Genomic DNA, 52937 nt, shown 5'->3' with positions numbered 1-52937 from the left:
CGCCACGTTGTCGGTGAGGAAGTAGGTCAGGCCCAGCGTCGGCATCACGTCGTAGTCGGCTTCGGTCCGCAGGCCGGTCGCCGCACCCGCGAGCGTGGTCAGCGGATCGGTGCCCGCCGGGTCCACCTGGGTGATCCGGACGTTGAGAATGATGGTGCCCTTTTCCTTGGGCTGGAAGTCCTGCGCCTGGGCCGCGCCAGCGGCCGCCAGGGCCCCCGTGAGCGCAGCGGCGACGAGCAGCTTGGCTTTCATTGGTCTATCCCCTTTCCGCGGCTCTAAGGCCGTCGTGAGGGGAGGGATGCCAGGGCCGATCAAGCTGAGCCTTGATCTGGAGCAAACCCGAAGTTCGAAGTTATTCGGGGGTTCTCACGCGCTCGGGCGCGGTCGCGAACCCCAGTGCGGTGAGCCCTGCGAGCGCAAGGCCCACCGCCCCGAGGCACCAGCCGCAATGGGGGTTGGTGCTGGCGCCGCAGATCGTCCCGAGAGCCGCCATGTGCAGTTGCGCCAGATCGGCCGCCAGGGCGGAGCCTCCCAGCAGTGTCGCCCCAGTCAGTCCCACGCCGAGGCGCAGGATCAGATCTTCGGACACGACGGGCGTGGGCATGGACGGCTCCTGAGAACGACCCCTTGTCGCAGCCCCCCGCCGGCGGGGCGTTGATCGAAGTCAAGGCCCCTCGTTTTGCAGCGCGGCATGGGAGGGCGTCTCTCATACGCACCCCGCGGATTCCATGACCCAGGCTGCTGTCTCACGCGACGATGCGCCCCTCAACGCGCTCGTCCTGTTCACCTTCACGGGCGTCGCCGCCCTTCTGGCGATCCTCGCCACCGCGTTTTCGCCCGACCCGGCGTTCCGCTTCCACGGCTGGGTCATGATCGGTGCGTTCGTCACCGCCTTCATGGTCATGGCGGTGGGGCTGGCCAACGGCCGCTTCAAGGACGAGCCGACGCGTTACCACGACGGCGTGGTCCGGGCGGGCGTCATCGCCACCATGTTCTGGGCGATCGCCGGCCTGGCCGCCGGCGGGCTCGTCGCGGCCCAGCTCTCGTGGCCCAACATCTTCTACTTCCCGCAGTTCCCCGAGCTGAACTTTGGGCGTCTGCGCCCGCTGCATACCTCGGCGGTGATCTTCGCCTTCGGCGGCAACGCGCTGATCGCCACGTCCTTCTACGTGGTGCAGCGCACAAGCAAGGCGCGGCTGTTCGGCGGCGCCTGGCCGTGGTTCGTGTTCTGGGGCTACCAGCTCTTCATCGTGCTGGCGGCGACCGGCTACGTGGCCGGCATCACCCAGGGCCGCGAGTACGCCGAGCCCGAGTGGTACGTGGACCTGTGGCTGACGATCGTCTGGGTGGCCTACCTGCTGGTCTTCCTGGGCACGATCTGGAAGCGCAAGGAGCCGCATATCTATGTGGCCAACTGGTTCTACCTGGCCTTCATCGTCACCATCGCGATCCTGCACCTGGTGAACAATGCGGCCCTGCCCGTGGGCCTGCTCGAGACCAAGAGCTACTCGGCCTTCGCAGGCGTCCAGGACGCCCTGACCCAGTGGTGGTACGGCCACAACGCGGTGGGCTTCTTCCTCACCGCCGGCTTCCTGGCCATGATGTACTACTTCGTGCCGAAGCGCGTGGAGCGGCCGGTCTACTCGTACCGCCTGTCCATCGTGCACTTCTGGTCGCTGATCTTCATCTACATCTGGGCCGGCCCGCACCACCTGCACTACACGGCGCTGCCGCAGTGGGCGCAGACGCTCGGGATGACCTTCTCGGTCATGCTGTGGATGCCGTCCTGGGGCGGCATGATCAACGGCCTGATGACCCTGTCCGGCGCGTGGGACAAGCTGCGCACCGACCCCGTGGTCCGCATGATGGTCGTCGCCATCGCCTTCTACGGCATGTCGACCTTCGAGGGCCCGCTGATGTCCATCCGGGCCGTCAACGCGCTCAGCCACTACACCGACTGGACCATCGGCCACGTGCACTCCGGCGCGCTCGGCTGGGTCGGCTTCATCAGCTTCGGCGCGATCTACTGCCTGGTGCCGTGGCTGTGGAAGAAGGACCGGCTGTACTCGAACACGCTCGTCGAGTGGCACTTCTGGATCGCGACCACCGGCATCCTCCTCTACATCGCCGCGATGTGGGTCTCCGGGATCATGGAAGGCCTGATGTGGCGGGAATACACGCCGCAGGGCTACCTCGCGAACGCCTTCGTCGAGACCGTCGCGGCCAAGCACATCGAGAACGTCATCCGCACCCTCGGCGGGGTCATGTACCTCGCAGGCGCGGTGATCATGTCCTACAACCTGTGGCGCACGATCCGCATGCCCAGCTCCGCGACCGCGGACCTGTCGGCGCCGGCGCCCAACCCGCTGCTCGCAGCGGCCGAGTAAGGGCCCCCGCACATGTGGAAACATCACGCCAGGTTCGAACGCCACTCCCTGTGGCTGATCATCGGGATCATCATCACGGTCTCGATCGGCGGTCTCGTCGAGATCAGCCCGCTCTTCTACCTGGAGAGCACCATCGAGAACGTGAAGGGCGTCCGCCCGTACACGCCGCTCGAGCAGGCCGGGCGCAACATCTACGTCCGCGAAGGCTGCTACGTCTGCCACTCGCAGATGATCCGGCCGCTGCGCGACGAGGTCGAGCGCTACGGCCACTACAGCCTCGCCGCCGAGAGCATGTACGACCACCCCTTCCAGTGGGGCTCCAAGCGCACCGGGCCTGACCTCGCCCGCGTCGGCGGCAAGTACTCCGACAGCTGGCACGTCGACCACCTGACGAACCCGCGCTCGGTGGTGCCGGAGTCCAACATGCCGCCCTACGCCTTCCTGGCGAAGCGCGAGCTGGACTACCGGGCGATCGAGAAGCACCTCGCGAGCCTGCGGGGGGTCGGGGTGCCCTACACCGACGCGCAGCTGAAGAACGCCCGCGAGGATCTGGAGACGCAGGTCGACGCCTTCGCCGGCGAGCGCTCGGGCCTCAAGACCCGCTACGGCGCGAAGGTCACCCAGCGCGACTTCGACGGGAACCCCGAGATGCTGACCGAGATGGACGCGCTCGTGGCCTACCTCCAGGTCCTGGGCACCATGGTCGACTTCAAGACCTACAAGGCTACCGATCCGGAGAACCTGAGATGAGCGGCCTCACCTACGAGACGGTGGCCGCCTTCGCCCAGCAGGGCGGCACCATCTACTTCGGCCTGATCTTCATGGGCGGCCTCGCCTACGCGCTCTGGCCCCGCAACAAGGAGGCGTTCCGCCGCCTCGCACAGCTTCCTCTCGAGGACGACGACCATGTCTGAGCGCGAACGCGACGAGCACTCTGGCACCGAAACCACGGGCCACGAGTGGGACGGCATCAAGGAACTGGACACGCCGCTGCCGCGCTGGTGGCTCTGGGTCTTCTACGGCTGCATCGCCTGGTCGGTGGTCTACTGGATCCTGATGCCAGCCTGGCCCGGGATCACTAGCTACACCCGCGGCACGCTGGGCCTGTCCGACCGTTCGGCGGTGGCCGCCGAGCTGGGCGCGCTCGCCAAGCAACGCCACGCCGGCGAGGCGAAGCTTCGCAACGCGAGCCTGCAGCAGATCGAGGCTGATCCCGACCTGCAATCCTACGCCATGCAGGTGGGCCAGTCGGTCTTCGGCGACAACTGCGCGACCTGCCATGGCGCGGGCGGGGCGGGGGCCAAGGGCTACCCGAACCTGCGGGACGACGTCTGGCTCTGGGGCGGCTCGCTGGACGACATCCGGCACACGATCGCGGTCGGCGTCCGTTCGGGGCACCCCGCGGCCCGCGGCGGCACGGTCATGCCGGCCTTCGGCCGCGACCAGATGCTGGACGGCCGCCAGGTCGACGACCTGACCGAGTACGTGGTCGCGCTGTCCCGCCGCAAGGCGGACGCCGCCGCGGTCGGCCGGGCCCGCCAGACCTTCGCCGACCAGTGCGCCGCGTGCCACGGTCCGGCCGGCACCGGGGACGTCGCGCGCGGCGTGCCCGACCTGACGGACGGCGAGTGGCTGTTCGGCTCGACCCGCGCCGCGATCCGCGACCAGATCTGGAACGGCCGCAACGGCGTGATGCCCACCTGGGAGGCGCGCTTCTCGCCCGAGACCATCAAGGCGCTGGCCGTCTATGTGCACGCGAACGCCGGCGGCGCGGCCGAGCCGATCCGTCCGGCCCAGCAGGAGGGCGCAGGGACCAGCGCGGCGGGCCGGTGACGGTCGTCATCGACAAGCGGGCCGCCGGCGGCGCCGGCGGCCAGCCTGCGGGCGGACCCGTGTCCGCAGCCGAGCGCGCACGGGCCAAGGGCGACGCCAAGGGCAGCCTCTACAAGCCCCGCCAGCCGATCTACCCGAAGCTGGTGCACGGTCAGTGGCGGCGGCTGAAGTGGGCGCTGATGATCCTGACGCTGACGGTCTACTACGTCACGCCCTGGATCCGCTGGGAGCGTCCCGGCGCGCTGCCGGACCAGGCGGTGCTCGTCGACTTCTTCGGCCGCCGCTTCTACTTCTTCGGGATCCAGCTCTGGCCGCAGGAGGTGTACTTCATCACCGGCCTGCTGGTGATCGCGGCCCTCTCGCTGTTCCTGGTGACGGCGCTGTTCGGGCGCCTTTGGTGCGGCTACGCCTGCCCGCAGACCGTCTGGACCGACCTGTACATCTACGTCGAGCGGCTGTTCGAGGGCGACCGGAACGCGCGGATGCGCCTGGCCGCGGCGCCGTGGTCCTTCGACAAGTTGTGGCGCAAGGGCGGCAAGCATCTCGTGTGGCTGGGCGTGGCCTTCGGCACGGGCGGCGCCTGGATCTTCTACTTCCGCGACGCCCCGACGCTGCTGGTCGAGTTCTGGACCGGACGCGCGCCGATCCAGTCCTACATCTCGTGCGGCCTGCTGACCGCGACGACCTACATCTTCGCCGGCCACATGCGCGAGCAGGTCTGCACCTACATGTGCCCGTGGCCGCGCATCCAGGGCGCGATGCTCGACGAGCATTCGCTGCAGGTGACCTACCGCTACGATCGCGGCGAGCCGCGCGGGGCGCACAAGAAGGGCGCCGACTGGACCGGCCGGGGCGACTGCATCGACTGCAACGCCTGCGTCGTCGCGTGCCCGATGGGGATCGACATCCGCAACGGCCCGCAGCTGGAATGCATCAACTGCGGCCTCTGCATCGACGCCTGCGACGAGATCATGGACAAGGTCGGCCGCCCGCGCGCGCTGATCGCCTACGACTCGGATTCCGCCGTCGCCGCGCGGAGCTGCAAGACGGCGCCCACGTACCGGTTCGTCCGCCCGCGGACGATCTACTACACGGTCGCTCTCACGTTGGTGTCCGGCATCGTTCTCTGGGGCCTGGTGAACCGGGCGCCCATGACCCTGCACGCCCTGCGCGACCGCAACCCGACCTTCGTGCGGCTGCACGACGGCTCGGTGCGCAACGGCTACACCCTGAAGATCGCCAACCGCACGTTCGAGCCGCGGCCCGTCGCCGTGTCCTTCGCGGGCGTGCCGGGCGCCCGGCTCTCGAGCCCCGGCGAGCCCGAGGGCGTCGTGCGCACCGTGGTGCCGCCCAACGAGGTGCGCGCCGTGCGGGTCTTCGTGAGCGCGCCGGCCGAGTCCCTGACCGCCAAGAGCCTGCCGGCCGCCTTCACCATCGGCGGACCCAAGGGCGACGTGAAGGCCGCCACCACCTTCCTCACCGGAGCCGAAGCGCCATGAGCCGCGCCGCAACGTCCCGTCCGAGCTTCACGATCCGCGGCTGGCACGTCGCGGCCGGCGTTACGGCCTTCTTCGTCGCCGTCGCGAGCGTCGACGCCGCCTTCATGGTGATGGCGATCCGCACCTTCCCGGGGCAGGTCTCGGTGACGCCCTACGAGGACGGGCTGATCTACAACCGGCGCATCGCCCAGCTCGAGGCGCAAGAGAAGCTCGGCTGGCAGGCCGCCGCCGAGGCGCTGCCCGGCGCGGTGGCCGTCGAGTTCCGCGACGCCCAGGGCGAGCCCGTGCGGGGCCTCTCCATCACCGGCCGGCTGGAGCGTCCCGCGACCGAGGCGGGCCGCATCGCCCTGGCCTTCGCCGAGGCGGCCCCCGGCCGCTACGTGGCCAAGGGCGGCATCCTGACGGGCGCCTGGGACCTCACCGTCGACGCGCGCACGCCCGACGGGCGGCCGTTCACCGCCGAGCGGAGGCTGACGTGGCGCTGATCTCGGACGTCCCCCGCGACTTCGGCGCCTTCCTCAAACCCGGAGCCGGCGGGGGCTCGAGCCTCGACCTGCTGGTGCCCGACGTCCGCTGCGCCGGCTGCATGGGCAAGGTCGAGCGCGCCGTCCAGGCGCTTCCCGGGGTCACGGGGGCCCGGGTCAACCTCAGCCAGAAGCGGCTGACCGTCGCGTTCCGGCCGGGAGCCGGCGACCCGGCGGCGGTCGTCGAAGCGCTGGAGCGCCTGGGCTACCCCTCGACCCCGTTCGACCCGGAACAGGCGCGCGCCGCGTATGACCGCGAGGGTCGCGCCCTGATCCTCGCCATGGCCGTGGCCGGGTTCGGCGTGATGAACACCATGATGTTCTCGGTGCCGATCTGGGCGGGGCTGTTCGGGCAGGAACTCGGCCCGGCGTCGCGGACGCTCATGATGTGGTTCTCCGGGATCGTCGGCGCGCCCTGCGCCCTCTACGCCGGCATGCCGTTCTTCCGCTCGGCCTGGCGGTCGCTCAGGGCGCGGCGGGCGAACATGGACGTGCCGATCTCCATCGGCGTGCTCCTGACGCTGGCCATCAGCTTCTCCGAGACCGTGCTGCGCGGCCGCGACGTCTACTTCGACGCCGCCGTCTCGCTGCTGTTCCTGCTGCTCATCGGCCGCTGGCTCGAGCACCGGCTGCGCGCCCGGGCGTCCAGCGCGGCCGCCGACCTGCTGGCGCTGCAGGCCCCGACGGCGACGCTGGTCGGGGCGGCCGACGCCCTGACGGCCGTGCCGGTCGGCCAGGTGCGCATCGGCGACATCCTGCTCGTCCGGCCGGGCGAGCGCCTGCCCGTGGACGCCGAGATCGCCACGGGGTCTTCGGAACTCGACAACAGCCTGCTCACCGGCGAGACCGCGCCCGTCGCCGTGGCCGCCGGCCAGCTCTGCCGGGCCGGCGCGCTGAATCTCTCGGGGACCCTGCGCGTGCGGGCGGTGGCGCGGTCCGAGGATTCGGCCCTGGCGGCGATCGCGCGCCTCGTCGAACTCGGCGCCCAGTCGAAGTCGCGCTACGTGCGCCTCGCCGACCGCGCGGCGGCCATCTACGTGCCGGTCGTCCACACGGTCGCCCTGATGACCTTCGTCGGCGGCTGGGGTCTTGGGCTCGACGCGCGGGAAGCGCTGATCCGCGCGGTGGCGGTTCTGATCGTGACCTGCCCGTGTGCGCTGGGCCTGGCGGCGCCCGCGGTGCAGATCACCGCATCGGCGCGGCTGTTCCGCCGAGGCGTGCTCGTGAAGTCCGGCGCCGCGCTGGAGCGCCTCGCCGAGGTGGATCACGTGGTGTTCGACAAGACCGGGGTGCTGACGCTCGGCCGGCCGCGGCTGAAGCCGACGGCGCATGCGGCGCTCGTGATGGCGGCCCCGCTGGCGCGCGCCTCGCGCCACCCGCTGGCCCGCGCCCTGGCCGAGGAAGCGGGCGACGGCCCCCTCGCCGAGGACGTCCGGGAGATCTCGGGCCAGGGCGTCGAGGGCGTGGTGGACGGACGCCGGTGCCGGCTGGGCAAGGCCGCCTTCCTCGGCGTCGAGAGCCACGGCTCCGAGACCGAGCTGTGGTTCGGCTACGACGGCGACACGCGGTTCCGGTTCGCGTTCGCCGACACCCTGCGGTCCGACGCCGCCGACGTGGTCGCCGCGCTGCACGCGCGGGGCCTTTCGGTGCAGATCCTCTCCGGCGACGTCGAGGCCCCCGTGAGCCGCGCCGCCGCGGCCGCCGGGGTCGCCGACTGGTCCGCGGCCTGCACGCCGCAGGACAAGGCGGCAGTGGTCGACGCCCTGGCCGCGCAGGGGCGCAAGGTGCTCATGGTCGGCGACGGCCTCAACGACGCGGGCGCGCTCGCCAAGGCGCACGCCGCCATGGCCCCCGGCTCGGCGCTCGAGGCCAGCCAGAACGCCGCCGACCTGGTCTTCTCCGGGGACGACCTGGGGCCCATCGTCGACGCCATAGACGTGGCGCGCAGCGCCCGCGCCCGGGCGCTCGAGAACTTCGGCCTCGCGGCCCTTTACAACCTGATCGCCGCGCCGGCGGCGATGTTGGGCCTGGTGAACCCCTTCGTCGCGGCGATCGCCATGTCGGGCTCGTCGCTGGTCGTGACCCTGAACGCGCTGCGCACGGGAGCCCGCCGATGAACATCGTGATCTTCCTCGCGCCGTTCTCGCTTGGCCTGGGGCTCATGGCCCTGGCGGCGTTCTGGTGGACGCTGCGCGACGGCCAGTACGAGGATCCGGCGGGCGACGCGGCGCGGATCCTGGTCCCCGATCCCGAGGACCGCCCGGCGGCTTGATCTGGATCAGGGCGCCGCGCCGCCCATCGGCGATGGTGCGCGCATGACCCTGATCGCGTTTCCCGACCGCGCCCGCGACCTTGCGGGGCTCGTCGCCCGCTATGATGGCCGGGCGCCGCGGTACACCAGCTATCCGACCGCCCTGCAGTTCACGCCGTCCGTGGACGAGGCGGCTTACCGTCAGTGGCTGGCGGCGCTGCCGGCGGACGAGCCGGTGTCGGTCTATGTCCATGTGCCGTTCTGCAGCCGGCTGTGCTGGTACTGCGGCTGCAACACCCGGGCCGTGACCCGGCGCAAGCCGATCGGCGAATACGTCGAGCTGCTGCTCAAGGAAACGGAGCTGCTCGCCGCCGCCGCGCCCGGCCGGCTGACGATGAACGCCGTGCACCTCGGCGGCGGGACGCCCAACATGCTGACCGCGGACGAGCTCGAAGCGGTGATGTCCGGCCTGCGCGGCGCCTTCGATGCGGAGCCCGGCCTCGAGATCGCCGCCGAACTCGATCCGGCCGTGCTCACCCGCGTCTGGGTGCAGGCCGCCGGCCGCCAGGGTCTGCGGCGCGCCAGCCTGGGCGTGCAGAACCTGGACCCCGAGGTGCAGGCCGCGGTGAACCGCCGGGAGACCTTCGAGGAGATCGAGGCGGCCGTCGGATGGCTGCGCGAGGTCGGCGTCCACTCGGTGAACCTGGACCTGATGTACGGCCTGCCGCACCAGACCACCGCCAACACGCTGGCCACGGTGGATGCGGTGGTGCGGCTTCGGCCCGAGCGCGTCGCGCTCTTCGGCTACGCCCACGTGCCGTGGATGAAGGCCCACCAGCAGCTGATCGACGAAGCGGCGCTGCCGTCGGCGGCGGCGCGCGTGGAGCAGTCCGAGGCGGCCGCGGACCGCTTCGTGTCCGAGGGGTACGTCCGGATCGGGCTCGACCACTTCGCCCTGCCGACGGACGAACTCGCCGTCGCGCAGCGGGAGGGCCGGCTGCATCGCAATTTCCAGGGCTACACCACCGACGCCGCGACGACCCTGCTGGGCCTCGGAGCCTCGGCGATCGGCCGGCTGCCGCAGGGCTACGTCCAGAACGTAGCCCAGGAGCTGGGCTGGCGGGCGGCGGTCCAGTCGGGTCGCCTTCCGGTCGCCCGGGGCGTGGCGCTGACGGCCGAGGATCGCTTCCGCGCCGAGATCATCGAGCGCCTCATGTGCGACCTGGCCGTGGATCTCGCCGACGTCTGCGTCCGTCACGGACGGTCCATCGAGGCACTGCGCGGTGCGATGGCCGCCCTGGAGCCGTTCGTGCAGGACGGGCTGGCCGAGATCCATGGCGCAGAGGTGCGGATCGTGGGCAACGGCCGGCTGGTCGTGAGGTCGGTGTGCGCCGCGTTCGACGCCTATCTGGTCCCGCAGGCGGAGCGCCATTCCAGGACGCTGTAGGAAGGCCGGCGGCCCGGCGGCTCAGCGGAGGTCGTGGGGAACCTCGGCCACCGCCTGGATGGCCGCCACCAGCGTCTCGCTCAGCAGGGGCTTCTCGAGGATCGGCACGCCTTCGCTGGCCGCGGCTTCGCGCAGGCGCGGCCCCGGGTGGCTGGTGATCAGGATCGCCGGCGTCTCGGCGTGGCGCGCGCGAAGCTGGCGCAGGGCCCCGAGCCCGGACACCCCGGGCAGCCGCTCGTCGAGCACCAGGCAGGCCGGCGTCTGGCCGGCGTTGCGCAGCAGCAGAGCCTCGCCGGATTCGTAGGTCTCGACGGCGAAACCCTCGAGGTCGAGGGCGAACTCCAGCGAGCGCCGGACGGCGAGGTCGTCATCGACGACGACGATCAGCGGACGGCTGAGGCTCTGATCCATGGAACCGAGCCTAAGCGGACGCCGCAGCGGGGGCCTTGATCTTAAGCAAACGTCACGAAAAGCCCGCAAGCAGGGCGATCCGCACGAGCTCGGAGAGCCCGCTCGCCTTGGTCTTGCTCATGACGTTCGCCCGATAGACCTCGACCGTGCGCGGGCTGATGCCCAGCTCGTAGGCGATGACCTTGTTCATCTTCCCCGCGATGACGCCCCGCAGGACGTCCTTCTCGCGGCCGGACAGCGTGGCGAGCATCTCCTCGAAGTGCTTCCGCTCCTGGGCCTGCGCGCCGGTCTCCGCGCCCAGGTTCAGCGCCGACTGGATCGACCTGAGCAGCGTCTCGTCCTCGAACGGCTTCTCGATGAAGTCGACCACGCCCGCCCGCATGGCCTCGACCGCCATCGGCACGTCGCCATGGCCGGTGATCATGATGACCGGAAGGGCGACGTTCATTTCCTTCAGCCGCTTGACCAGCTCCAGGCCGTTCATCTCGGGCATGCGGACGTCGGTGACGATGCAGCCGCGCTCGAGGGTCCCGGCCACCTCCAGGAACTCGCCGGCCGACGCATAGGTCTGCGACGGGAGGTCGTTCATCTCCAGCAGGAACCCAAGGGAGACCCGGATCGCCTCGTCGTCGTCGATCAGGTGTACGACCGCGTCACTCATGGTCGAGAAGCTCCTCGGGACTGACGCCGCGAAGCGTGAACCGGAAGATGGCCCCGCCCGCCGGGTTGGGCTCGACCCAGATCCGACCGCCGTGAGCTTCGATGATCGTACGCGAAATGGAAAGACCGATGCCCATGCCGTGGCTCTTCGTGGTCATGAAGGGCTGGAAGAGCTGCTCGGCCGCCTCGGCGCTGATCCCGTGGCCGGTATCGCTGACCCACACTTCGACCATGTCCTCGGGCGCCGGCCTCGCGCCGACGACGAGGTCCTTCTGCGGCGATTCCTCCATCGCCTCGATGGCGTTTCGGATGAGGTTGAGCGCCACCTGCTGGATCTGGACCTTGTCGGCGAGGACCAGGTTGACGCTGCGCTCGATGTCGTAGCGCAGTCGGATGCTGCGCTCCCGGGCGCCCACCATCGCCAGCGCGCCGGCTTCTTCGAGCAGCTTCGGCAGGCTCTCGATGCGCCGCTCGGCCTCGCCCTTGGCCACGAAGTCGCGCAGGCGGCGGATGATCTGCCCCGCGCGCAGCGCCTGGTCGGCGCCCTGGGAGATCATCTGCTCGAGCCGGGCCTCGTCCAGCGGCTTGCGCTTGATGAGCACCAGGCAGCCCTTCATGAAATTGGTGGCCGCGGTCAGGGGCTGGTTGAGCTCGTGCGCCAGCGCCGAGGCCATCTCGCCGAGGGCCGTCAGCCGCGAGACGTGCACCAGTTCGCCCTGCAGGTCCTGGAGGCGCCGCTCGGCCGCCTGCCGCTCGGTGAGGTCGCGCAGGAAGCCGGTGAAGTAGCGCCGGTCGCCCGAGCGCATCTCCCCGACCGCGAGCTCCAGCGGGAAGGTGGAGCCGTCCTTCCGCTCGCCCACGACCACCCGCCCGATGCCGATGATCCGCCGCTCGCCAGTCTGCTTGTAGCGGTCGACGTAGCTGTCGTGCGCCGACCGGTAGGGGTCGGGCATGAGCATGCTGACGTTCTTCCCGATCACCTCGGCCGAGGTCCAGCCGAACTGACGCTCGGCCGCGCTCGAGAACGACACGATCTGCCCGTGGTCGTCGATGACGATCATGGCGTCGGGCACGGTGTCGAGGATCGACTGCAGGTGCGCCTCGCGGGCCTGCAGGTCGTCGACGTAGCGCTGGACCGCGCGGCGGCTGTGGATCATCCGCGAGCCGAACCCGCCGACCGCCAGGGTGAGGGCGGCGAAGATCAGCATGCGCACGAGGCCGTCCGGCTCGTCCGCGTTCGGGAATCCCGCGATGCCGACTCCGAGGGCCAGCGAGAGCCCGCCGGCGAGCAGCGCCGGACCCATCCCGCCGATGGCCGCGCCGACCAGCAGCGGCGGCACGAAAAGCAGGAACGAGAGGTCGTCCTGCAGGATCGGATCCAGCAGCAGGCGCACGCCGACGGCCGCCGCAACGGCGACCGCCGCGGCCACGTAACCGGCCGCCCGGTTCCAGCGCCCGGTCACATCGGCGCGCGGTTCACTCGCCGCGTTCATGCGGCTTCGCCTAGGCAACAAGTCGGAACGTGGCAAGCGGCCATCAGGGGCTTTCGCGCGCGGCGGCCGGCCTCACGGCGAAGGCTCCGCCGTCCCGCCGGGCGTCGCCCGGTCCTGCAGCAGGTCCTCCACGTAGAGATGGCGCACCAGGACATAGGCCACGACCGCGAGCGGCGTCGCCAGCAGCACGCCCAGCGGTCCGAACAGCACGCCCATGGCCAGCACCGCGAACAGCGTGACGCCCATCGGGAGCTCGACCATCTGGCGCAGCAGCAGCGGGGTCAGCACATTGGCCTCGAACTGCGACGCGCCGAGATAGACGACCGCGGCCAGCGCCAGGGTGTCGGGTCCCTGGGCGGCGGCGAGGACGAGTCCGGGCGCCGTCGCGGCCCAGGGGCCGATCACCGGCACGAACTGGGCGGCGCCCGCCAGGACGCCGAGCGCCAGGGGGGACGGCACGCCGGCCCACCAAAGGCCGGCCGTGACCGTGGCCGCCACGACCGCCATCGACGCGAGCTGGCCCAGGAGCCAGCGGTTCAGGGCGCCGCCGCAGGCCGCCAGCACCTCGGCCGCGCGGCCCCGGCGCGGCAGCGGCAGCAGGCGGAGCAGACCGCCCAGATAGGTGCCGGGATGGAACGCGATGTAGAGCCCGCAGAACATGACGATGACCGTTGCCGCGGCCGCGGTCGCCGATCCGCGGAGGAACTCGGAGGCGGTGTCCACGATGAGCCCGTCGGCGTGCGGGAACCGCCGGAGGTCGTCGAGGATCCAGCTTCCGACCACCGAGGTCGAGAGCCTCGCCTGGAGCGCCTCCCAGGCCCGCGGCAGCAGTTCGCCCAAGGTGGCGACCTGGATCGACAGCTGCTGGCCGAACAGCCACGCCATGGCGGCGACCGCGGCCGTCAGTCCGGCGACCGCCGCGCCCAGGGCCAGCGGGCGGGGAACGCGGCGCCGGATCAGGGGGTCCGCCAGGGCGTGCAGCAGGACCGCGACCAGCACGGCGCCGAAGGCCAGCAGCAGCACGTCGGCTAGACGCCAGACGAGCAGCCCCGCCACCACCAGGGCCGCCACCTGCAACGGCGTGGCGATCACGCGCGTGGCGGCCGCGCGCAGGGGCGGACGCGTCGTCAATGCGACAGCATCACGGGGCAGGGCGGCGCCTCAAGCACCGCGCGGGTCGCCCCGCCCAGGACGAACTCGCGCAGACGCGCATGGCCGTACCCGCCCATCACCAGCAGTTCGGGCGCCGTCTCGTCCACATAGCGCGCAAGGCGCTGGCCGATGGACTCGTCGTGGGCGAGCCGCTCGTCGATGACGGTCGTGATCCCGTGGCGCTCGAGGTGGCTCGCCAGGGCGGCGGCCGCGCCATGCACGGCCTGCGGCTTCTCCCCGAGCGCCGTGAAGATGCGCACCTCGCCGGCGCGCCTGAGGGCCGGCAGGGCGTCGGCGAGGGCCCGCGCGGCGGCTGCGCCGCCGTCCCAGGCGATCGCGATCCGTCCGAAGCGGTCGGCCGGCGCGATCTCGGCGGCGTCGGGGAACACGACGACCGGCCGTCCCGACCCGAACAGCAGGGCCTCCGCCAGCTGCTGGTCGGCGAGCACCGCCGGCCCGATCGGGACCATCGTCAGGTCCCGCGTCCGCGCCGCCGCGGCGATCACGTCCGCCTCCTCATACAGCTTGGCGCAGGCCGTCTCGACGTGCAGCGGGGTGTCCGCCATCTCGGCGGCGATGCGGGCGCAGGTGGCGGCGAGCTGGGCCGTCGCGGCGCTGCGCGCCTCCTCGAGCGCGGAGACCCGGTCCAGGTCGAGCAGGGCGTTGGCCAGCGGGTGGTGGAGCTGGGGCAGGTCGATCTTCACGCTGAGGAACGTGAGCGCGCCGCCGAAGCGGCGGGCCAGCGCGACCCCGCCGCGGATGGCCCGGTCGGGCGTCGCGTCAGGATACGTCAGGGCGGCGAAGAACAGATCGGCGTAGGACATGCGCGCCTCCGGTGGGGCTCAATTGCCCTGGAGCGTCTCGAAGTAGGCGATGAGCGCGGCGGCCTCGTCCCGGGTGAAGGAGACGGGCGGCATTCGGTCGAAGCCGTGGGCCGACACCTCGGCGAACCGCCGCTCGAGCGAGATGGCGTTGTAGCGCCGGGCCAGCCGGTAGAACGCCGGCCCTTCCTGGGCGCCGCCGTCGTCCAGCCCCACGGTGTGGCATCCGCCGCACCGGCGCACCGCGATCTCGTGACCGCGCTGCTGCTCGGCGTCCAGCTTCGGGAGCGCCGGCGTCGAGGCCAGCGGCGGCGCGCCGCCGGCGCAGCCCGCGAGGGCCAGGCCGGCGACGATGAGGATGGAACGCAACATCGGCCCGGCCTAGTGGCTCATCAGGACGAAGTACTTCGGCGCGTGGATCAGGTCCTCGGTCACGCCGCCGAAGGCCCATTCGCGGGCGCGGGCGTGTCCGTAGGCGCCGCAGACCACCAGGTCCGCGCCGCTGTGCTGGGCCACACGCTCGATGGCGTTGGTGACGCCGTCCTGCGGGACCGCGTTGACCAGGGGGCGCGCGTTCACCCGGTGGGCCTTGAGGTTGACGATGACGTCGTCCACCTCGAACGCGGCGGCGTCCACCTCTTCGGGCTTCACGACCGCGTACACGATCACGTCCTCGGCGCGCTTCAGGAAGGGCAGGGCGTCGGCGATGGCGCGCCGGCACTCGCGGGTGTCCTTCCAGGCCACGACCACCGACTTGGCGCGCAGGTGCTGGCGCCCTTCCGGGACGATCAGCACCGGGCGTCCGGCGCTCATCACCACGTCGGCGGGGTCGGCGTTGCGCTGCCGGCCGGCCTTCGACGCCGGGCTCATGACGATGAGGTCGGCGGCGCGCGCCAGCATCAGGAGCGCGCGGTGGGGATAGTCCTGCATCGAACGCCATTCGACCTTCGCGCCGGCGGAGTCGCGCGAGAAGGCCTTCTCGGCGTTGGCGATGCTCTTCTCGATCTCCTCCTGGACGAGACCGACCCATTGCCCGGCCTCGTAGCCCATGAAGGGGCCGGCGGTCAGGCTGGGGTCGAAGGTCTCGGCGCCCAGGCCGATCAGGCGGGCGTCCAGGTCACGGGCGAGGCGGGCGGCCGCCTCGACGCGGTGCGAGGACGCGAGTCCGGGCTCGGCGTGCACCAGGATCGTCGGGTAGACGTCCGACTGGGCGACGGCGGGGGTGGTCCGTTCCTTGGTCGTCTGCATGGGGGGGCTCCAACGACGGCGCGGCCGGTGAACGCCTGCGGCCGCTCAGGCGCCTGGCTCAGGCGGCGAGCGCCTCGAGCGCGGTCCACTTCCGGACCTGGAAGCGGCGCGTCGAGGGGAATTCCACGATGGCCTCGCCCTGGAGCTGCGTCAGCATGCGCGACACCGTCTCGATGGTGAGGCCGAGATAATCGGCCATGTCCTGGCGACCCATGGGGAGCTCGACCTGGCCCTCGTCCTGGCGCTGGGCGATCGACATCAGGAAGCTGGCGACCCGCTCGCGGGCGCTCTTGCGGCCCAGCATGACCACGTGGTCCTGCAGGCGCTCCATCTCGAGGCGGGTCGCCTCCAGGATCGCGCGGTCCAGCTCGGCGTCGCCGGCGAAGGCGCGCATCGCGGCGCGGCGGACGACGGTGATCTCGCAGTCGGTCAGGGCTTCGGCGGCGAAACGGTGGTCGGGGCCGACCTCCAGGCCGAACAGGTCGCCGGCGTAGTAGAAGTCGCCGACCTGGCGGCGGCCGTCGAGGGTGACCCGGGTCGTGCGGACGACGCCGCTGACCACCCGGTACAGCATGTCGGCTTCCTCGTCCTGGGCGTAGATCTCGGTCTCGCGATCGAAGCTGACCCGCTTGCCCAGGCGCTCGAAGGCGTCCGTCAGCGCGCTGGCAGGCCGGGCGCCACGGGGGTCGTTCATGTCGTAGGCCAGGGTCATGGGAGGCTCCAATCCGATGGCGAATTGCTATCGGCTGCGAGCGTGGCCTCATATTGAGGAGCGTCCCCTAAGTAGCAGTACGGAGGCTGTCGCCCCTGTGCTTTGATCTGGGTCACGGCGCCGGAGGAAGGATGCTCGCCACGGTGTGTCAGCCAAGCGAGGAGGCGAGCATGGATCCGGCCAGAACGACCTGGGTCGTGGCGTTCGATGCGCGGCAGGCGCGGTTCTTCGTCGAGCCGGCGAGATCGGGTCCGCTGCGCGAGATCCGGGAGCTGCGCATGTCGGCCACCGAGGAGGAGCGCGGCGCCGGCGGCCTCCAGCGCGCGACCGTGCACTCGCGGGCCGGCGCCGGCCGCAGCGCGGCTGGAGACCGCAACCTCGCGCATGCGGCCGAGGCCCGGTTCCTGCGGCGCGTGGCGACCCGCCTGATGGTCGCCGGCGGCCGGGGCGACTTCGACCATCTGGCGCTGATGGGGCCGCCCCACGCGCTCGGAGCGCTGCGGAAGGCGCTGCCGGCCGGCGTGGCCGCCCGGGTCGAGGTGACCGACCCGCACGCCCGGGTCCATGAGGACGCCGACGCCATGCGGCAGATCCTGCGCGAGGCCCGCGCGCACGCCTGGCGCGCCGAGAGCGCCTGAGCTCAGTGCCCGTCAATCTCACCTTCCACGGGGCGGCGGGCTGCGTCACCGGCTTCTGCGCCCGCCTCACCACGCCCCGGGCCAGCGTGCTCGTGGACTGCGGCATGTTCCAGGGCCCCAAGACCCTGAAGGCGCTCAACTACGAGCCCTTTCCGTTTCGGGCGGGCGAGATCGACGCGGTGCTGCTGACGCACGCCCACATCGACCACTCCGGCCTCCTGCCCAAGCTGATGCGCGCCGGCTTCAAGGGCGCCATCCACGCGACCGCGGGGGCCCGCGACCTGTGCGAGGTCATGCTGCCCGACGCCGGCGACATCCAGGAAAGCGAGGTGCGGCAGCTCAACCGCCGCAACCAGCGCCGGGGCCGCGACCCCGTCGAGCCCATCTACACCGTGCAGGACGCGCGGCGGACCCTGGAGCTTTTCCACCCGGTGAAGCTCGGCCGCGAGGTGGCGGTCGCCCCTGGGGTGACGGCGCGCTACTGGGAGGCGGGCCACATGCTGGGCTCGGCCTCCATCGAGGTCCGCGTCGACGGCGGCGAGGGCCCGGTGACGATCCTCTTCTCGGGCGATCTCGGCCCTGGCGGGCGGGACTTCCTTCCCGACCCGGAGGGCCCCGCCGGCGTCGACCACCTGGTGATCGAGTCCACCTACGGCGGCCGACCGAGGGCGTCGATGGATCCCGCGTCGCGCCGGCGGCTGCTCGCCCGGGAACTGCGCGCCGCGCGGGAGGCCGGGGGACCGCTGCTGATCCCGGCCTTCGCCGTCGAGCGGTCGCAGGAGCTGCTGGCGGACCTGCAGATCCTGATCCGCGAGGGCGAGGTCCCGGACGTGGACATCTTCCTGGATTCTCCCTTGGCGATCGAGGCGACGGAGGTGTTCCGGCGGCGCGGCTGGAGCGCGTCGATGGACCGCAATCCCTTCGAGGACCTGCGCCAGAGCGGCCGGCTGATGTTCCTCCGCGAGCCCGGGGAGAGCGATCGGCTCGAGCGGATGAGCGGCTGGCACGTCATCCTGGCTGCGAGCGGCATGTGCGAGGCGGGGCGCGTGCGCAAGCACCTGAAGCGCCTGCTGTGGCGGCGCGACGCGACCGTCCTCCTGCCCGGGTACCAGGCCGCCGGCACCCTGGGCCGCATCCTGGCCGAGGGCGCGAACTCGGTCCGGATCCAGGGCGAGGACATCGCCGTCCGCGCCCGTGTCCGTTCTCTCGACATCTACTCGGGTCATGCCGACCAGGGGGCTCTCGCCGCCTGGGCCAAGGCGCGCCGGCCGATCGGCGGCTCGGTGTTCCTGGCGCACGGCGAGCCGGACGCGCTGGAAGGGCTTCGGACGAAGCTGGTGGCGGAGGGTTTCGCCCCCGAACGGCTGGTGATCCCGGCGCTCGACGAGCGCTTCGCCCTGGCCCCGGCGGCCCCGGCGTCGCCGCTCGCAGGCGCCGAGGCGCGCATCCTGCCCGGCGCCGCCGCGCGCCCGGACTGGCACAACGCCCGTTCGCGCCTGCTGCTCGACCTCAACGCCCGCCTGGAGACGCTGCCGGACGACGCCGCGCGCGAAGCCCTGCTCGAGGCCCTGTCGCAGGCGCTGGGCCCGGCGGAAGGGGTTGATGTCGGTCAAGGCAAGCCGCCCGCCGCGCCTGCAGGATGAGGCGTACTCACCCCCCCTAGGAGTCACCCATGCCCAGATCCTTGACCAAGCAGGTCCAGCGCGATCTCGAAGACACGCTCGATGACGTTTCGAAGATGCTGCGCCGCGCAGCCGAGAACCTGAGCGACGACGCCGAGCAGGCGCTGGCCCAGGCCTCGCAGGCCCTGCGCGACGCCGCGCAGAAGGTCGCCGACAAGGCGCCGCCGGAGGCGAAGTACCTGGCGGACAAGGCCGTGGCCGAGGCGAAGGCCCATCCGGTCGCCACGGCGGCCGCGGCGCTGACGGCTGCGGCGGCTCTGGTCAGTCTGCTGAAGATCGGCCGGAAGAAGGCCGCCTGATCCGCAACGCGCGCCGGTGCTGTCGATCGCGCAACTGGCGCCGTTCCTCCTCGCGGTGGCGCTCATCGAGCTGACCCCCGGCCCGAACATGGCCTACCTCTTCCTGGTGGCCAGCCGCTCGGGCCGGGCCGCCGGACTGGTGACCGTGGCCGGCGTCACGCTCGGGCTCGCCGTCTACCTGGCGGTGACGCTGGCGGGCCTCGCGGAAGCCCTGCGCTGGCCGTGGATCCTGGAGACGCTGCGGTGGGCCGGCGTGGCCTATCTGGCGTGGCTCGCGGTCGAGGCCTGGCGCACCGCGGGCGCGCCCCTTGCGGTCGCGACGTCCGAGAAGCGGCTGTTCGTCCGCGGCCTCGTCAACAACGTGCTGAATCCCAAGGCGGCGATCCTCTATCTCGTGCTGCTGCCGGGGTTCATCCGTCCGGAGCTCGGCGACCCGAGGGCCCAGGCGCTTCAGCTCGGCCTCATCCACCTGGGGTTCAGCGCCGCCGTGCACGCCTCGATCGTCATGGCCGGCGCGGGCGCAGGCCGCGCGCTCACGGCATGGCCCGGCGCGCGGCGGCGCGTGGAGCGGCTGTTCGCGGTCGGCCTGCTGGCGGTGGCCGCCTGGGTCGCGGTGACGCCGGCCTAGAGCCTCGCCCGTTCTCGGCTTTCGGAACGCGCCCTAGAGGACGCAGCTCGTCAGGCCCTCGCGGCGAACGGCGCGGGCGTTGCGGTTGATGCTGCCGGCCCGGCGCTTCATGTAGGGCCCGGGCTTGGCGGCCTTCCAGGACAGGGGCTTCGGCACGATGGCGGCGAGCCGCGCCGACTGCTGGACGGTCAGCTTCGAGGCGGGGACGTTGAAGTTCTTCCGGGCCGCCATCTCGGCGCCGTAGACGCCCGGACCCCACTCGATGGAGTTCAGATAGACCTCCATGATCCGCTCCTTGCCCCAGCCGATCTCGATCAGGACCGTGAACCAGGCTTCGAGCCCCTTGCGGACCCAGTCGCGGCCCGGCCAGAGGAAGATGTTCTTGGCCGTCTGCTGCGAGATGGTGGACCCGCCGCGCAGCTTCTTGCCGGCGGCGTTGGCGGCCATGGCCTTCTCGATGGCCTCGAGGTCGAAGCCCTTGTGCTCGCAGAACCGCGCATCCTCGGCCGCGATGACGGCGCGCACCAGGCTCGGCGAGATCCTCTCCAGCGGGACCCACTTGCGTTCCAGGCCGTGGCCTTCGAACACGCGCTGCACCATCAGGAAGGTGATCGGCGGGGGCACGAAGCGGTAGATGGCCACCACCGCGATGGGTCCGATCACGAAGATCATGAGGCCGGCGACGACCACCGCCTTCACGAAAGCCCCGAAGCCGCCCTTGCCGCTCTTCGCCACGCCGCTTGCCTTCACCTAGGGTGCTGATGGTAGGCGCCATTCTGACAGAGTCGGTCAACGGCCCGCTAACGGCCAGGAACGAGGGCGGCATGCAGGTTTCAGAAGCGATCGAGCGGCGGATTTCCATCCGGGCCTTCAAGCCCGATCCCGTGCCGGGCGCGGTGGTGGCCGAGATCCTGGAGCGGGCCGCCCGCGCGCCCTCGGGCGGCAACCTGCAGCCCTGGCGGGTCTACGCGCTGGCCGGCGACGCCCTGGCCGGGCTCAAGGCCGCGGTCGCCGCGAACCCCTTCGGCGAGACCCCGGAGTACGACGTCTATCCGCCCAACCTCTGGGACCCCTTCCGGACCCGGCGGTTCCAGAACGGCGAGGACCTGTACGCGGCCATCGGGATCCCGCGCGAGGACAAGCCGGCCCGCCTGCGGCAGCTCGCGAAGAACGGCGAGCTGTTCGGCGCGCCCGTGGGCCTGTTCTTCTGCCTGGACCGCAAGCTGGGCCCGCCCCAGTGGGCGGACCTGGGCATGTACATGCAGAACGTCATGCTTCTGGCGCTCGAGCGCGGGCTGGACACCTGCGCCCAGGAGTACTGGGCCCGCTACCCCCAGACGGTGGCCAAGGCCGTCGGACTGCCCGAGGATCACATGCTCTTCTCGGGCATGGCGCTGGGCTACCGGGACGATGCGGCCCCGATCAACACGCTGCGCGCCAGCCGGGACCCGGTGGACGTGTGGTGCGAGCTGAAGGGCTTCGAATGAACCCGCGGCGGATCCTGCTCGCGGCGGCGATCCTGGCCGGGACGACCTACGTCGCGTCCTGGTTCCTGCCGTTGCCCGCGGCCGCTTCCGTCACCTGGAAGGGGGCGGGCGTCGCGCTGCTGGCGGTCTATGCGGCGACGATGGCGCGAGGCCTCGACGGCTGGCTGCTGGCGGCGGTGCTGGCGTTCGGCGCCCTGGGCGACGTGCTGCTCGAGACCCACGGGCTGGTCACTGGCGCGCTCGCCTTCCTGGCCGGCCACGTCACGGCCATCGTCCTCTACCTGCGCAACCGCCGCCCTGCGGCGGCCGGGGACTGGGCCGTCGCGCTGGCCCTGTTCGTGGGGGTGCCGGTGATCGCCTATCTGCTGCCGCCACAGCGGGAGGGCGCGGGCCTCATCGCCCTCTATGCGGCCGGATTGTCCGCCATGGCCGCCGCCGCCTGGCTCAGCCGGTTTCCCCGGACGCTGGTGGGGGCGGGCGCCATCATGTTCGCCGTGTCCGACCTGCTGATCTTCCTGCGCACGGGCCGGCCCGCCCTCGACACGTTCCCCCTGGGCCTCGCCGTCTGGGGCCTCTACTTCGCCGGGCAGGCCCTGATCGCGATCGGGGCCACGAGGGCGCTGGGCCGGGACGCGGCCGGCAGGACTTCCTAAACCACGCCTCTTCAACCCGCCTTCACCCTGGCGTGCGCATGGTCGCGGCCGATCCCGGCCGAGCAGAACGCATGCGCCTCACGCCCCACCTTCTCATGCGCGCCTTTCGCGCCGCGAGCCTGCTGGCCGCGGCGGCCGGCGTGGCCGCGCTGGCCGGTCCGTTCAAGTACTCCGACCTGAACCTGCCGTTCCCGGACACCGTGGCGCACGCGCTGCTGTTCTATGGGCTGACCGTGGCGGCCATCGGCGGCCTGCCGCGAAGCCGGGCGAACGAGGTGGCCCTTCTGATGCTCGGGGCCGGCGTGGCGAGCGAGGTCGCCCAGCAGATGGTCGGGCGGCAGATGTCGCTGCACGACCTGGCGGGCGACGCGGCCGGCGTCGCCCTGGCCTATGCGCCCATCGCGGTCACGCGGCTGCGGGAACTGGCGCGCACCCATCCGCACATGACCTTCGCGGAACTTCGCCGGATCGATCCGCGGCACGCGGCGCGCGGTCGCCGGCGCGCCGCCTCGGCGGCCGAGAACGCGCCGGCGTCGCCGGGCCCGTAGCGGACTTCGTCCCGCCGTGACACGCTCCCCGGAAACACAAGGGAGTGACGTCATGGGTGCGAAATGGTGGGCGGCGGCGGCCGTCTGGCTGGCGGCGGCGGGCGCGGCGCAGGCGCAGGACGCCTGGCACCCCTCGCCGTACGGCAAGGACGACCTGCGGGGCGCGGTGAACAACCTGTCGGCCGAGGGCGTGAAGCGGGCGGCGGCGCTCGTCCGCACCGGCAAGGTGTACGCCCTGGGCGTGCCCACAGGCCCGGACAGCCCGGCCTACGGCGACCGGAAGTACAGCGCCGAGATCATCCAGACCCCGCCGCCCGGCCAGCCCCCGATCGGGCCCAACAAGGTGACCGCCCACGACGAGAAGGTGACAACCAGCATGGGGATCGGCACCCAGATGGACGGCTTCGGCCACCTGGGCATCGACAACCGGTACTACAACGGCCTGAAGGGCGAGGACCTGCGCACGCCGAAGGGCTTCAGCCGGCTGGACCTGGCCGACGTCCCCCCGATCGTGACCCGCGGCGTGCTCATCGACATGACGCGCCACTTCGGAAAGCCGATGCTGGACGGAGGCCAGGTGATCACCCGCGCCGACGTGCAGGCGGCGCTGAAGGCGCAGAAGCTCACCATCGGCAAGGGCGACGTGGTGCTCTTCCACACCGGCTGGATGAAGGTGATGGAGACCGACAAGGCCCGCTTCCTGGCGACCGAGCCTGGCATCGGCGAGGAGGCGGCGGTCTGGCTGGCCGACCAGGGCGTCGTCGCGATCGGCGCGGACACGGTGGCGCTGGAGCACATCCCCTTCGCCGATCCGGACCGGCAGTGGGTCGTCCACCAGACGCTCCTGGCCAAGAAGGGCGTCCACGTGCTGGAGAACATCAACACCGCGCCGCTGGCGGCGGACGGGGTGGGCGAGTTCCTGTTCGTCCTGGGCCAGCCGCGTTTCGTCGGCACCGTGCAGGTGGTGATCAACCCGATCGCCATCCGCTGAGACGCCGCCGGCGCTACAGGCCGTAGAACCGCACGAAGCTCTCGATAGGCGCGGAGACGGCGAGCATGCGGTAGGGGAAGACCTCCCAGGGCGCCTCGGGGTCCATCGCGGGCAGGCTCGCCACCACGGCGTCGCGGACGTCCGGTCGGATGCGTTCCCGGCTGTCGATCACCTGACCCCAGGTCGCCGTGCCGCGCAGCCCGATGGGCGGGGCATGCGGCGCGCGCGAGGCGACGTAGTCCGGCGGGAAAAGGCGCCGGTAGGCCTCGAGGTTGTAGAGCCAGGATCCGCCGCGGATCTGCGTGGCCTGCGGATGGACCCGCCGCACGTTCGCGACCAGCGCGCGCAGTTCGGCCCGCCGCCGCGGGACCTTCGCGGCGACGAGGGGCCCGCCGTCGTCGTCCGTGTCCAGGTTGTGGAAGTGGATGCGGACCACGCCGTCGTCGGTCGCGGGATCGTGGGCGAAGCTGCCGAAGCCGCTCTGCCCGGGATGCGGCAGGACCTCGTCGGACGCGGCGATGAAGGCCTCGCGGGTCAGCGCCAGCTGCGCGGCAAGGTCAGGCGCCGCCTCGAGCGCCTCGGCGTAGGGCGCCCAACCCGCGGCGGGCGGGCCTTCGCGCCAGAGGCCCAGGCCCAGGCGGCGATGCAGGTTCGTATGGGTCAGGGCGGTCTCGCCGAGCGGCGCGCCGGTGAGTTCGGCCATCCGGTTCGCGAGGCGCAGCTGCACCTCCACGTAGGGCGCGATGCGATCGGCGCGGGCGATCCGTTCGGGGGAGCTCATGGGCCGGGCTGTAGCGCGAGTCCCGTGCATTCGCCGTGGAGCTGTGGTTCCCTCGCGGCGAAATCCCGCCGCAACAATCGCCGTGACGCTTGGCGGCCAAGGACGAAGCCAGGGAGGTCTCCATGTGTGACGACGATATCCACGTCGGCCTGATCCACGATCCCACCGTGTCGCGCCGGACGTTCGGCCTGATGACGGCCGCGGGCGCCGCGGCGGCGGCCAGCGCCGCGCGCGCGCAGGCGAAGGTGGTGGAAAAGGACGTCGAGGTGAAGACCGCCGACGGGACCGCCGACGCCGTCCTGTTCCATCCGTCGGGCAAGGGGACATGGCCGGCGGTCCTGATCTGGACCGACATCGCCGGCCTGCGCCCGACGTTCCGCGAGATGGGCCGACGGCTCGCGGCCGAGGGCTATGTCGTCCTGGTTCCGAACCCCTTCTACCGGTCCGTGAAGGGCGTGGTGGCCGGCGAAGGGTTCAACTTCGCCAATCCCACCGACCGGGCCCGGGTGATGGGCTATCGGCAGGCCATGACCAACGCCGGGGTCGACGGGGACGCCAAGGCCTACCTGGCCTTCCTCGACGCGCAGCCGCAGACCAACAAGCGCAGGAAGGCCGGCGTGCAGGGCTACTGCATGGGGGGCCCGCTCTCGTTCCGGACCGCGGCGGCCGTGCCCGGGCGCATCGCGGCCGTGGGCAGCTTCCACGGTGGCGGCCTCACCACCAAGTCTCCCGACAGCCCGCACCTGCTGATTCCCAAGACCAACGCCAGCTACCTCGTGGCCGTGGCCGAGAACGACGACAAGCAGCAGCCCGACTCGAAGGACATCCTGAAGGCGGCCTTCGCCGAGGCGAAGAAGTCGGCCACGGTGGAGGTCTACCCGGCGGCCCACGGCTGGTGCGTCAAGGGCAGCCAGGTCTACAACGAGGCGCAGGCCGAGAAGGCGTGGGCCGAGCTTCTGAAGCTCTACAAGGCCAGCCTGGCGTAGGTCGCCGCCGTCACTTCGGGACGGGAGGGGCCCCGGCGCGGTCGAACGCGCCGGCGGCGCCCGGAAACACCACCGGGCTCTCGTGGCCGTCGGGGCCGATGGCGCTGACGCCGAAGAACCAGTCGTCGATGTTGACGGCCTTCAGCACCGTCTGGCCCGTGGGCGGGACCACGCGGGAGAAGCGCCACTGCGGGTCGGTGGTGGCGCGCCACCAGACCCGGTAGGCCGCCGCGTCGGGCGCCGGCGTCCACCTGACCGTCGTGTCGGCGCTGACCGCGCCCGAGATCTCCACGCCCGAGGGCGGACGGGGCGCCAGGGCGAGGGCCGCCATGGACGCCACATTCAGGCGCGTCACCTGGGCCAGGTAGGCGAAGTCCACGCCGTCGATCGTGTCGCCGTACCGGATCCCGTTCTCGGTGCGCAGGTTCTGGTGCTGGCGGGTGTAGTTCTCCACCGCCTCGGTCACGCGGACGGCCGGGAAGCCCGCGCGCAGCATCTCCACCTGGTCGCCGCCCCGGCCGTAGCGGTCGGTGCGGTAGACCATCACCACGTCGAGGTTGGTGAGATAGCGGTCGGCGACGACGTCCATGAAGCGCGCCAGGTTCCGCGAGGGGCTGTCCACCTCGCCACCGTTGTAGCGGCGGCGGTCGGCCTGCGCGGCCGTCTCGGTGGAGCGCGTGCCTTCCGAGAAGACGCGCACGTGGGTGTTGTCGCGGACCCCGGACAGGCCCTCGGTGTTGCCGATGATGTCGTTGTTGAGGTTGGCCTCCACGAACCAGCCGCGTTCGACCGCGTGCTCGGCGAGGATGCGTCCGCCCAGCAGGCCCTGCTCCTCGCCGGCCAGCGCCGCGAAGACCAGCGTGGCCGGAAAACGATGCCGGCAGAGGACCCGCGCCGCCTCGATGACGGCCGACGTGCCTGAGCCGTCGTCGTTGGCGCCGGGCGCATCCGAGGTGAAGTCTTTCGCATCGGTGGCGCGGCTGTCGTAGTGGCCAGAGATCACGATCACCCGGTCGGGGTCGCTCGTTCCCGGCAGGACGCCCAGCACGTTCACCACCTCGGTGGGCCCCGCCAGGCGCTCGGCGGTCATGGTGCGCGACAGGGTCTCGACGCGGAGGCGTCCGCCGCAATCCTTCGAGATCGAAGCGAACTCGGCCGCGATCCAGCGCCGCGCCGCGCCAATGCCCCGGCGATCGGACCGGGTTTCCGAGCCCGTGTGCCGGGTCCCGAACGACACCAGCCGCTCGATATCCGCGCGCTGCCGCTGCGGCGACACCTCGGCGACGATTTCCTTCAAGATCGAATGATCTCCGCCGAGCGGCTGAGCCGCCGGGGCCGTCGCGGCGGCGCAGACGCAGAGGGCCAGGGTGAACGCAAGGGAAGCACGCATGGCCGCGGACCTTGCCTCGCCCCCGGAACGGTAGCAATACGCGGGGCGTGAAGGCGGTCCCCCTGACGGGGGCCAAGAGGGAACCGGGGTGAGACTCCCCGGCTGTGCCCGCAACTGTGAGCGGCGAGGGCCGCGTCCGATCCTGCCAGCCTCGGCCCGGCAGGACGCCACTGGGAAGCCCGACGGGACTCCTGGGAAGGCGAGGGCGAGGCCTAGTGACCCGCAAGCCAGGAGACCTGCCGTCTTCTTCCGTCGCTCGTCCGCGGCCCGGGACCAGGCCAACGACCGGCAGAGCCGAGGCTCTGACGCAGGCGACTCCCAAGCTGGAGTCTGACGTCAATGCGATCCTACCTTCTTGCCACCGCGGCCCTCGCCGCGGCCGCCGCCGCGCCGGCCTGCGCGGACACCTCGGTCGACGAGGTCGTCGTCACCGCCGCGCGCCTGCCGGTGGACCCCGAGGAGATCACCGGCGCCCGGGTGATCGACCGCGCCGAGATCGAAGCGCGGAACACTGCCTTCGCGGCCGATCTCCTCTCGACCGTGCCCGGCGTGTCCATCGCGCGGACCGGCGCGTTCGGCGGCGTGGCGGCCATCCGCATCCGCGGCGCCGCGCCCGACAAGACCCTGGTGCTGATCGACGGCGTGCCGGTCGGCGACGGCGCGGCCCCGAACGGCGACTACGACCCCTCCTCGCTGCAGACCGCCGACCTGGAGCGGGTCGAGGTGCTGTCCGGGCCGCAGGGCTCGCTGTGGGGCTCGGAGGCCATCGGCGGGGTGGTCAGCTTCACCACGCGCGAGCTGGACGGGCTGGAGTTCGCAGCCGAAGGCGGCTCGTTCACGACGGCGCGGGGCTTCGCCGGCGCGGGGACGCGCACCGACCGCTACGCCCTCAGCGCCACGGTTGCGGGCTTCCGCACCGACGGGATCTCGAAGGCCGACACCGGCGCCGAGGACGACGGCTTCAGGACCTGGACGGCCAACCTCGGCGGCCGCTTCACCGCTTCGCCTCAGGTGCGCGTGGACGGGCGGCTGCGGTACACCCGCTCCACCGTCGAGATCGACGGCTATCCGCCGCCGCGGTTCGAACTGGGCGATACGCCCGACCGGGCGAAGACCCGCGCCTGGCAGGGTTTCGCGCGGGCGAGCGTGGACGCGCTGGGCCTCACGCACGAGATCAGCCTCAGCGCCTACGACCTGAGGCGCCGCAACCTCTCGTCCTTCCCGTCCGTCGTGGACGCGGACCGGCAGGTGCTCCGCTGGACTGCGACGCAGGGCGACCGCTTCGTGGTCGGCGCCGAGCACCAGGCCAGCGAGGCCGACCTTTCCACCGGCCTTTCGCGCAACCTCTCCAACACCGCGGTCTTCGCGGTGGGGCAGGCGCGGCTGGACCGGCTGACCCTGACCGGCAGCGTGCGGCACGACGACCCCGAGGCGTTCCGGTCCCGGACCACCGGCCGGCTCTCGGCGGCGCTCGACGCGGGCGGGGGCTTCCGCGTGGTGGCGTCCGCCGGCACGGGCTTCAAGACGCCGACGGTCAGCCAAGTCGTCTGCGACTTCTGCTTCGCGCCGCCGGTCGCCCTGCGGCCCGAGCGGGCCGAGGGCTATGATCTTCGGCTGGGCTGGTCGAACGCCACGGTCTCCGCGGCCGTGACCGCGTACCGGCTGCTGGTGCGCGACCAGATCGCCTACGTCGCCAGCCGCTACATCAACATCGCCAAGACCAGCTCCAGCGGGCTCGAGGCCGAGGTGGACGCGCGGCTCGCCGAGGGCGTGCGCGTGAAGCTGGCCTACGCCTGGACGGACGCCATCGACCGCTCGACGGACCGCAGCCTGCTCCGCGTTCCCGACCACGCGGGGTCCGCGTCGCTGCTCTGGGACCGCGGCCCCTGGTCGGGATCGGTCTCGGTGCGGGCGGAGTCGAGCCAGTCCGACACCGCCCGGGACGGCTTCAGCCGCGCCGTCCGAGGCGGCTTCGTCACGGCCGACGTCTCGGCCGCCTACGCGGTGAACGAGGGCCTGACCCTGACCGCGCGCGTCGAGAACCTCGCCGACAGGCGCTACGCCGAAACCCTCGGCTACCGTGAGCCGGGCCTGGCGGCGTATGTGGGGTTGAGGCTGCGGCGGTAGGCGGCCAAGCGCGCCAGGGCTCCGGACTCGGAGCCTCATCGTCCCGATCAGACGGTCCGTCTGAACGGGAGAGGCTCCGGGATCGGCGCCGGCGGTTTCAGCCGGTGCGCCGCGAGGGCCTCATAGTGGGGTCGGGCGGCGTCCGCGATCCGCGCGAGGTGGTCGGGCAGGGCCGGATACTCGCGGCGCTCCGGGGCCTCGAAGGCGGTCGAACGCTCGACCGCGTCGTACCAGGCGGGCGCCCAGACGCCGTCCGAGGCGCGGCGTCCGGCCGGCCAGCTCAGCATCTGTTCGCGGAAGGGGATATCCAGCGCATCGCACAGGGCGCAGAGCATCGCCGGCGGATGCGCCAGGATATCGGCGCCCCGCACCACGGGCGGCGCCTGCCCCAGCGTGTCGGCCACGCGGTCGAACAGCGCGCGCTGCTGCACGACGCCGATGTCGTCCAGGGTCGCCTCGGCGCGCCTGGCGACGTAGGAGGCCAGCACCTCGGCCGGGTCGCGGATCAGGAAGGCGCTGCGCCGGCCCGCCACCCAGTCCAGGCCGAAGCCGGGCAGCATGTGGTGGGTCATGTGCTTCTCGTAGACGAGCGGGCCGCCGAGGGCGTCGAGGCCGGTCACCACGTCGCGCCAGTCGTGCGGCTGGGCCGCCAGGACCTCGTCCCGCATGGGATGATCGAGCCCGGTGCGGGCCAGGTAGGCCGCGTAGAACGGCTCGTCCACGACCTGGCAGTCGGGCCGGTTCTCGAAGCTGCGCATCATCGCCGTGGAGATGTTGCGCGGACCCGACCACATGGCGATCCGGATCGTCATGCGCTGCGGCGCCCGTCGCGGGCGTCCTCGTCCTTGAGCGCCTCGTAGTGCGCGCGGAGCCGGGCGGTGACGGGGCCGGGCAGGGGGTGCGGGAAGTCGCGGCCGTCCAGCGACCGGACCGGCGTCAGGCCGCCGAAGGTGCCGGTGACGAAGGCCTCGTCCGCCTCGGCCACGTCGGCCAGCTCGAAGTCGCCGAGGGTGATCGGCACGCCGTGGCGGCGGCAGAGCGCGATGACGTTCGCCCGGGTCACGCCGTTGAAGCAGTAGTCGCCGGTGGAGGTCATCACCCGCCCGTCCTTCACCCAGAAGAAGTTGGTGGCGTTGCAGGACGAGACGAAGCCGTTCGGATCCAGCATCAGCGCCTCGTCGCCGCCCTTGCCGATGGCGTCGATCAGCGCGCGGATCAGCGCGAGGCGGCTGTGCGAGTTGAGCCGCATGTCGAACATCTCGCGCGGCGTGCAGACGATCTCGGAGGTGGCGAGCGCGAGGCCGCGGGCGGCGACCTCGGGCGAAGGGCTCTTGTACTCTGCCGTGATGACGATGGTGGGCCTGCCGAGCCAGTTGCGGGGGTCCTGGTTCACCGCCGCCTTCTCGCCGCGGGTGACCATCAGGCGCAGGTGCGCGCCGTCCACCATGCCGTTGGCCGCCAGGGTGCGTTCGATCTCGGCGGTCAGCTCGTCGGGGGTGAGGCCGAGCGGGAGCTGGATTGCCTCCAGGCCCGCGAACAGCCGCTCCAGGTGCGCCTCGAGGAACAGCAGGCGGCCCTTGTGCAGCCGCAGGCCTTCCCAGACGCCGTCGCCCAGGACGAAGCCCGCGTCGAACACCGACACCCGGGCCTCGGCCCGCGGCACGAGGTCGCCGTTCACGTAGATGCGCAGGTCCGCGTTCCGCGGGTCCGCCGCGAAGTCCTGACTCCCAGCCATGCCCCAGCCTATACACGGGATGACGGAGCGGAGGAGCAGACATGGCGATCGGCGGATCGACGGCCGAGGCGGAGCTCGCGGACCTGGGCCCCTGGTCCAACCCGGCGCCGCCGATCACGCGCGCCGAGCGGCTGGCGCGGCTGGCGAAGGCCCAGTCGCTGATGACCACCGACGCCCTGATCATCGGGGCCGGCGCGTCGCTGCGCTACTTCGCCGGCGTCGGCTGGAACGCGACCGAGCGGCTGGTGACGATGATCCTGCCGAAGACCGGGACGCCGGTGATGATCTGCCCGCGCTTCGAGGAGGGATCGCTCCTGGCCTCCCTCGGCGTGGAGGCGCCGCTCAGGCTGTGGGAGGAGCACGAGAGCCCCTACGACCTGTCCGCGCAGGTGCTGGCCGGGATAGGCGCCCGCTCGCTGGCGGTGGATCCGGCGCTGGCGTTCGCGATGTTCGACGCGCTGCGGATCGCGGCGCCCGATGTGGCCATGGCCAACGCCGCCCCGGTGGTGGACGGCTGCCGCATGATCAAGTCGCCGGCCGAGCTCGCGCTCATGGCGCAGGCCAAGGCCATGACCCTGGAGGTCCACCGCCGCGCCGCGCGGATCCTGCGCCCGGGGATCACCACCGGCGAGGTGCGCCGGTTCATCGACGCCGCGCACCGCGCGCTCGGGGCCGACGACGGCTCGTCGTTCTGCGCGGTGCAGTTCGGCGAAGCCTCGGCCTATCCGCATGGCCTGCCGGGCGAGCAGGCGCTGAGCGACGGCGACCTCGTGCTGATCGACACGGGCTGCCGGGTGCAGGGCTACAACTCCGACATCACCCGCACCTACGTCTTCGGCCAGCCGACGCAGGAGATGCTCCGCGTCTGGGCGGTCGAGAAGAAGGCCCAGGCTGCGGCCTTCGCGGCGGTGAAGCCCGGCGTTCTGTGCGAGGAGATCGACGCCGTGGCGCGAAGGGTCCTGGCCGCCGAAGGCTTCAGTGCGGACTACGACCTGCCCGGCCTGCCGCACCGCACCGGCCACGGCATCGGCCTGTCGATCCACGAGGCGCCTTACCTGGTGCGCGGCGATCGCACGCCGCTGCAGCCCGGCATGTGCTTCTCGAACGAGCCGATGATCGTCATCCCGGGCGCGTTCGGCGTCCGGCTGGAAGACCATTTCCATGTGACGGAGGCGGGCGCGGCGTGGTTCACGCCGCCGCAGCCCGCGATCGACCGGCCGGTCTAGGGTCCGTCCTCAAGATCCGGTCATCCCGGCGAAGGCCGGGATCCAGATGGAAGGGCTCAGATGCGGGTTCCGTAGGCTCGGAGCCCCTCCAACCACGATCTCGCACGTGAAATCTGGGTCCCGGCATTCGCCGGGACGGCCGGAAGTTGTTGAAATCGCTGATGTCGAAGTGAGTCCGAACCCTGCCGCATCCCGCGGCGGATCAGGCGGCCGCCCAGTTCAGCGCGTCGGGGTCGTCGATCGCCATCTCGTCCCAGTCCAGGTCGGGCGGCGGGCTCATGGCGGCCGCGACGACGGCGCTCATCTCGGCGGCCGAGGTGACCCCCACGAGCACGGCGGTGGCTTCAGGGCGGGTCAGCGCGAAGCCCAGCGCGGCCTGCAGCGGGTCGGACTTGCCCTCGGCGATCAGGCGCCGCGCGCGGCTGATGCGGCCGGCGGCGGCCTTCAGGTGGCTGGGCGCCCGGTCGGGCGGCAGGAACAGCACGCCGTTCAGGAAGATGGAGCGCAGGTGCACCTCGATCCCCATCTCGGCCAGGGTGGCGAGCGAGCCGTCCAGCAGCAGCCGCTGGTCGAGGAGCGAGGCCGGCGCCTGGACGACGTCGGGCTTGAAGCGCCGCGCCACGCCGACCGGGTCGTCCGAGGCGTAGACCGGCACGCCGATCCGCCGGCAGACGCCGGCGTCCTTCAGCGCCCTCAGCCGGTCCCAGAGCGACGCGCCTTGCGGGGCGAGCAGGTCGGTGGCCGACGGCGCGAGGATGGTGTCGACACGCTCGACGCCGAGGCGCAGCATCTGGGCGCGAAGCTCGGCCTCGGCCACTTCGGGGCCGCGGTCGGGGCGGATGCTGGTGAGCGTGACCTTGAACGGGTTCGGCTGCGGCAGCGCGCCGCGAAGCAGGGTGTCGGCCGTCGTCGAGCCGCGCACGACGTCCAGCACGCCCATGCCCGAGCGCCCGGCGATGGAGAGGATGTCGCGAGCCTCGGCGTCGCGCGGCCGGCCGCGGCTCATGGCCGGCTGATCGAGGCCGAACTGGCCGGTTCCGAGGCCGAGCTTGCTGAGGGAGGCGGTCATGCGGCGGGCAGGCTCGGCGGCTGAAATGCTTGGTGGAATCCGTTTCCGAGACCATTTTGTCGCAGGAAAGCTAAGAAGGCGTATCCGAGGGTGATTGACGTTCCCGGTCCCGACTCGCCCCTTCCCGAGTGGCCCACCTTCGGCCTCGACGAGGACGTCCGCCCGGCCCTGCGCCGCGCGGCCGAGGCGGGAAACCCCCTGGTCCTGGCGACGCTGGTGGCCGTGGAGGGCGGCGGCCCGCGGCCCGAAGGCACCCAGATGGTCTTCGCCGAGGGGGTGCTGGCCGGCTACTTCTCGGGCGGCTGCGTCGAAGGCGACGTGGCCGGCCACGCCTGGGCCGTGCTCGCGGACGGGCAGGCCCGGCGACTGGTGTACGGCGAAGGCAGCCCCTGGCCCGACATCCGCCTGCTCTGCGGCGCCCGCATCGAGATCTTCGTGGAGCGGGTGGGACCGCACGATCCCGCGCTGGCGGAGCTGCTCGCGGCCGAGGCAGAGCGTCGGCCGGTGACCTACCTGAGCGACGGCGCCCGGCGCAGCTGCGGACCGGACCCCGCGCCGTGGCCGGGCGTCCAGGTGGTGCGGCGTCACGAGCCCAGGCCGCGGCTGGTGATCGTGGGCGGCGATCCGACCGCCCTGGCCATCGCCGAGCTGGGGGTGAAATCAGGGTTCGAGACGACGCTGGTGCGGCCCAAGGGACCGTCCACCCCGCCGCCGATCCCGCACCTGGCCTACCGCCGGGACGATCCCGGCCCGGCGCTGGCGGCCATCGGCCTCGACCCGTGGACGTACGTGGCCGTGGCGACCCACGACCTGGAGACCGACCGCGAGGCGCTGAAGGCGGCGCTGCCCTCCCGGGCGGGCTACGTCGGCCTGCTGGGCGCGCGCCGGCGACTGGCCGGGCGCGTCGCCGAGCTGGAGGACATGGGGATGCCGGCGGCGGCGCTGGCGCGGCTGCACGCCCCGATCGGCCTGGACATCGGCGGCAAGGCGCCGTTCGAGGTGGCGGTCTCGGTGATCGGCGAGATCACCGCCGTCCGCTACGCCCGCGCCAGCGGCAGCGCCTCGACGACGTCGCCCGCGGACAGCGCCGGCGCATCCGCCGGCCGCCGCAGCAGCGCGTTGGACGCGTTGAAGACCCCGATCAGCGAAGAGTCCTGATCCGGGAACGCCTCGATGGTGACGCCGCCGTCCGCGTGGGCGAGGCGCGCACGCATCCAGTGCTCGCGGGAGCCGTTGGCGGGAAGCGGCCGGGCGAGCCGGGCCGAAAGGGTCGGCGGCGTCGGGTCGGCCCCGGCGTAGGCGCGCAGCAGCGGACGGAGAAACAGCTCGGCGCAGACCAGCGCGGACGCGGGATTCCCGGGCAGGCCCAGCAGCCTGCGCCCGTCGCCCAGGACGCCGAAGAAGGTGGGCTTGCCCGGGCGGACGTTGACGCTGGCGACCCGCAGATCGAGGCCCAGCGCCCCCGCGGCGGCCCGCACCAGGTCGTGGTCGCCCACCGAGGCCCCGCCCACCGTCACCACCAGGTCGCCCTTGGCGTCCCGCAGCGCCTGGATCGTGGTCTCGAGGTCGTCGCGAACCGGCTTGGCGCGCCGGACCTCGCCGCCCCAGCCCGCGATCAGCGCCTCCAGGGCCCGGGAGCCGGAGTCGTAGATCTGGAAGGGCCCGGGCGTGGCCGGCGCCTCGACGATCTCCTCGCCGGTCGAGAACAGCGCCACCTGGGGCCGGCGACTCACCGACACATCGGCCCGTCCGGCGGCGGCGGCCAGCGACAGGCGCCAGGCGTCGATGGCGACGCCGCGCGGCAGCAGCACGTCGCCCGCCGCGAAGTCGCCGCCCGCCGGGCGCAGGTGGCGTCCCGCCGGGGTGGCGGGGACGGTGACGACGTCGCCGTCGCGCCGGGCGTCCTCCTGGATCACGATGGCGTCGCACCCGGCAGGCACGGCGGCGCCGGTGAAGATGCGGACCGCCTCGCCGGGACCGACCTCGCCCTCGAAGCCGCGCCCGGCCGCGCTCTCGCCGACGATCCGCAGGTCGCCCGGCGTGTCCGCAGCCCGCACGGCCCAGCCGTCCATGGCGGAGGCGGCGAAAGGCGGCTGGTCGCGCACCGCGCGGACGTCCTCGGCCAGCACCCGGCCGACAGCGGCGGGCAGGGGAACCGTCTCGGCCGGCAGCGCGGCGACCTCGGCCAGCATCCGGGCGCGGGCGTCGTCGACGGGGAGCAGCTTCATGCCGACCAGTCGCCGCTCTTGCCGCCGGTCTTGGAGACCAGCCGGACCGCCTCGATGACCATGCCCTTCTCGGCCGCCTTCAGCATGTCGTAGAGCGTCAGCAGCGCCACCGAGCAGGCGGTCAGCGCCTCCATCTCTACGCCGGTCTGGCCCGTGGTCTTGACCCGCGCGGTGACCGAGAGGCCCCCGTCGCCCGGCTCGACCCGCACCTCGGCCTTGGCGATGGGCAAGGGGTGGCACATGGGGATGAGGTCGGACGTCTTCTTGGCGGCCATCACGCCCGCGATCTCGGCCACGGCGCGGACGTCGCCCTTGCGGCCTTCGCCGGACATCGCCAGCGCCAGCGTCTCGCGCGACATCCGCAGGAAACCCTCCGCCACCGCCTCGCGGGCGGTCACGGCCTTGTCCGAGACGTCGACCATGCGGGCGCGGCCGGTCTCGTCGATGTGGGTGAGCTTTCCGGCCACTAGGCTTCCATCAGCCGCGGCATCAGCTCGACCATGTTGCAGGGGCCGTGGCGGCTGTCGAGCTGGGCCGAGATCACCTTGTCCCAGCCGTCCTTCACCGCGCCGTTCGAGCCCGGAAGGCAGAAGACGAAGCAGCCCTTCACGATGCCGGCCAGCGCGCGGCTCTGCAGGGTGGAGAGCCCCACCGACTGGTAGCTGACCAGGTGGAACACCACCGAAAAGCCGTCGATCTCCTTGTCGAACAGCGGGCGCACGGCCTCGGGCGTGACGTCGCGGCCCGTGATGCCGGTGCCGCCGGTGGAGACGATGGCCTCCACCCCCTCGCCGACCCACTTCAGGATCTGCGCGCGGATCTGCTCGACGTCGTCCTTGACGATCCCCTTGGCGACCAGCTCGTGCCCGGCGTCCTTCACGCGGCTCGCCAGCAGGTTGCCGGAGGTGTCGCTCTCCTCGTCGCGGGTGTCCGAGATCGTCAGCACGGCGACGCGGACGGGCTTCAGCGGCTTGGCGGTGTCGATCTTTCCGCCGGGGCTCAGCACAGGGGCGTTCATGTCGGACTCCTTCGCCGCCCTTCTAAACCGTCATCCCCCCGGAAGCGAAGCGCCAGTGGCGGCCGGCGCGGCGGCGCTCGATTGAACCGCGGAGGACGCAGAGATCTCCGCGCCCTCCGCGTCTCGGCGGTTCAGAAGGGCGGCAGCCGCCCACGCAGTCCTCCCCCGCAGGGGGAGGGGGACCGCCGAAGGCGGTGGAGGGGGGCGACCCGCGGCGCCCGCGACCCCTCCACCCTGCTGCGCAGGGGAGGAGCAGTGCTGGGCGAAGCCTGATCGCGCCTCACTCGACGGTGACGGACTTGGCGAGGTTGCGGGGCTGGTCGATGTCGCGTCCGAGGCCCTGGGCGACCTGGTAGGCCAGGAGCTGAAGCGGCACGTTCATCAGGATCGGCGCGAGCTCGGGCTCGGAGCGGGGGACGGCGAAGGCCGCCTCGACGCCGTCGACCTTGACGCCCGGATGGGTGATCGCCAGCACCGGCCCCTGGCGCGTGCGCACCTCGGCGATGGTGGAGAGGTTCTTCGCCAGCAGCTCGTCGTCGGGCAGGACGACCACCGTCGGCGTCTCGGGCGCGATCAGGGCCAGGGGGCCGTGCTTGAGCTCGGAGGCGGCGTAGGCCTCGGCGTGGAGGTAGCTCACCTCCTTCAGCTTCAGCGCGCCCTCCATGGCCACCGCATAGCCGGCCGCGCGGCCGATGAAGTAGGCGTGCTCGCTGCGGACCAGGCGCGCGGTGAGCGGCGCCAGCTCGGCCTCGCGCGCGACGATCCCGGCGATCTGGTCGGGCAGGGCCGACAGCCCGGCCAGCAGCCGCGCGCCCTGGGCCGCCGACAGATCCCGCACCCGCCCGAGCTGCAGCGCCAGAAGGGCGAAGGCGACCGCCGTGCAGGTCCAGGTCTTGGTGGAGACCACCGCCACCTCGGGCCCCGCGTGCAGGTAGACGCCCCGGCCGCACTCGCGCGCGATGGTCGAGCCCACCGTGTTGACGACGCCGAGCACCCGCCCGCCCTTCCGCTTCACCTCCTGGATCGCCGCCAGGGTGTCGAAGGTCTCGCCCGACTGGCTGACGGCGACATAGAGCGTGTCCTGCTCGATCACCGGGTTGCGATAGCGGAACTCCGAGGCGGGCTCGGCGTGCGCAGGGATGCGGGCCAGCGTCTCGATCAGGTGCGCGCCCAGCACGCCCGCGTAGCCGGCCGAGCCGCAGCCGAGGATCTTGACCCGGCGGATGTCGAGCATCTCGCGCGCCGCGAGCTCGATGCCCCCCAGGTGCGCCGTGGAGAAACGCGCGTCGAGCCGGCCCATCAGCGTGCGGCGCACCGCGTCGGGCTGCTCGGCGATCTCCTTGCGCATGAAGTGGGCGTAGTCGCCCTTGTCGAAGCCCGCGGCCTCGCCCTCCAGCGCCTGGGTGGCCTTGGCGGTTTCGGTCCCCTCCAGCGTCAGCACCGAGAAGCCGTCGGCCCGGACCTCGGCGATCTCGCCGTCGTCCAGGTGCGCCACGGTCTTGGCATGCCCCATCAGGGCGGAGGCGTCCGAGGCGACGAACATCTCCTCGTCGCCCACGCCGATCACGACCGGGCCGCCGTTGCGGGCGGCGACGATGGCCTCGGGACGCGCGGCGTCGATCACGGCGAGGCCGTAGGCGCCCTTCACCTGCCGCAGGGCCGCGCGCACCGCGTCGAGAAGGCTGTTCTCGGGCCGGGCGGCGATCAGGTGCGCCAGCACCTCGGTATCCGTCTCGGAGCGGAACGCGACGCCGTCGGCGGCCAGGCGGGCCCGCAGCTCGGCGGCGTTCTCGATGATGCCGTTGTGGACGACCGCGATGCGGCCCTGGGCGTCGGTGTGCGGGTGGGCGTTGGCGTCGCTGGGCTCGCCATGCGTGGCCCAGCGGGTGTGGGCGATCCCCGTGGTTCCGGGCAGGCCCGCCGCGGGCAGGGCGGCGTCCAGCTCCCGCACCTTGCCCTTGCGCTTGTGGACCGCGAGGCGTCCCTCGTGCGCGACCGCCACGCCCGCCGAGTCGTAGCCGCGGTACTCGACCCGCCGCAGGCCCTCCATCAGCAGCGGCAGCGCGGCGCGCTCGCCGACGTATCCGACGATGCCGCACATCAGCGCGCCCCCTCAGCCGTAGATGATCCGGCGGATCTGGCGGATCGAGTAGGGCGGGGCCGGAAACCGCCGCTGGGCGAGCTCGTCGGCGATCCGCGCGTAGATCTCCTCGTTCCGGCGCCCCAGCCTGAGCAGTGCGGCATGGCGCCTGCGGATGAAAGCCTGCGGGCTTTCGCCCAGGTACGAGAGCACGTCATCGACGATCCGCCTTGCCTGCGAAGGATCGAGCCCGCTGGATCGCGCCACGTAGGCCACGAGGTCGTCCAGGTCGCCCGCATCCGACATCGGTGGTGGATCTGCCTCGGCCATCCGCCGCAGACAACGCGCGTGCCCGAAATCGGGCAAGCTCAAAATCGCGCGCCGGGAAGCGTCGCCAATCGGCCTGAAGCGTGTTTTCTCCGGCGTCCGTTTTCCGCGTGGAGCGTCCGGTGATCTCGTCCGCCCGTCTGAAGGTTCTCGTCGACGCCCCGCCGAGGATCCCCGCGCGCTACGTGCTTTACTGGATGCAGCAGTCGCAGCGGGCGGACTTCAATCCGGCGCTGGAGTTCGCCATCGACGAGGCGAACGCGCTCGACCTGCCGGTGCTGGTCTGCTTCGGCCTGACGGCGTTCCCGGAGGCGAACGCCCGCCACTACGGCTTCATGCTGGAGGGTCTGGCCGAGGCGCGGCGCCGTCTGGCCGATCGCGGGGTCGGCTTCGTCATCCGCAAGCAGCCGCCGCACGAATTGGCCCGCGCGCTCGCGGCCGACGCCGCGCTGGTGGTCTGCGACCGGGGCTACCTGAAGATCCAGCGCACCTGGCGCGCCCGTCTCGCCGACGGCCTGGACCGCCGGCTCGTGCAGGTGGAGGGCGACGTCGTGGTCCCGATCGAGCGGGCCTCGGACAAGCACGAGTACGCCGCCCGCACGCTGAGGCCGCGCCTGCATCGGGTCTGGGACGAGTTCCTGGAGCCCCTCGAGCCGCGCGAGCTGCGGCGCCGCATGGACCGGTTCGACCTGGAGGGCGCGCTCGACCTGGACGACGTGGCCGCCATCCTGGCCGGCCTGAAGATCGACCATTCCGTGGGCCAGGTCCGCCGGTTCCCGGCCGGCGAGGGCGCAGCGCGGGCCCGGCTCGACGCCTTCGTGGCCGACGGCCTGCATCGCTACGGCGCCGAACGCGGCAAGCCCGAGGCCCGCGCCGCCTCGCTCATGAGCCCCTACCTCCACTTCGGCCAGATCTCGCCGGTGGAGATCGCCCTCGCCGCGCGGCGGCACAGCCGCGGCGACAACCGGACCAGCTTCCTGGAGGAGCTGATCGTCCGCCGCGAGCTGTCGATGAACCACTGCTTCTACGAGACCGACTACGACCGCTACGCCGCCATGCCGGAATGGGCGCGCAAGACCCTGGCGGACCACGCGGGCGATCCGCGTCCCCACGTCTACACCCGCGCCCAGTTCGAAGCGGCCGGGACGCACGATCCCTACTGGAACGCCGCCATGCGCGAGATGACGGCCACCGGGTACATGCACAACCACCTGCGCATGTACTGGGGAAAGAAGATCCTGCACTGGTCGGCCTCGCCCGAGGAGGCGTTCGAGACCACCCTGGCGCTGAACAACCGCTGGTTCCTCGACGGGCGCGACCCGAACTCGTTCACCAACGTCGGCTGGCTGTACGGCCTGCACGACCGCCCGTGGGGGCCGCAGCCGGTGTTCGGCACGGTGCGCTCGATGGGGCCCAACACCTTCAAGAAGTTCGACGCCGACGCCTATGTGCGCGACGTCGCGCGGCTGGCGGCGGCGGAGACCGGCGGAGCCGATTGACATTTCCTAATTTCCAGAAATATTGAACCGCAGGTCTGAGGGAGCCTGCGATGTCCGAGACGATGCCGAGCCGTCCGGCGATGCCCGCCGCGCGCCTGACCTCTCCGGACGTCTGGTCCGGCCGCGACCTCGCGGGCCTCGCGGACTGGCGCTACGCGTTCACCCCCGCGGACATCGACGAGCTGATCGCGGCGGTCCGGCGGGCGGCCGATCGTCCGTGGCGGGCGTGGCGGCGGGAGGACGTCCCCCTGCCCACGCTGGGTCCGCGGATCGCAGAGTGGGTTCGCGAGCTGGACGCGGGGCGCGGGTTCGTCCTCCTTCGCGGCTTCCCGGTCGGCGACCACCCGGAGGACGTCTGCGCCGGCGCCTACTGGGCGCTGGGCCTGCACATGGGCCGGGCGATCTCGCAGAACACCGACGGCGATCTGCTGGGCCGGATCGAGGACACGGGCGCCGATCCGAAAGCGTATGGCGTGCGTCTCTACAAGACCCGCGCCGAGCAGGATTTCCACACCGACGCCGCCGACATGATCGGCCTCTTCTGCCTGCAGGCGGCGAAGTCGGGCGGCGTCAGCCGGATCGTCAGCTCGCCGGCGATCTTCAACCGGATTCTCGCCGAGCGGCCCGACCTCGTCCCCGTGCTGTTCGAGCCGTTCCCCTTCGACACGCAGGGCCAGCACAAACCCGGCGAGAAGGCGTGGTTCGAGATCCCGCTCTGCCGCTGGGACGGCCGGCGCCTGCGCACCTTCTTCGTGCCCTGGTACATCCGCGAGAGCCAGCAGCACGCCGCCTGTCCGCGACTGTCGCGGGCCCAGGTCGAGGCCATCGAGTTCATCGAGCGGGCCGCGAACGACCCCGACGCCTACCTCGACATGAACTTCCGTCCCGGCGACATGCAGTTCCTCAAGAACGCCGCCGTCCTGCACAAGCGGACCGAGTACGAGGACTGGCCCGAGCCCGAGCGCAAGCGGCGCCTGCTTCGCCTGTGGCTGGTGGATCCCAACTTCTCGGCGGGCGACGAGCGCCTGCGCCGCGGCGTGGCGGCCGGCTAGAGCCTCATCCGTTCAAACGGAACCGGCTGAACCCACTCTTTGGAACGCACCCTAGCCCCAGCGCTCGCGGTCGGCGTGGTCCTGGGCGGTGGGCTCGATCCAGCGCTCGCCGTCGGGCCCGTGCTCCTTCTTCCAGAAGGGCGCGCGGGACTTCAGGTAGTCCATGAGGAAGTCGCACGCCTCGAAGGCCGCGCGCCGATGACCGGCGGCGGTGGCCACGAAGACGATCGGCTCCCCCGGCTGGATCCGGCCGACGCGGTGCAGGATCGCCAGGTCGTGCAGGCCGAAGCGCGCTCGGGCCTGATCGGCGATCCGGCCGATCTCGGCCTCGGTGAAGCCGGGATAGGCCTCCAGTTCCAGGATCGCGGTGCGGCCCGCCTCGGCGCGCGCGATGCCGGTGAAGGTGGCGACCGCGCCGGTCTCGCTGCGGCCGGACGTGAACGCGGTCAGGAGCGCGCCCGGGTCGAACGGCGCCTCGGTGAGCCGGATGCTCATCCGCCGCTCATCGGAGGCAGGAAGGCGACCTCGCTGGCCGGGCCCAGGGCCGCGTCGCCGCGGACGACCGCCTGATCGACGGCCACCTGGACGCCCTTGCCGCCCAGCGCCGCGCCCAGTTCCGGGTCCTCGGAAGCCAGCGTGGCGCGCAGCTCGTGGACCGACGCCGCGGCGATCTGGCGTTCGCGCCAGCCGGCGAGGTCGCGCAGGGGTCCGAACAGCAGCACGCGGGCCATGGCTCAGCCGCCCGTGGTGGACATGTGGCGGGCGACGGCCGGCGCCTTGCGCGCGATCTGGAAGTCGTGGCCCTTCGGCTTGGCGTCGACGCCGCCGCGGATCGCCTCGGCCAGCTCGGCGTCGGTCGCGCCCGCGCGGATCACCGCGCGCAGGTCCGTGGCGTCCTCCTGGCCCAGGCAGGTGTGCAGCGTGCCGGTGCAGGTGAGGCGCACGCGGTTGCAGGATTCGCAGAAGTTGTGGCTGAGCGGCGTGATGAAGCCCAGCCGGCCGCCGGTCTCGGCGACGCGGACGTAGCGGGCGGGCCCGCCTGTCGACAGGGGCAGGTCCTCGAGCGTCCAGAAGCTCTCGAGTTCGGCGCGGACGTCCCTCAGCGACAGGAACTCGTCGGTGCGGTCCGCGTCGACCTCGCCCATCGGCATCGTCTCGATCAGGGTGAGGTCGCAGCCGCGCTCATGGGCCCAGCGGACCAGCTCGGGGATCTCCGCCGCGTTGGAGTCCTTCAGGGCGACGGCGTTGATCTTGACCGACAGCCCGGCCGCCTGCGCCGCGGCCACGCCCGCCTGGACCTTGCCCAGGTCCCCGCCGCGGGTCAGCCGGCGGAAGAGATCGGGCTTCAGGGTGTCCATCGAGACGTTGACCCGCCGCACCCCGGCGGCCGCCAGGTCGGGGGCGAACTCGGCGAGCCGCGTGCCGTTGGTGGTGAGCGTCAGCTCCTTCAGCGCGCCCGTGGCCAGGTGGCGGCCGAGGCCGCGGACCAGGTCCATCATGCCCTTGCGCACCAGCGGCTCCCCGCCGGTCAGCCGGATCTTGCGCGTCCCCAGGGCGACGAACGCCGAGGCGATCCGGTCGAGCTCCTCCAGGGTCAGCACCTCGGCCTTCGGCAGGAAGGTCATGTGCTCGGCCATGCAGTAGACGCAGCGCAGGTCGCAGCGGTCGGTGACCGAGAGCCGCAGGTAGCTCACCGTGCGGCCGAACCCGTCCACGAGCGGGGCGGCCGCCACGGGGCTGGGCCTGGGCGCGATGTCGTCGTAGGGCGTCATTCACGCAGGAAGATAGGGGGAAACCGATCGTGGGGACAGGCGCCGACTTCGCGGCGGTGGTGCTGGCGGCGGGCTCGGCCTCGCGTTTCGGCGGCGGCAAGCTGACCGCGCCCTATCGCGGCGCGCCGCTCCTCCACGGCGCCCTGGCCGCGGCGAAGGCGGCGCCCGCCGCGACCATCATCGTCGTCACCGGCGCCGGCGCCGAGGCGGTCGCCGCCTGCGCGCGGGCCTTCGACGCCGACATCCGCCTGGTCCACGCGCCCGACCACGCCGAGGGCATGGGCGCCTCGCTGCGCGCGGGGATCGCCGCGCTGGCGCCCGGGGTCGCCGGGGCCTTCGTGTTCCTGGGCGACATGCCCCGGGCGCCGATCGGCGTCCTGGAACCCCTCGCCCAAGCGGTGCGGGCGGGCGCTCCGGCCGCCGCCCCGACCTTCAGGGGCGCGCGCGGTCACCCGGTCGTGCTGTCGGCGGCGCTGTTCCCGCAGGCCCTGACGCTCTCGGGGGACGTCGGCGCCCGGCCCCTGATCCAGGCGCTGGGCGCGCGGCTGGCGCTGGTGGAAGCGCCCGACGATGGCGTGCTGTTCGACGTCGACGAGCGGGGCGACCTCGGTCGCTAGACCCGGATGTCGAGCCGTCCGGCGGTGGGCGAGGGCGCGATGCGGACCTGGTCGGCCATGTTGAGCTTGCGCGCCGTCGCGGCGACCGTCTGCGCCACCTGCACCGAAGTGGGCAGGGTCAGGGCCGTCCAGAGCCCCTGTCCGGAATTTCGCAGCTGCACGCTGACCATAGCGTCCGCCTCGACATTCTACCCCTCAGGAGTAACTGGGCGGCCTTAATCGACGGTTAAAGAAAAGTTCACTTTCTGGTTGCAGTACAATCTGTCGCACCCGTTATGGGTATTCCTCTCGTTCCAGCGGCTTTTCCGCCGTGTTCGGCGACCTCCCATCGGCATCTTGCCGCCCCGCGTTCCGCGAGCGATCTTCGGCCCATGATCAGACGGTTTGTTTCCCCCCTCGCGGCCGTCGCGGTCCTTGCCGTCGCCTCGGCCGCCGCGGCCGGCGACTACATCGTGGTCGCCTCGACGGATCCCTCGCTGGTGCGGGGCCAGTCGCTGGACGCCGGCGGGCGGGTCGAGCTCGCGCCCGGACGCACGCTCACCCTGATGCACGCCTCGGGCGACGTCCTCCGGCTGAAGGGCGCCCCCGGCGGGATCGTGCTGCCGGCGCGCAAGGCCAACCAGGCCGAGGCCGACCGCCTGGCCATCCTCAAGGTGATGGTGGCGCCGGCGGCCCGGCAGACCGTCGGCTCGACGCGGACGCGTTCGGGGATCTGCCCTTCGCCGGAAAGCCTCGCCACCCTCGACGCCATCGTCCAGGTGCACGCGGCGGGCTGCGCGAGCTCGGCCGGCGAGGCGCTCGAGAGCTGGCTCGCCGCCCACGCGCCGGCGGGATCCTAGGAAGGGGCGCGCGGCGGCGCGCCTACACCTTGACCACCAGTTCCAGGCCGCCGCTGAACGGCAGGGTCATGGTGCGCAGGCCATTCGCCGGGTCGTTCACATAGGCGAAGAAGTGACGGTAGGCGTGGCGGAAGACGTCGCCGGTGTTGTCCGCCACCACGACGGCGCCGGGACGCAGGTGCGGCCCCACGAGCTCGATGGCCGGCCGCGCCATCTCGGTCCAGATGTCCATCAGGACGAAGTCCACCGGCCCCTCGATCGCCCTCAGCGTCTCGCGCAGGTCGCCCTCGCGCAGGTCGATCAGGTCGGCGAGCCCGGCCGCCGCGAAGTTGGCCCGCGCGGCGGCGGCCTTGGCCGGCTCGTACTCCGTTCCGATCACGACTCCGCCCCCGTCCGGCCCGCAGACCTGCCGCACCGCGTCGGCCAGGTAGAGGGTCGAGACGCCGAAGGAGGTGCCGATCTCCACCACGCGCCGGGCGCGCAAGGCGAGGCACAGCATGTGGCAGAACTCGGACTTGATGGGCTCCAGCGCCACCATCTTGTCGGCCATGAAGCGGTTGGCGGCCGCGTCGAGGGCGTCCCAGGACAGGTCGCCGCGCTTGGCCCGCTCGCCGAAGTAGCGGACGGTCTCGGCTTCCTGGGCGGCGCTTCTCGCCTGCAGGGCGTCGATGCGCGCCTGCAGCGACGGATCGGTCAGGACGCTCACGGCGCGGGCCTCTCGTACTGCATGGCGCCGGCGATATTGCCTTCCGTGTCCTGGAACCAGACCAGCCGGCCGACGCCCTGGATGTGGAACGGCGCCATCAGGACCTTGCCGCCGTTGGCCTCGATGGCCGCCACGGCCGCCGCGATGTCCTCGACGCCGAAGGTCACCTCGATCCCCGGCATGGCCTGGCCGCCGACGGATCGCCGCCCCTGCACCGCGCCGCGCAGGCCGGGCGTGGGCGTCTCTGCGCTGAAGAAGTCGGGCGGCCCCCACGGCGCGAACGACCAGCCGAAGACCGTTTCATAGAACCGGCGCGCCCGTGGGACGTCGTCGGCGTTGATGGCGAAATGGCGCAGGCCTCCAGGCATGGCGGGCTCCTCCCTCTGGAGCCAGGCTAGGCGTTTGCCCCAAGGCGCGCTCGCGCTAGTCTGACGAATTATGTCGTCAGCGCGCCAAAACGTGCGGGACCTGGACGGCTTTCCCGTACGCGGCCTCGCCGTCACCTACGGAGACAAGGCCCGGCTCGATCGCCACACCCATCCGTGGGCCCAGCTCGTCTATGCGGCGAGCGGGGTGATGGTGGTCTCCACGCCCACGGCCTCCTGGATGGTGCCGCCGACGCGCGCCATCTGGGTGCCGGGCGGCACGCCGCACGAGATCCAGATGCGCGGGCAGGTGGCCATGCGCACCCTCTACCTCGCGCCGTCGGGCGCGGATTCGCGGCTCGACGTCTGCCGGGCGATCGAGGTCGCGCCGCTCCTGCGGGAGTTGATCCTCCACATCGTGCGCCTGGGCATGCTCGAAATGGACGACCCGGCCCACGCCCGGCTGGAGGCGCTGCTGCTGGACCTGCTGGCCGCCGGCGAGACGGCGCCGCTCGAGCTGCCGCTGCCGCAGGATCCCAGGGCCCGGGCCTTCGCGGCCCGGCTGATGGACCAGCCGGGCGCGGCGGTCTCCCTGGCCGAGCTCGCCCGCGGCGCCGGCGCCTCGCTCCGCACGCTGCAGCGCCTGTTCCTGGCCGAGACCGGGCTGCCCCTGGAGGCCTGGCGGGGCCGGGCGCGCATGCAGCAGGCGGTGGTCTCCCTCAGCGCAGGGGCGTCGGTCACGGCCGCCGCGCTCGACGCCGGCTACCAGAGCCCCTCGGCCTTCATCGCCGCGTTCCGGCGGACCTTCGGCGTCACGCCGGCAAGGTGGCGGGCCGCCTGACGGCCAGGTCGCGCGCCCTGGCCAGCCGCCGGACGCCCTCGTCCAGCGTGGCGTCGGCCTTCGAGAAGCACAGGCGCATGATCGAGGTCACCGGGTCGTGCTCGTAGAAGGCCGACACGGGGATCGCCGCGACGCCGGCTTCCCTGACGGCCATGAGGCAGAAGTCGCGATCCCCCAGGCCGACGCCCGAGCCGGGGAGGTCGACGTTGAGGAAGTAGGTGCCTTCGCTCGACAGGACCGAAAAGCCCTCGCGTCGCAGGCCCTCGGCGAGGCGGTTCCGCGACGCCTGCAGCTTGCGCGGCATCGTCTCGAACCAGTCGTCCGGGTTCTCCAGGCCCCAGGCCACGGCGGCCTGGAGGTTCGGGGGCGTGGTGAAGGTGAGGAACTGGTGGGTGCGCGCCAGCGCATGCGTCAGACGCGGCGCGGCGCAGAGGAAACCGACCTTCCAGCCGGTGAGGCCGAACATCTTGCCCGCCGAGCCGATCTTCACCGTGCGCTCGCGCATCCCGGGAAAGGCGATCAGCGGCCGGTGGCGCGCGGCGCCGAACACGACCTGCTCCCACACCTCGTCGCACACGGCGATCGCGTCGTGGGCCACGCAGAACTCGGCCAGGAGCGCGAGGTCCTCCTCGGGCAGGACGACGCCGGCCGGGTTGATCGGGTTGTTCAGCACCACCAGCCTTGTCCGCGCGCTGAAGACCGACTGGAGCATCTCGCGGCTGAGGCGCCAGTGAGGCGGCGAGAGGCTGACGAGCCGGGGCACGCCGCCCGCGCGCCGGATCATGGGCAGGTACGAGTCGTAGGCCGGCTGGAAGACGATCACCTCGTCGCCTTCGTTGACGAGGCCCAGGAAGCTGGCGGCCAGGGCCTCCGTGGCGCCCGACGTCACCGTGACCTCGCTCGCCCAGTCGAGGTCGAGCCCCTGGCGCCGCGCATAGTGCGCCGCCACCGCCTGGCGAAGCTCCGGCAGCCCGGCCATGGGCGGGTACTGGTTGTAGCCGTCCAGCACCAGCTCGGCCGCCCGCGCGCGGATCGGCGCGGGGCCGGGATCGTCCGGGAATCCCTGGCCGAGATTGATCGCGCCCAAGGTCCGGGCCAGCCCCGACATCTCCTCGAAGATCGTGGTGGGCAGGGATGAGAAAATCGCGTTGACCATCGGTCCGATCTTGGCGGCAGACTTCGCGCATGACCATCGCGATCGTCGAGTTCGAGCCCGGCCACGCCGAAGCGTTCCGCACGCTGAACGAGGCGTGGATCTCGAAGCACTTCGCCATCGAGCCCAAGGACCGGGAGGTGCTGGGCGATCCTCAGGGGAAGATCATCGCCCCGGGCGGCCGCGTCTTCATGGCCCTGCTGGGCGGGGAGCCCGTCGGCTGCGTGGCGCTCATGAAGATGGACGACGGCGGCTACGAGGTGGCGAAGATGACCGTGGCCGAGACCCTCCGCGGCTCGGGCCTGGGCCGCCGGCTGATGCAGCGCTGCATCGACGCCGGAGCCGAGATGGGCGCCTCCCGGCTCTACCTCGAGACCAATTCCAGCCTCGGTCCGGCGCTCGGGCTCTACCGCGCCATGGGGTTCAGGGACCTCGCCCCCGTCGAGACGCCCTACGCCCGCGCGGACGTGTTCATGGAGCGGCGCTACTAGTTGCGAATGACTCGCAACTGCAATAACCTCCGACTCCCTGGAGGCCACGTCCATGCCCACATCCGATGTCCGCGACCCGCTCACCCACGGCGAGCGGCTGCTGATCCGCGCGGTGCGCCTGCTCGCCCTCGGAGGCTGCGCCGGGCTGCCCGGCCACTTCGACGCCGCCTGCGGTCTCCACGGCGCGGAGACCTACCGGATGCTGACGGCCTTCGTGCAGCAGCTGTCCCTGGCCGGCCGGCGCCGCGTGCGGCTGTCGCCGCCGCGGGCGCCCGCGCTCAGCGCCGACGAGGCGGCGATCCTCGACGTCTTCGGCGCGGCCCAGGCCGACGACTACCGCACGCTCGACGAGCGCCTGACGGCCCTGGCGGGTGGACCGCCGCCCGCCTCGCTGGGCGCCGCGGCGTGCTGGGTCGCGCAGGCGTTCGCGCTCAACGGCCTGAGCCTGCGCACCAGCTTCGACGCGGCCGCGACGCCGGTGCTCTACGCGGCGGAGTGAGGGATCAGGGCTGGGCGGCCAGCACGACGCCCAGCAGCACCGCCGCCCAGTGCGCGGCGGCGGCGGCCACGACGTGCCCGTGCCAGATGGCGCGCGCGAACTTCAGCCGCTTGTTCACGTAGAAGATCACGCCGGTGGAATAGAGCACCCCGCCCGTGACCAGCAGGGCCATCGCGTACCAGGCCAGGCTGTCGATCATCGGCTTCATGGCGATCACCACGAGCCATCCGAGCGCGAGGTAGACCACCACCCAGAACTTCCGGTCGATGCCGGTCAGGAACAGCTTGCCCAGCGCCCCCAGCGCCGCGATCGACCAGACGGCCGCGGTCATCCCCCAGCCCCACGCCCCCGGCAGGTTGATGGTGAAGGGCGTGTAGGAGCCGGCGATCATCAGGAAGATGCCGGCGTGGTCGAGACGCCGCAGGGTCGGCCGGTAGCGGTGGTGCGCGAAGTTGTACGCGGTCGAGAAGGCCAGCATGGCCACGACGCCCAGGCCGTAGATCGACACGCCGACGACCTGGCTGATCGAGCCGCCCGCGACCGCCAGCGCCAGGAGCACGACGCCGCCGACGAGCGCCAGCGTCAGGCCCATGACGTGCACGACCAGGTCGGCGCACTTGGCGCCCGGCGTGGGGTAGTGGCGCGGCGGCTTGACCGACAGTTCCATGGGCGGCTCCTTACACCGCCACCGTGTCACGCGTATGGCGCCGGGCGCTAGTGCCCGGGCGACACGGATCAGCCGGCTTCCACCGCCACCAGCACCGCCCTCGTCGCGGGCCGCTCGCCCATCCGCGCGAAGTGGTCGGCGAGCCGCGGGAAGGCAGCCATGTCCAGGCCGTCGCGCGGCAGCCAGCTGGTGATCACATAGAGGTAGGGATCGCAGACGCTGAAGGCCTCGCCCAGCGCCCAGGGCGCCGCGAACAGTCGCTCGTCGATCAGGCGCATGGCCTCGCCGAAGACCTCCGGCGCCTTGCGCCGCATGTCGGCGATGGCCGCCGGATCGTCCGCCCACCGGTATCCGCGGTAGCGGTGCGCCGCCGCCGGATGAACCCACGAGCAGAGGTAGGACATGAGCGATTCGGCCTGAGCCATGGCGAAGGCGTCGCCTTCGGGCATCAGGCGCGCCTGGGGGAATGTGCGGGCGATGTAGCCGAGGATGGCCGGGGCCTCGGTGATCACGCCGCGCTCGGTCTCGAGCGCCGGCACGCGCGACTTGGGATTGACGGCGAGGTAGGCCGCGCCCCGCTGCTCGTTCTCGGCGAAGTTGAGGCGGTGGGCCTCGTAGTCGGCGCCGGCCTCGGCCAGCGCGAGTTCGCAGGCCAGCCCGATGGTGCCCCTGCCGGTGTGAAGCCTCAGCATGACGTCTCCTCTCCGGCCGCGATCTGAACGCGTCCGGCAGGCCCGGCAAGGCCCTGCGCGGATCGCCGGATTGAACCGGCCCGCGAAAGCGGGTGGTATCGCGCCACGGGATGAGGGGACCGCCGTGACCGCAGACACCGCCGACAGCGGAATCGCCGCGCGCGAGGCGAATCGCCTGCGCTCCATCCTGGCCGGCTCGGCCGGGAACCTCGTCGAGAGCTTCGACTGGTTCGTCTACGCCGCGTTCGGCCTCTACTTCTCGCAGGTGTTCTTCCCGGGCGGCGACCGGACGACCCAGCTCCTGAACACCGCCGCCATCTTCGGCGTCGGCTTCCTGGCGCGGCCCTTCGGCGCCTGGATCATGGGCCTCTACGGCGACCGCATCGGGCGCAAGGCCGCCATGGTGGCCTCGGTCAGCCTCATGTGCGCGGGATCGCTGATCATCGCGGTCTGCCCCGGGTATGCGCAGATCGGCGTCGCGGCCCCGGCCATCCTCGTCTTCGCCCGCATCCTGCAGGGCGTGAGCATGGGGGGCGAGTACGGGGCCAGCGCCACCTATCTGTCGGAAATGGCCAGCCGGAAGAACCGCGGCTTCTGGTCGGGCGTCTTCTACTCGACCCTGATCGCGGGCCAGCTGATGGCCATGGGCGTGCTCCTGCTGCTCACCGCCGTCCTGTCGCCCGAGGACATGCAGGCCTGGGGCTGGCGGATCGCCTTCTTCATCGGCGGCGGCCTGGCGATCGCGGTGTTCTGGCTGCGGCGCGGAATGGACGAGACGCCCTCGTTCCACGCGCGGACGGGACCCAAGGCCACCACCTGGGGGCTGATCGCCAGCCACCCGAAGGAGAGCCTGACGGTCATCGGCCTGACCGCCGGCGGGACGCTCGCGTACTACACGTACACGACCTACATCCAGAAGTTCCTGGTCAACACCTCGGGCTTCACCAAGGACCAGGCGAACCTGATCACCGCCGGCGCGCTCGCCGTCTTCATGCTGGTGAACCCGCTGATCGGGTCGCTGTCGGACCGGGTGGGCCGTCGCGCGATCCTGCTGACGTTCGGGGTCCTGGGCATGACGCTCACCTGGCCGCTGCTCTCGACGCTGGCCAACACGCGCGACGTCTGGCTCGCCTTCCTGCTGGCGGCGGGCGCGCTGGTGATGGTGGCCTGCTACTCCTCGGTGAACGCGGTGGTGAAGGCCGAACTCTTCCCCACGGCGACGCGGGCTCTGGGCGTGGCGCTGCCCTATTCGCTGGCCAACGCGGCGTTCGGCGGAACGGCCGAGTATGTGGCGCTGGCCTTCAAGCAGGCCGGCCACGAGACGCGGTTCTTCACCTACGTCAGCGTGATCATCGCCGGTTCGCTGCTGGTCTACCTGCTGATGCCCGACACCCGGCGCCACAGCCGGATCGCGGAAGACTGATGGCCCGGCTGCTCGCGGACCTGGTCGCCCGGGTGTCCGGGCGGGCCGCCGGACAGGAGGTGTTCCTGCTCGGCGTCACGGGTGGGGTCGCCGCCGGGAAGAGCACGCTGGCGCGGGCGATCGGCGACGGGCTGGAGGCCGCGGGACATCCGGTCCAGATCGTGGCCACCGACGGGTTCCTGAAGCCGAACGCCCAGCTCGAAGCCGCAGGCCTCGGCATGAAGAAGGGCTTCCCCGAGACTTACGACACCGGCGCGCTGCACGCCTTCCTCGAAGCGCTGGCGGCGGGGCGCGCCGCGCAGATCCCGGTCTACAGCCACGTGACCTACGACGTCCTGCCCGGCGAGGCCCGGACCGTCGACGGCGCCGGGGTGGTGATCGTCGAGGGCATCAACGTCCTGCAGACGCCGCAGGCGCGGTCGCGCTTCGGGCTCTCGCTCTACGTCGACGCCGACCCCGCCCACGCCAAGGCGTGGTATCTGGCCCGGCTCCACGGGATCATCGAGGCCGATCCCGAGAGTTTCTTCGCCCGGCTGGACCCGGTCCAGCGCGACGCCATGTTCGAGGCCGCCTGGACCCACCTGAACCTGGTGAACCTGCACCAGCACATCGCGCCGACGATGGCGCATGCCGACGTCGTGGTGCGCAAGGCCGCGGATCACACCCTGCAGGAACTCCGCTGGCGCTGAGCGCCGCATCCCGGCCGGGGCAGCGGTTGCGATCCACGCTGTCGTCCCGGTTTCGCCGCAGGCGAAAGACCTCCGCGGCGCCGGAAGAGGCGCTGGGGCGGCGCTAGTCCTCGCGCACCCGCTTCTTGCGGAAGCTGGGGTTCAGGACCTTCTTGCGCAGGCGGATGGACTTGGGCGTCACCTCCACCAGCTCGTCCTCCTCGATGTAGGCGATGGCCTGTTCGAGGGTGAGGCGGCGCGGCGGCGTCAGTCGGACGGCCTCGTCCTTGCCCGAGGCGCGGACGTTGGTCAGCTGCTTGGCCTTCATCGGATTGACGTCGAGGTCGTCCGACCGCGAGTTCTCGCCGATGATCATGCCCTGGTAGGTCTTCTCGCCCGCGCCCACGAACATGGTCCCGCGCTCCTCCAGGTTCCACAGCGCGTAGGCCGCGGTCTCGCCGTCGGAGTTGGAGACCAGGACGCCCTTGCGCCCGGCGTCGATGGGGCCCTTGTAGGGCTCGTAGTGGCTGAAGACGCGGTTCAGCACGCCCGAGCCGCGGGTGTCGGTCAGGAACTCGCCCTGGTAGCCGATCAGGGAGCGCGACGGCGACGACAGGCTGATGCGGGTCTTGCCGGCGCCGGACGGACCCATGTCCTTCAGTTCCGCCTTCCGCGCCGAGAGCTTCTCGATGACGATGCCGGTGAACTCGTCGTCGACGTCGATCATGACGTCCTCGATGGGCTCCAGCCGCTCGCCCGTCTCGGGATCGGTCTGGTAGACCACCCGCGGACGGCTGATCGAGACCTCGAAGCCTTCGCGGCGCATGCTCTCGATCAGCACGCCCAGCTGCAGCTCGCCGCGCCCGGCGACCTCGTAGGCGTCCTTCTCGCTGGTCTCGGTGACCCGGATGGCGACGTTCGACTCCGCCTCCTTCTGGAGACGCGCGGCGATGACGCGGCTCTGCACCTTGTCGCCCTCGCGGCCCGCCAGCGGGCTGTCGTTGACGCTGACCGTCATGGAGATGGTGGGCGGGTCGATGGGCTGGGCCGGCAGCGCCTCGTTGACGTCGAGCGCGCACAGCGTGTCGGCCACGGTGGCCTTGGAGAGCCCGGCGATGGCGACGATGTCGCCGGCCTCGACGCCGTCGTCGATCGGCTGGCGCTTCAGGCCGCGGAAGGCGAGGACCTTGGTGATCCGGCCCCGCTCGATCTCCTTGCCGTCGCGGCTCAGCGCCTTGATCGGCAGGCCGGGCACGGCCTTGCCCGCCTCGATCCGGCCCGTGAGCAGGCGGCCCAGGAACGGATCGCTCTCGATCAGCACC

At 71.9% G+C, this 52937-nt stretch carries 60 protein-coding genes, 1 pseudogene and 1 riboswitch (2 of these 62 cut by a window edge); of the genes and pseudogenes, 30 read left to right on the top strand and 31 right to left on the bottom strand.

What is annotated here, in order from left to right; translation table 11 throughout:
• Both JNK30_RS06035 and JNK30_RS06030 read right to left on the bottom strand, forming a co-directional pair.
• Positions 1-252 carry the beginning of an OmpW family outer membrane protein gene (locus tag JNK30_RS06035; protein ID WP_293481120.1) on the bottom strand. The gene continues 399 nt to the left of window position 1, outside the view, so the window shows 252 of its 651 coding nt (coding positions 1-252); its start codon is at positions 250-252; its stop codon lies beyond the left edge, outside the window.
• Between the two features lie 100 nt (positions 253-352).
• Positions 353-604 (bottom strand): hypothetical protein, encoded by a 252-nt coding sequence (locus JNK30_RS06030; protein WP_293481118.1) that lies wholly within the window; start codon positions 602-604, stop codon positions 353-355.
• A 265-nt stretch (positions 605-869) separates the two neighbouring features.
• Between JNK30_RS06030 and ccoN the strand changes: the two genes are divergently transcribed.
• Genes ccoN through hemN form a run of 9 tightly spaced genes read left to right on the top strand, consistent with a single transcriptional unit; the run spans position 870 to position 9941 of the window.
• A complete protein-coding gene (ccoN, locus tag JNK30_RS06025) occupies positions 870-2387 on the top strand; it encodes a cytochrome-c oxidase, cbb3-type subunit I (protein ID WP_293481177.1) in 1518 nt (505 codons plus the stop codon).
• Positions 2388-2399: 12 nt separating this feature from the next.
• Complete coding sequence (gene ccoO, locus JNK30_RS06020; protein ID WP_293481116.1) at positions 2400-3137, top strand: cytochrome-c oxidase, cbb3-type subunit II; 738 nt, start codon at positions 2400-2402, stop codon at positions 3135-3137.
• On the top strand, positions 3134-3301 hold the full coding sequence (locus JNK30_RS06015) for a cbb3-type cytochrome c oxidase subunit 3 (RefSeq protein WP_293481114.1): 168 nt from the start codon (positions 3134-3136) through the stop codon (positions 3299-3301). The genes ccoO and JNK30_RS06015 overlap by 4 nt, the downstream gene beginning before the upstream one ends.
• A complete protein-coding gene (gene ccoP, locus JNK30_RS06010) occupies positions 3294-4220 on the top strand; it encodes a cytochrome-c oxidase, cbb3-type subunit III (RefSeq protein ID WP_293481113.1) in 927 nt (308 codons plus the stop codon). Before JNK30_RS06015 ends, ccoP begins: the two co-directional genes overlap by 8 nt.
• 8 nt (positions 4221-4228) lie before the next feature.
• Positions 4229-5719, top strand: a complete 1491-nt coding sequence (gene ccoG / locus JNK30_RS06005; RefSeq protein ID WP_293481176.1) for a cytochrome c oxidase accessory protein CcoG — start codon at positions 4229-4231, stop codon at positions 5717-5719.
• Positions 5716-6204 carry a FixH family protein gene (locus JNK30_RS06000; RefSeq protein WP_293481112.1) on the top strand — a complete coding sequence of 163 codons (489 nt, stop codon included), beginning with the start codon at positions 5716-5718 and terminating at the stop codon, positions 6202-6204. Before ccoG ends, JNK30_RS06000 begins: the two co-directional genes overlap by 4 nt.
• Positions 6195-8360: a heavy metal translocating P-type ATPase gene (locus tag JNK30_RS05995; protein ID WP_293481110.1), complete on the top strand. Its 2166-nt coding sequence runs from the start codon at positions 6195-6197 to the stop codon at positions 8358-8360. The genes JNK30_RS06000 and JNK30_RS05995 overlap by 10 nt, the downstream gene beginning before the upstream one ends.
• Positions 8357-8515 (top strand): cbb3-type cytochrome oxidase assembly protein CcoS, encoded by a 159-nt coding sequence (gene ccoS, locus JNK30_RS05990; RefSeq protein ID WP_293481108.1) that lies wholly within the window; start codon positions 8357-8359, stop codon positions 8513-8515. The genes JNK30_RS05995 and ccoS overlap by 4 nt, the downstream gene beginning before the upstream one ends.
• A 43-nt stretch (positions 8516-8558) precedes the next feature.
• Positions 8559-9941, top strand: a complete 1383-nt coding sequence (gene hemN, locus JNK30_RS05985) for an oxygen-independent coproporphyrinogen III oxidase (protein WP_293481106.1) — start codon at positions 8559-8561, stop codon at positions 9939-9941.
• Between the two features lie 21 nt (positions 9942-9962).
• Here hemN and JNK30_RS05980 read toward each other — a convergent pair whose 3' ends face one another.
• The 8 genes from JNK30_RS05980 to JNK30_RS05945 form a co-directional block, all read right to left on the bottom strand.
• Positions 9963-10352: a response regulator gene (locus JNK30_RS05980; RefSeq protein WP_293481104.1), complete on the bottom strand. Its 390-nt coding sequence runs from the start codon at positions 10350-10352 to the stop codon at positions 9963-9965.
• Between the two features lie 52 nt (positions 10353-10404).
• Positions 10405-11013, bottom strand: coding sequence for a response regulator FixJ (gene fixJ, locus JNK30_RS05975; RefSeq protein WP_293481102.1), 609 nt, complete (start codon positions 11011-11013; stop codon positions 10405-10407).
• Entirely contained in the window at positions 11006-12505 is a 1500-nt protein-coding gene (locus JNK30_RS05970) for a PAS domain-containing sensor histidine kinase (RefSeq protein ID WP_293481100.1), read from the bottom strand. Before JNK30_RS05970 ends, fixJ begins: the two co-directional genes overlap by 8 nt.
• A gap of 72 nt (positions 12506-12577) precedes the next feature.
• On the bottom strand, positions 12578-13636 hold the full coding sequence (locus tag JNK30_RS05965; RefSeq protein WP_293481098.1) for an AI-2E family transporter: 1059 nt from the start codon (positions 13634-13636) through the stop codon (positions 12578-12580).
• Complete coding sequence (locus JNK30_RS05960; protein ID WP_293481096.1) at positions 13633-14481, bottom strand: universal stress protein; 849 nt, start codon at positions 14479-14481, stop codon at positions 13633-13635. The genes JNK30_RS05965 and JNK30_RS05960 overlap by 4 nt, the downstream gene beginning before the upstream one ends.
• An 18-nt stretch (positions 14482-14499) precedes the next feature.
• The gene (locus JNK30_RS05955; RefSeq protein WP_293481094.1) at positions 14500-14850 is read right to left on the bottom strand and encodes a c-type cytochrome; all 351 of its coding nucleotides are present in this window, start codon (positions 14848-14850) and stop codon (positions 14500-14502) included.
• Between the two features lie 9 nt (positions 14851-14859).
• A complete protein-coding gene (locus JNK30_RS05950; protein WP_293481092.1) occupies positions 14860-15726 on the bottom strand; it encodes a universal stress protein in 867 nt (288 codons plus the stop codon).
• A 58-nt stretch (positions 15727-15784) separates the two neighbouring features.
• Positions 15785-16438: a helix-turn-helix domain-containing protein gene (locus tag JNK30_RS05945; protein WP_293481090.1), complete on the bottom strand. Its 654-nt coding sequence runs from the start codon at positions 16436-16438 to the stop codon at positions 15785-15787.
• Positions 16439-16608: 170 nt separating this feature from the next.
• On the opposite strand from JNK30_RS05945, the gene JNK30_RS05940 reads away from it, so the two are divergent.
• From JNK30_RS05940 to JNK30_RS05925, 4 genes are read left to right on the top strand one after another with little or no spacing between them, the layout of a single operon-like run.
• A complete protein-coding gene (locus JNK30_RS05940; RefSeq protein WP_293481088.1) occupies positions 16609-17076 on the top strand; it encodes a host attachment protein in 468 nt (155 codons plus the stop codon).
• A 5-nt stretch (positions 17077-17081) separates the two neighbouring features.
• On the top strand, positions 17082-18719 hold the full coding sequence (locus JNK30_RS05935; RefSeq protein WP_293481086.1) for an MBL fold metallo-hydrolase: 1638 nt from the start codon (positions 17082-17084) through the stop codon (positions 18717-18719).
• Between the two features lie 29 nt (positions 18720-18748).
• On the top strand, positions 18749-19057 hold the full coding sequence (locus tag JNK30_RS05930; RefSeq protein ID WP_293481085.1) for a hypothetical protein: 309 nt from the start codon (positions 18749-18751) through the stop codon (positions 19055-19057).
• Between the two features lie 16 nt (positions 19058-19073).
• Positions 19074-19685, top strand: a complete 612-nt coding sequence (locus JNK30_RS05925; RefSeq protein ID WP_293481084.1) for a LysE family translocator — start codon at positions 19074-19076, stop codon at positions 19683-19685.
• A 33-nt stretch (positions 19686-19718) separates the two neighbouring features.
• Here the strand turns inward: JNK30_RS05925 and mtgA are convergent, their stop codons facing one another.
• Entirely contained in the window at positions 19719-20420 is a 702-nt protein-coding gene (gene mtgA / locus JNK30_RS05920; RefSeq protein ID WP_293481082.1) for a monofunctional biosynthetic peptidoglycan transglycosylase, read from the bottom strand.
• 89 nt (positions 20421-20509) lie between these two features.
• On the opposite strand from mtgA, the gene JNK30_RS05915 reads away from it, so the two are divergent.
• From JNK30_RS05915 to JNK30_RS05900, 4 genes are all read left to right on the top strand, one after another.
• Positions 20510-21172, top strand: coding sequence for a nitroreductase (locus tag JNK30_RS05915; protein WP_293481080.1), 663 nt, complete (start codon positions 20510-20512; stop codon positions 21170-21172).
• Positions 21169-21825: a lysoplasmalogenase family protein gene (locus JNK30_RS05910; protein WP_293481078.1), complete on the top strand. Its 657-nt coding sequence runs from the start codon at positions 21169-21171 to the stop codon at positions 21823-21825. Before JNK30_RS05915 ends, JNK30_RS05910 begins: the two co-directional genes overlap by 4 nt.
• Before the next feature lie 71 nt (positions 21826-21896).
• Complete coding sequence (locus JNK30_RS05905) at positions 21897-22373, top strand: hypothetical protein (protein ID WP_293481076.1); 477 nt, start codon at positions 21897-21899, stop codon at positions 22371-22373.
• Positions 22374-22425: 52 nt separating this feature from the next.
• On the top strand, positions 22426-23364 hold the full coding sequence (locus tag JNK30_RS05900) for a cyclase family protein (RefSeq protein ID WP_293481074.1): 939 nt from the start codon (positions 22426-22428) through the stop codon (positions 23362-23364).
• Between the two features lie 13 nt (positions 23365-23377).
• Here JNK30_RS05900 and JNK30_RS05895 read toward each other — a convergent pair whose 3' ends face one another.
• Entirely contained in the window at positions 23378-24145 is a 768-nt protein-coding gene (locus tag JNK30_RS05895; RefSeq protein WP_293481072.1) for a hypothetical protein, read from the bottom strand.
• A gap of 122 nt (positions 24146-24267) precedes the next feature.
• Between JNK30_RS05895 and JNK30_RS05890 the strand changes: the two genes are divergently transcribed.
• Entirely contained in the window at positions 24268-25131 is an 864-nt protein-coding gene (locus JNK30_RS05890; RefSeq protein ID WP_293481070.1) for a dienelactone hydrolase family protein, read from the top strand.
• Between the two features lie 10 nt (positions 25132-25141).
• Here the strand turns inward: JNK30_RS05890 and JNK30_RS05885 are convergent, their stop codons facing one another.
• Entirely contained in the window at positions 25142-26521 is a 1380-nt protein-coding gene (locus JNK30_RS05885; RefSeq protein WP_293481068.1) for a M28 family metallopeptidase, read from the bottom strand.
• Positions 26522-26558: 37 nt separating this feature from the next.
• A riboswitch (cobalamin riboswitch) is annotated at positions 26559-26780 on the top strand.
• Positions 26781-26860: 80 nt separating this feature from the next.
• On the opposite strand from JNK30_RS05885, the gene JNK30_RS05880 reads away from it, so the two are divergent.
• Positions 26861-28648: a TonB-dependent siderophore receptor gene (locus JNK30_RS05880; RefSeq protein WP_293481066.1), complete on the top strand. Its 1788-nt coding sequence runs from the start codon at positions 26861-26863 to the stop codon at positions 28646-28648.
• Between the two features lie 47 nt (positions 28649-28695).
• On the opposite strand, the gene JNK30_RS05875 is transcribed toward JNK30_RS05880, so the two are convergent.
• Both JNK30_RS05875 and JNK30_RS05870 read right to left on the bottom strand, forming a co-directional pair.
• On the bottom strand, positions 28696-29460 hold the full coding sequence (locus JNK30_RS05875; protein ID WP_293481064.1) for a hypothetical protein: 765 nt from the start codon (positions 29458-29460) through the stop codon (positions 28696-28698).
• Entirely contained in the window at positions 29457-30383 is a 927-nt protein-coding gene (locus JNK30_RS05870; protein WP_293481062.1) for an aminotransferase class IV, read from the bottom strand. Before JNK30_RS05870 ends, JNK30_RS05875 begins: the two co-directional genes overlap by 4 nt.
• 41 nt (positions 30384-30424) lie before the next feature.
• Here JNK30_RS05870 and JNK30_RS05865 point away from each other — a divergent pair, with 41 nt between their 5' ends.
• The gene (locus tag JNK30_RS05865) at positions 30425-31609 is read left to right on the top strand and encodes a Xaa-Pro peptidase family protein (protein ID WP_293481061.1); all 1185 of its coding nucleotides are present in this window, start codon (positions 30425-30427) and stop codon (positions 31607-31609) included.
• A gap of 202 nt (positions 31610-31811) precedes the next feature.
• Here the strand turns inward: JNK30_RS05865 and JNK30_RS05860 are convergent, their stop codons facing one another.
• Positions 31812-32678 carry a bifunctional regulator KidO gene (locus JNK30_RS05860; protein ID WP_293481059.1) on the bottom strand — a complete coding sequence of 289 codons (867 nt, stop codon included), beginning with the start codon at positions 32676-32678 and terminating at the stop codon, positions 31812-31814.
• 90 nt (positions 32679-32768) lie between these two features.
• Here JNK30_RS05860 and JNK30_RS05855 point away from each other — a divergent pair.
• Positions 32769-33692 (top strand): annotated as a pseudogene (locus JNK30_RS05855) (XdhC family protein); the annotation flags it as partial.
• Positions 33693-33715: 23 nt separating this feature from the next.
• On the opposite strand, the gene glp reads toward JNK30_RS05855, so the two are convergent.
• The 5 genes from glp to JNK30_RS05830 all read right to left on the bottom strand — a co-directional run bounded on the left by glp (position 33716) and on the right by JNK30_RS05830 (position 38310).
• Entirely contained in the window at positions 33716-34906 is a 1191-nt protein-coding gene (gene glp / locus JNK30_RS05850) for a gephyrin-like molybdotransferase Glp (RefSeq protein ID WP_293481057.1), read from the bottom strand.
• Positions 34903-35373, bottom strand: coding sequence for a cyclic pyranopterin monophosphate synthase MoaC (moaC, locus tag JNK30_RS05845; protein ID WP_293481055.1), 471 nt, complete (start codon positions 35371-35373; stop codon positions 34903-34905). Before moaC ends, glp begins: the two co-directional genes overlap by 4 nt.
• The gene (gene moaB / locus JNK30_RS05840) at positions 35373-35924 is read right to left on the bottom strand and encodes a molybdenum cofactor biosynthesis protein B (protein ID WP_293481054.1); all 552 of its coding nucleotides are present in this window, start codon (positions 35922-35924) and stop codon (positions 35373-35375) included. Before moaB ends, moaC begins: the two co-directional genes overlap by 1 nt.
• A 280-nt stretch (positions 35925-36204) precedes the next feature.
• Positions 36205-38025, bottom strand: coding sequence for a glutamine--fructose-6-phosphate transaminase (isomerizing) (gene glmS / locus JNK30_RS05835; RefSeq protein WP_293481052.1), 1821 nt, complete (start codon positions 38023-38025; stop codon positions 36205-36207).
• A gap of 12 nt (positions 38026-38037) precedes the next feature.
• Positions 38038-38310 (bottom strand): hypothetical protein, encoded by a 273-nt coding sequence (locus tag JNK30_RS05830; protein ID WP_293481051.1) that lies wholly within the window; start codon positions 38308-38310, stop codon positions 38038-38040.
• Between the two features lie 143 nt (positions 38311-38453).
• Between JNK30_RS05830 and JNK30_RS05825 the strand changes: the two genes are divergently transcribed.
• Together JNK30_RS05825 and JNK30_RS05820 are read left to right on the top strand one after the other, a co-directional pair.
• Entirely contained in the window at positions 38454-39830 is a 1377-nt protein-coding gene (locus JNK30_RS05825) for a deoxyribodipyrimidine photo-lyase (protein WP_293481050.1), read from the top strand.
• 50 nt (positions 39831-39880) lie between these two features.
• A complete protein-coding gene (locus JNK30_RS05820) occupies positions 39881-40882 on the top strand; it encodes a TauD/TfdA family dioxygenase (RefSeq protein ID WP_293481049.1) in 1002 nt (333 codons plus the stop codon).
• Between the two features lie 51 nt (positions 40883-40933).
• Here JNK30_RS05820 and JNK30_RS05815 read toward each other — a convergent pair whose 3' ends face one another.
• From JNK30_RS05815 to moaA, 3 genes are read right to left on the bottom strand one after another with little or no spacing between them, the layout of a single operon-like run.
• The gene (locus tag JNK30_RS05815) at positions 40934-41377 is read right to left on the bottom strand and encodes a molybdenum cofactor biosynthesis protein MoaE (protein WP_293481048.1); all 444 of its coding nucleotides are present in this window, start codon (positions 41375-41377) and stop codon (positions 40934-40936) included.
• Positions 41374-41613, bottom strand: a complete 240-nt coding sequence (locus tag JNK30_RS05810) for a MoaD/ThiS family protein (RefSeq protein WP_293481047.1) — start codon at positions 41611-41613, stop codon at positions 41374-41376. Before JNK30_RS05810 ends, JNK30_RS05815 begins: the two co-directional genes overlap by 4 nt.
• A gap of 3 nt (positions 41614-41616) precedes the next feature.
• Positions 41617-42654, bottom strand: a complete 1038-nt coding sequence (moaA, locus tag JNK30_RS05805; RefSeq protein WP_293481045.1) for a GTP 3',8-cyclase MoaA — start codon at positions 42652-42654, stop codon at positions 41617-41619.
• A gap of 29 nt (positions 42655-42683) precedes the next feature.
• Here moaA and JNK30_RS05800 point away from each other — a divergent pair, with 29 nt between their 5' ends.
• Positions 42684-43271, top strand: coding sequence for a nucleotidyltransferase family protein (locus JNK30_RS05800; protein WP_293481044.1), 588 nt, complete (start codon positions 42684-42686; stop codon positions 43269-43271).
• On the opposite strand, the gene JNK30_RS05795 is transcribed toward JNK30_RS05800, so the two are convergent.
• Entirely contained in the window at positions 43268-43441 is a 174-nt protein-coding gene (locus tag JNK30_RS05795) for a hypothetical protein (RefSeq protein ID WP_293481042.1), read from the bottom strand. The two genes, JNK30_RS05800 and JNK30_RS05795, sit on opposite strands and share 4 nt — an antisense overlap.
• A gap of 201 nt (positions 43442-43642) precedes the next feature.
• Between JNK30_RS05795 and JNK30_RS05790 the strand changes: the two genes are divergently transcribed.
• A complete protein-coding gene (locus tag JNK30_RS05790) occupies positions 43643-44110 on the top strand; it encodes a hypothetical protein (protein WP_293481040.1) in 468 nt (155 codons plus the stop codon).
• A gap of 22 nt (positions 44111-44132) precedes the next feature.
• Here the strand turns inward: JNK30_RS05790 and JNK30_RS05785 are convergent, their stop codons facing one another.
• Positions 44133-44816, bottom strand: a complete 684-nt coding sequence (locus JNK30_RS05785; protein ID WP_293481038.1) for an O-methyltransferase — start codon at positions 44814-44816, stop codon at positions 44133-44135.
• Complete coding sequence (locus JNK30_RS05780) at positions 44813-45184, bottom strand: VOC family protein (protein WP_293481036.1); 372 nt, start codon at positions 45182-45184, stop codon at positions 44813-44815. Before JNK30_RS05780 ends, JNK30_RS05785 begins: the two co-directional genes overlap by 4 nt.
• A 91-nt stretch (positions 45185-45275) precedes the next feature.
• On the opposite strand from JNK30_RS05780, the gene JNK30_RS05775 reads away from it, so the two are divergent.
• Complete coding sequence (locus JNK30_RS05775; RefSeq protein WP_293481034.1) at positions 45276-46022, top strand: helix-turn-helix transcriptional regulator; 747 nt, start codon at positions 45276-45278, stop codon at positions 46020-46022.
• Here JNK30_RS05775 and JNK30_RS05770 read toward each other — a convergent pair.
• Complete coding sequence (locus JNK30_RS05770) at positions 45994-47178, bottom strand: aminotransferase (RefSeq protein WP_293481032.1); 1185 nt, start codon at positions 47176-47178, stop codon at positions 45994-45996. The two genes, JNK30_RS05775 and JNK30_RS05770, sit on opposite strands and share 29 nt — an antisense overlap.
• A 29-nt stretch (positions 47179-47207) precedes the next feature.
• On the opposite strand from JNK30_RS05770, the gene JNK30_RS05765 reads away from it, so the two are divergent.
• Together JNK30_RS05765 and JNK30_RS05760 are read left to right on the top strand one after the other, a co-directional pair.
• Complete coding sequence (locus tag JNK30_RS05765) at positions 47208-47666, top strand: GNAT family N-acetyltransferase (RefSeq protein WP_293481030.1); 459 nt, start codon at positions 47208-47210, stop codon at positions 47664-47666.
• 52 nt (positions 47667-47718) lie between these two features.
• A complete protein-coding gene (locus tag JNK30_RS05760) occupies positions 47719-48165 on the top strand; it encodes a hypothetical protein (protein WP_293481028.1) in 447 nt (148 codons plus the stop codon).
• Between the two features lie 4 nt (positions 48166-48169).
• On the opposite strand, the gene JNK30_RS05755 is transcribed toward JNK30_RS05760, so the two are convergent.
• Positions 48170-48832 (bottom strand): hemolysin III family protein, encoded by a 663-nt coding sequence (locus JNK30_RS05755; protein ID WP_293481026.1) that lies wholly within the window; start codon positions 48830-48832, stop codon positions 48170-48172.
• Positions 48833-48900: 68 nt separating this feature from the next.
• Positions 48901-49524 carry a glutathione S-transferase family protein gene (locus tag JNK30_RS05750; RefSeq protein WP_293481024.1) on the bottom strand — a complete coding sequence of 208 codons (624 nt, stop codon included), beginning with the start codon at positions 49522-49524 and terminating at the stop codon, positions 48901-48903.
• 124 nt (positions 49525-49648) lie between these two features.
• On the opposite strand from JNK30_RS05750, the gene JNK30_RS05745 reads away from it, so the two are divergent.
• Positions 49649-50947 (top strand): MFS transporter, encoded by a 1299-nt coding sequence (locus JNK30_RS05745; protein ID WP_293481022.1) that lies wholly within the window; start codon positions 49649-49651, stop codon positions 50945-50947.
• Entirely contained in the window at positions 50947-51636 is a 690-nt protein-coding gene (locus JNK30_RS05740) for a hypothetical protein (protein WP_293481020.1), read from the top strand. Before JNK30_RS05745 ends, JNK30_RS05740 begins: the two co-directional genes overlap by 1 nt.
• A gap of 103 nt (positions 51637-51739) precedes the next feature.
• On the opposite strand, the gene typA is transcribed toward JNK30_RS05740, so the two are convergent.
• A protein-coding gene (gene typA, locus JNK30_RS05735; protein WP_293481018.1) for a translational GTPase TypA crosses the window boundary here: on the bottom strand, positions 51740-52937 show its 3' portion. 638 nt of this gene lie beyond the right edge of the window; the window shows 1198 of its 1836 coding nt (coding positions 639-1836); its start codon lies beyond the right edge, outside the window; its stop codon occupies positions 51740-51742.

The sequence above is a fragment of the Phenylobacterium sp. genome, from assembly GCF_016793225.1.
GTDB lineage: Bacteria > Pseudomonadota > Alphaproteobacteria > Caulobacterales > Caulobacteraceae > Phenylobacterium.
This window is presented reverse-complemented; position numbering and strand designations above follow the sequence as displayed.

Bases quoted from the DNA above. Each gene is read 5' to 3' on its own strand.
- JNK30_RS06030 (WP_293481118.1), bottom strand. From the start codon at position 604: ATGCCCACGCCCGTCGTGTCCGAAGATCTGATCCTGCGCCTCGGCGTG.
- ccoN (WP_293481177.1), top strand. From the start codon at position 870: ATGATCGGTGCGTTCGTCACCGCCTTCATGGTCATGGCGGTGGGGCTG.
- ccoO (WP_293481116.1), top strand. From the start codon at position 2,400: ATGTGGAAACATCACGCCAGGTTCGAACGCCACTCCCTGTGGCTGATC.
- JNK30_RS06015 (WP_293481114.1), top strand. From the start codon at position 3,134: ATGAGCGGCCTCACCTACGAGACGGTGGCCGCCTTCGCCCAGCAGGGC.
- ccoP (WP_293481113.1), top strand. From the start codon at position 3,294: ATGTCTGAGCGCGAACGCGACGAGCACTCTGGCACCGAAACCACGGGC.
- JNK30_RS06000 (WP_293481112.1), top strand. From the start codon at position 5,716: ATGAGCCGCGCCGCAACGTCCCGTCCGAGCTTCACGATCCGCGGCTGG.
- ccoS (WP_293481108.1), top strand. From the start codon at position 8,357: ATGAACATCGTGATCTTCCTCGCGCCGTTCTCGCTTGGCCTGGGGCTC.
- hemN (WP_293481106.1), top strand. From the start codon at position 8,559: ATGACCCTGATCGCGTTTCCCGACCGCGCCCGCGACCTTGCGGGGCTC.
- JNK30_RS05980 (WP_293481104.1), bottom strand. From the start codon at position 10,352: ATGGATCAGAGCCTCAGCCGTCCGCTGATCGTCGTCGTCGATGACGAC.
- fixJ (WP_293481102.1), bottom strand. From the start codon at position 11,013: ATGAGTGACGCGGTCGTACACCTGATCGACGACGACGAGGCGATCCGG.
- JNK30_RS05970 (WP_293481100.1), bottom strand. From the start codon at position 12,505: ATGAACGCGGCGAGTGAACCGCGCGCCGATGTGACCGGGCGCTGGAAC.
- JNK30_RS05960 (WP_293481096.1), bottom strand. From the start codon at position 14,481: ATGTCCTACGCCGATCTGTTCTTCGCCGCCCTGACGTATCCTGACGCG.
- JNK30_RS05955 (WP_293481094.1), bottom strand. From the start codon at position 14,850: ATGTTGCGTTCCATCCTCATCGTCGCCGGCCTGGCCCTCGCGGGCTGC.
- JNK30_RS05950 (WP_293481092.1), bottom strand. From the start codon at position 15,726: ATGCAGACGACCAAGGAACGGACCACCCCCGCCGTCGCCCAGTCGGAC.
- JNK30_RS05945 (WP_293481090.1), bottom strand. From the start codon at position 16,438: ATGACCCTGGCCTACGACATGAACGACCCCCGTGGCGCCCGGCCTGCC.
- JNK30_RS05940 (WP_293481088.1), top strand. From the start codon at position 16,609: ATGGATCCGGCCAGAACGACCTGGGTCGTGGCGTTCGATGCGCGGCAG.
- JNK30_RS05930 (WP_293481085.1), top strand. From the start codon at position 18,749: ATGCCCAGATCCTTGACCAAGCAGGTCCAGCGCGATCTCGAAGACACG.
- JNK30_RS05915 (WP_293481080.1), top strand. From the start codon at position 20,510: ATGCAGGTTTCAGAAGCGATCGAGCGGCGGATTTCCATCCGGGCCTTC.
- JNK30_RS05910 (WP_293481078.1), top strand. From the start codon at position 21,169: ATGAACCCGCGGCGGATCCTGCTCGCGGCGGCGATCCTGGCCGGGACG.
- JNK30_RS05905 (WP_293481076.1), top strand. From the start codon at position 21,897: ATGCGCCTCACGCCCCACCTTCTCATGCGCGCCTTTCGCGCCGCGAGC.
- JNK30_RS05900 (WP_293481074.1), top strand. From the start codon at position 22,426: ATGGGTGCGAAATGGTGGGCGGCGGCGGCCGTCTGGCTGGCGGCGGCG.
- JNK30_RS05895 (WP_293481072.1), bottom strand. From the start codon at position 24,145: ATGAGCTCCCCCGAACGGATCGCCCGCGCCGATCGCATCGCGCCCTAC.
- JNK30_RS05890 (WP_293481070.1), top strand. From the start codon at position 24,268: ATGTGTGACGACGATATCCACGTCGGCCTGATCCACGATCCCACCGTG.
- JNK30_RS05885 (WP_293481068.1), bottom strand. From the start codon at position 26,521: ATGCGTGCTTCCCTTGCGTTCACCCTGGCCCTCTGCGTCTGCGCCGCC.
- JNK30_RS05880 (WP_293481066.1), top strand. From the start codon at position 26,861: ATGCGATCCTACCTTCTTGCCACCGCGGCCCTCGCCGCGGCCGCCGCC.
- JNK30_RS05875 (WP_293481064.1), bottom strand. From the start codon at position 29,460: ATGACGATCCGGATCGCCATGTGGTCGGGTCCGCGCAACATCTCCACG.
- JNK30_RS05870 (WP_293481062.1), bottom strand. From the start codon at position 30,383: ATGGCTGGGAGTCAGGACTTCGCGGCGGACCCGCGGAACGCGGACCTG.
- JNK30_RS05865 (WP_293481061.1), top strand. From the start codon at position 30,425: ATGGCGATCGGCGGATCGACGGCCGAGGCGGAGCTCGCGGACCTGGGC.
- JNK30_RS05860 (WP_293481059.1), bottom strand. From the start codon at position 32,678: ATGACCGCCTCCCTCAGCAAGCTCGGCCTCGGAACCGGCCAGTTCGGC.
- glp (WP_293481057.1), bottom strand. From the start codon at position 34,906: ATGAAGCTGCTCCCCGTCGACGACGCCCGCGCCCGGATGCTGGCCGAG.
- moaB (WP_293481054.1), bottom strand. From the start codon at position 35,924: ATGAACGCCCCTGTGCTGAGCCCCGGCGGAAAGATCGACACCGCCAAG.
- glmS (WP_293481052.1), bottom strand. From the start codon at position 38,025: ATGTGCGGCATCGTCGGATACGTCGGCGAGCGCGCCGCGCTGCCGCTG.
- JNK30_RS05830 (WP_293481051.1), bottom strand. From the start codon at position 38,310: ATGTCGGATGCGGGCGACCTGGACGACCTCGTGGCCTACGTGGCGCGA.
- JNK30_RS05820 (WP_293481049.1), top strand. From the start codon at position 39,881: ATGTCCGAGACGATGCCGAGCCGTCCGGCGATGCCCGCCGCGCGCCTG.
- JNK30_RS05815 (WP_293481048.1), bottom strand. From the start codon at position 41,377: ATGAGCATCCGGCTCACCGAGGCGCCGTTCGACCCGGGCGCGCTCCTG.
- JNK30_RS05810 (WP_293481047.1), bottom strand. From the start codon at position 41,613: ATGGCCCGCGTGCTGCTGTTCGGACCCCTGCGCGACCTCGCCGGCTGG.
- moaA (WP_293481045.1), bottom strand. From the start codon at position 42,654: ATGACGCCCTACGACGACATCGCGCCCAGGCCCAGCCCCGTGGCGGCC.
- JNK30_RS05795 (WP_293481042.1), bottom strand. From the start codon at position 43,441: ATGGTCAGCGTGCAGCTGCGAAATTCCGGACAGGGGCTCTGGACGGCC.
- JNK30_RS05790 (WP_293481040.1), top strand. From the start codon at position 43,643: ATGATCAGACGGTTTGTTTCCCCCCTCGCGGCCGTCGCGGTCCTTGCC.
- JNK30_RS05780 (WP_293481036.1), bottom strand. From the start codon at position 45,184: ATGCCTGGAGGCCTGCGCCATTTCGCCATCAACGCCGACGACGTCCCA.
- JNK30_RS05770 (WP_293481032.1), bottom strand. From the start codon at position 47,178: ATGGTCAACGCGATTTTCTCATCCCTGCCCACCACGATCTTCGAGGAG.
- JNK30_RS05765 (WP_293481030.1), top strand. From the start codon at position 47,208: ATGACCATCGCGATCGTCGAGTTCGAGCCCGGCCACGCCGAAGCGTTC.
- JNK30_RS05760 (WP_293481028.1), top strand. From the start codon at position 47,719: ATGCCCACATCCGATGTCCGCGACCCGCTCACCCACGGCGAGCGGCTG.
- JNK30_RS05755 (WP_293481026.1), bottom strand. From the start codon at position 48,832: ATGGAACTGTCGGTCAAGCCGCCGCGCCACTACCCCACGCCGGGCGCC.
- JNK30_RS05750 (WP_293481024.1), bottom strand. From the start codon at position 49,524: ATGCTGAGGCTTCACACCGGCAGGGGCACCATCGGGCTGGCCTGCGAA.
- JNK30_RS05740 (WP_293481020.1), top strand. From the start codon at position 50,947: ATGGCCCGGCTGCTCGCGGACCTGGTCGCCCGGGTGTCCGGGCGGGCC.